This window comes from Nitratireductor sp. ZSWI3 (assembly GCF_024655565.1).
GTDB lineage: Bacteria > Pseudomonadota > Alphaproteobacteria > Rhizobiales > Rhizobiaceae > Nitratireductor.
In genome coordinates this window covers 1-52513 of record NZ_JANKOF010000014.1, presented here as the reverse complement: position 1 = coordinate 52513, position 52513 = coordinate 1, and the positions used below count along the sequence as shown (strand labels likewise).

The following is a 52513-nucleotide window of genomic DNA, read 5'->3' as shown; positions in this document are numbered from 1 at the left end:
GGGTTCGTCCTCATTCCCTTCGGCCTCTTCGGCAAGACCGCCTTCATGGCCGAACGGGTGCTCGGCAACGTCATCTCTTCCGGCATCAAGGTGCTGGTCCTCGCCGTCATCATCGGCATCGGCTCGACCCTGTTTTCGCAATTCACCGCCGGCTTTGGCGGCGTCACCCCCACGATCGACGAGGCCATGGCCGTGGTGCTCGCGGCGCTGTCGCTGCTCGGCCTAGGCATCTTCGGACCGGGCATCGCCAACGGCATCGTCTCAGGCGGGCCGCAGCTTGGCGCGGGTGCAGCCGTCGGCACGGGCCTTGCCGTGGGCGGTGCTGCCCTGGCGGGTGCGGGCGCCGCGGGTCTCGCCGCCGGAGGTGGTGGTATGGCGCTCTCCGGTACGGCCGCCACCGCGCGCGGCGGTGCCGCTGCCGCAGGTGTAGCGGCAACGGCCTACAGCCTCGGATCGGCCGGTCAGTCCGGCGCGGCCGGGGTCGCATCAGGCCTCGGTGCGGTGGCGAGCACCGGCGCGAGGGCCGCTACGTCACCCTTGCGCCACGCCGCGTCCAGCGCTTCCGGCAGCATGAAACAGAGTTTCCAGTCGGGCGCCCGGTCGGCGTTCGAGACCACAGGAGGAAGCCTGGGCGGCGCTGCCAGCACAGCCGGATCCACTGTAGCTCCATCCGCACCAACGGACGGTGCGCCTGACTGGGCGAAGCGCATGAAGCGCTCGCAGCGTCTCTCCCACGGCGTCCAGGCCGCCGCGCATGCGGTGCGTTCGGGCGACAGCCACGGCGGCGCCAGTTCTGTCAATCTTTCTGAGGGGAATCGCTCATGAGCTTCTTCAAACGATCCACCACCCACTACGGCAAAACCCCTGAACCAGAGACGCCATATCAACGCGCGGCCCAGGTCTGGGACGAACGCATCGGCTCGGCCCGCGTGCAGGCCCGCAACTGGCGTCTGATGGCGTTCGGCTGCCTGATCCTGTCCGGCGGCTTCGCAAGCGCCCTGGTCTGGCAATCCACGACCGGCAATGTCGTGCCCTGGGTCGTCGAGGTCGACAATCTCGGCGAGGCGCATACGGTCGGACCGGCGGACGCCAGCTTCGAGCCGAGCGATCCGCAGATCGCCTTCCATTTGGCGCGCTTCATCGAGCAGGTGCGCGCGATCCCGGCCGACGCGATCATCGTGCGCCAGAACTGGCTGCGCGCTTACGAGTTCACCACTGATCGCGGCGCGTTGGCGCTCAACGACTATGCCCGCGCCAACGATCCGTTCACACGGGTCGGGCGTCAGCAGATCGCGGTGGAGGTTTCCAGCGTCATTCGCGCTTCGCCGAACTCCTTCCGCGTCGCCTGGACGGAGCGGCACTACGAGAACGGCCAGCTCTCCACGACGGGGCGATGGACGGCGATCCTGACCATCGTCATCCAGCCACCGCGTGACGCCGAGAGGCTGCGCGCCAACCCGCTCGGGATCTACGTCAACGCCATCAACTGGTCGCGGGAGATGGGCCAATGAGCGTAGTTATCCGCAGACCCGCGTTCCCGGTTTTCCGTAAATCCGCAACCGTGCTTGCACTGATTTCCGCATCGGCGCTCGCTGGATGCGCCACCTATCGTCCGCCGGAGATCAGTTACGACGACAGCGTGCCGCCGCTGCCGAGGGTCGAGCAACCGGTGACCGACGAACGGCCGCGGCCGCTACACACGCCACCGGCGTGGACGGTCGCGCGAGGTGGACAGGCATCTTCCACACCGACGGGACAGGTCGAGAATGCCAATGTGGCCGCCCGGGTCGAGCCTCGCCGGGAAGGCTATTATAACGCCATCCAGATCTACCCCTGGAGCGAGGGTGCGCTCTATCAGGTCTATGCCGCGCCGGGCCAGATCACCAACATCGCGCTCGAACCGGGCGAAGCGCTGACTGGCGCCGGGCCGATCGCCGCCGGCGATACCGCCCGCTGGATCATCGGCGATACCGAGAGCGGCTCGGGAACATCGCGCCGCGTCCACATCCTCGTCAAGCCGACGCGGCCCGACATCGTGACCAATCTCGTCATCACCACCAACCGGCGCACTTACATGATAGAGCTACGATCCCGCGACGATCCCTACATGCCCGCAGTCGCCTGGGCCTATCCGCAACCGGCCGGCACGCAGCGCGCAACGCCGACAACACCGAGGATCCCGGCCGCGTCGGCCCGCCACTACCGCTATGGATTGCAGGGTGGCAACCCGCCCTGGCGGCCGGTCTCGGTCTTCGACGATGGGAGACGTGTCTACATCGTCTTCCCAGCCGGGATCGTCCAGGGCGAGATGCCGCCGCTCTTCGTCCTCGGCTCGGATGGCAAGCCGGAAATCGTCAACAGCCGCATCTACCGAAACATCCTGATCGTCGACCGCATCTTCGCGGCGGCCGAACTGCGGCTTGGCAGCGGCGACCGCCAGCAGACCGTCAGGATCGTGCGTACCGACGGGAGGCCAGGATCATGAGCGATGTCGACAAGACCAGGGAAGAAGGTGCGCCGCTCGATGCGCCGGCCACGGACACGGCTGAACCGATGCGCCTCCGCGGAACCCCGCCGCGGGTCACCCGGCTCTCGCGCCGGGTTCTCGCCGGCCTCGGTCTCGTCGCAGCCCTCGGCATCGGTGGCGCGCTGATCTACGCGCTTCAGACACCACAAGACGGAACCGGCGGTGACGAACTTTTTTCGACCGAGAACCGCAACACCGCCGATGGATTGAACGAGCTGCCCAGCGACTACACCGGCCCGGTGCTCGGTCCGCCACTTCCCGGCGATCTCGGCCGTCCGATCCTCGATGCACAGGAGCGCGGACAGCCGGTCCCGCCACCAGCGATCAACGCACCAGCCGTCGACCCGGAGGAACAACGACGGCTTGCCGAAGAGGAAGCGGCGCGCACCAGCCGGGTCTTCTTCCAGACCGCACCAGGCGCCACGCGGGAAACATCGGCACCAAACCTTGCTGGGCTTAGTCTCGGGTACCAACCGGGCGTGGCTCAAAGCAGTGACCAAGCCTTTCTGAACGCTCCCGTGGACCGGCGCACCGTGGCGCTCGATCGCGTCATGCCGCCGGCATCGCCCTTCGTGCTGCAGGCCGGGTCCGTCATACCGGCCGCGCTGATTACTGGCATCCGTTCGGATCTTCCCGGTCAGATCACGGCACAGGTCACCCAGCACATCTATGACAGCCCGACCGGCAGCATGGTGCTGATCCCGCAAGGCACGCGCATCATCGGCGAATACAGCAATGACGTGGGTTTCGGCGATCGGCGCGTGCTGCTCGTCTGGAATCGGCTGATCTTTCCCAACGGGCGCTCGATTGTCCTCGAACGCCAGCCCGGCGCCGATGCCCAAGGCTATGCCGGACTGGAAGACGGCGTCGACTATCATTGGTGGGATCTGGCCAAGGCGGCCGGGCTCTCCACGCTGCTCTCGGTCGGGGCCGAACTCACCATGGATGATGACGACCGCCTGATCCAGGCGATCCGCAACGGCGCGCAGGACACGATCAACGACGCAGGCCAGCAGATTGTCCAGCGCCAATTGCAAGTCAGGCCGACCCTGACCATCCGGCCGGGATTCCCGGTGCGTGTGATCGTCACCCGCGATCTCGTCCTCGAACCCTATGGAGGCTGAGCCATGACCGCCAAGCTGAAGCTCTCATCCGTTCCAGATGACAAACCCGTCAAGCTGACTGTGGAGCTTCCACCTGACGTACATCGCGATCTTCTCGACTATGCCGCCGTGATGGCGCGTGAGACCGGCCATGCCGCGCCCGAACCGGCAAAGCTGATAGCACCCATGCTGCAACGGTTCATGGCGACGGATCGTGTCTTCACCAAGGCCCGGAAGACGCTGCATCAGCCTTCGCGACCTCGCGCGCCAAGCTCAGAAACCGCCTGAGCGCCGGGTTGTCGTTTTCAGGACGCCAAGTCAACGAAAAGGGAATTGTCTCAGCTTTGCCGTCTTCTTCAAGCGGGATGAACGCGACGTCTGGGTAGCGAATACCCCGCCAATGCTCGCACATAAGCGTGATTCCTAGCCCCAAGCCAACGAGATTCATGATCCCTTCGCGGTCGACCCTGTGTTCTTGAACACATGCCTGACGGCCCAAGTCGCTGACCCGGCGAATAATATAGTCATGAATTTCCGGTCCAGGTTCGACAGCCCCCACGACAAAGGGCATGTCCTGCACATCACGCCATCGGACAGAACATTTCTCAGCTAATGGGTGGTCTTCTGCAACTGCGATGTAGAGCTGCTCCTTAGTCAGAAGAATCATATCGCCATACTCCGTGGGCGGCGCGCCTGCCGACATAACGACATCAACGATCCTATGGCTCATGAGTGCCATCAGTTCGCCGCGGTCAGCTTCGGTGAAGGTCAGCTCCACGCCGGAATGTTCCGCTAGAAATTCGATCACGACTTCACGAAGCGCCCCGCGCGACAAAGATGCGATCAGACCCAAATGCAATTTTCCATCGATCGCTGTGCCAGCCGACCTCGCGGCTCTCACCACGTTCAAAAACTCACTCCCAAGTCGGCGGGAATGAGTCGCAAAATGCCATCCAGCCGCTGTCAAACGAGCGCCTGCCTGGCTTCTTTCGAACATCGAAACGCCGAGCACATCTTCTATTTTCTGGATCCTGCGCGTAACGGCTGACTGACTGATACCGATAAGCTGACCGGCCCCGCGAAAACTTCCGGATTCGGCAACCGCGAGTATCATCTCGATATCGTATATTTCGAGATGTTTGCATTGACGCAGTGCGCCTAGACGCAGCCTTTCGATTTTGTTTGGAACCATCATTCGAAATCCACAAGCCGATCTGCCGGTGCCTCAAGATTTGACGCGGCGTTCTCGGGTATTGAACGCGCGTTGATCCTCGAAAGCGCGCTTGAAGGCCGGCCGCGCTTCGCCTCTAGCCACATAGGCGGCAAGGTTTGGGTATTCGTCCAGCAATCCTGCCGGCTTCAACCTTTGCAGCGCATGCACCATCATCAGGTCGCCTGCGCTGAACGCACCCTCCAGCCAGTGGGCATCGCCAAAACGAGTGGGAAGCCGGTTCAGCCGGTCACGGACGCGATCCATAACCAGAGGAAGGCGCTTTTCGGCCCATGGCTTGTCCCTTTCCAGAAGTTTGGCGTTCGCGAGTTCGAGGATCGGCGGCTCCACCGTGTTGAGTGCGGCGAACATCCAGGCGATGGCGCGTGCCCTCGCATGGGCCTCCGTCGGCAAAAGGCCGGCATGCGTTTCCGCGATGTGGAGCACGATTGCGCCGGATTCGAACAGGGCGAGATCGCCCTCCTCATAGGTCGGGATCTGCCCGAAGGGATTGCGCGCCCGGTGTTCCGGCTCTTTCAGCGCCGCGAAGGAAACGGGACGAACCTCGTAGGGCTGGCCAACTTCTTCGAGCGCCCAACGCACGCGGGTGTCGCGCGCCAGTCCGCTGCCGCCGTCGGGCGACCGGTCGAAAGCGGTGATGGTGGGGGTGTACGCATTGGTCATGTCGGTGTCCTTCCCGTTCATTCCTTGACGACGCGGTAGCGGATATGGGCGGCATCCGGGTGTCGATGACGCACAGGATTTTCAGTTCGATACGCGCCGGCAGCGTTTCGGACAGCCGTCGCCCAGCTAGCTGCCATATCCAGAGGACGAACGGGCAACGCCCATCCCGACATGCGTGCAAATCTTTTTGGCTCAGCTTCGAGTTGTTCAGGAAGATCTCGCCGCGGACGCGCACTCGGCCTCGAGCCGGTCGAGGTGCTGGCGGATGTGCATGGCTTCGGCCGCCGTATTGGCAAGCGCTATGGCGCGGCCGAAGGCATCGCGCGCCTCGCTGGTGCGGCCCAGTTGTTCCAGCAGATTGCCGCGCACGCCGTGGAAGTAGAAATAGCCATCCAGCGGTTCGGCAAGCGGCGCGATCATCTCCAGCGCCGCCTCAGGGCCGTGAAGCTTGGAAATGGCAACGGACCGGTTGAGCTTCACGACCGGGGATGGGGTGTGGCGTTCCAGCGCTTCGTAGAGTTCGTCTATGCCCGACCAGTCCGTGTCCTCGGCCCTTTCGGCGCGCGCATGCAGCGCCGCGATCGCCGACTGGATCTGATAGGGCCCGGGCTGGCAGTGCAGCATGGCCTTGTCGATCATCGCCAATGCCTCGGCGATCTGGCCGTGATGCCAGAGCGAACGGTCCTGGTCTTCCAAAAGGATCGGCGCGCCGGCTTCATCAAAGCGCGCCTTCTGCCGCGAATGCTGGAGCAGCATCAGCGCCAGAAGTCCCATCATTTCCGGTTCGGCGGGAAATAGGCGCAGCATCAGTCGCGCCAGGCGGATCGCCTCGTCGCAGAGTTTCGCCCGTTCGCTTGCCGGATTGGCGTCGATATAGCCCTCGTTGAAGACGAGGTAGATCATCGCGGAAACCACCGCGAAGCGTTCCGAGCGTTCAATCGGACCCGGCGTCTCGAAGGGAATGTCGGCCCTAGCGATGCGGGCTTTGGCGCGGGTGATCCTCTGCTCCATAGCCCGGTCGCCAACCAGAAAAGCAGCAGCGATCCGCGAGACTGGCAGGCCCGAAACTACCCTGAGGGCCAGCGCAATCTGCTGGGTAGCCGGCAATTCGGGATGGCAGCATACGAAGAGAAGCCGCAGGATATCGTCGCGATAGTCAGCGGCGTCCAGCCGCTCGGCCAAGTCCGCCTCGGTATCATCGCGGTCCGAGAACGTCGCTTCGTCCGGCAGCTCGGTCAGCCGCGCCTGCCGGCGCTTGTGATCGATAGCGGCGTTGCGCCCGACCATGATTAGCCAGCTTGCGGCATCGCGCGGTGGGCCATTCCTCGGCCAGGATTTGAGCGCCCTGAGACAGGCTTCCTGAAACGCCTCCTCGGCCAGATCGAGATCGCGGAAATAGCGCAGCAAAGCAGCGACAGCCTGCGGCCGCGCGCCCACCAGCCGCGCCTCGATCCAGTCCGGTTCAGGAGGCTGGGGCATCTTCTATGGCCTCTCCATTCGGGTAATAGAGCGCGATAGGGCGCAATTCGTAGGCGCCACCAGGGTTGGCTTCCGCCATCTCGCGTGCGATCTGGATTGCCACGTCGAGGCTCTCGACATTGACGACATAGAAGCCGAGAAGCTGCTCCTTGGTCTCGGCAAACGGCCCGTCGGTGACGATGTTCTCGGACTTCCGCAGTGTGGTCGCCGCGGTTGTCGGCATCAGTCGGACGATGGGTTCGAAGTTCTTCGCCCATTTGCGGTTGACCGCCTTGAGGCACTCGATCACCTCAGCGTCCTCTTCTTCGGTCCAGGACGAGGTGATGTCCTCGTTGTGGTAGCAAAGTATCGTGTAGAGCATTCTCAGGGTCTCCGTTGCTAGGACGATGGCGCAACGCACGATCCGACATGGTGCGCGAAATTTTCTTGTCGGGTGAACTCCGCTGAGGCGATCACGCAGTGACTGCGTTGTCCGCGGCATTGAGAACTATGCCGACTACTCCTGGGGTAGGACTCGACGCGAACTAGTTCACGATGGTGACGCCGGACACGGTGTCCCCGGCATACCGTTACTCGACCTGACGGATCGCCTAGCGCATCCGGAGAAATGACGGCATCAACGGATCGACTCATTTTCAAACGCATCCTGCCTTGCGCCAATCTTCCCCAGAATCCTGATCAGTTCGTCCAGATCGCTCTTCGCTAGAACGACGAGTTCTGCGGGTGGGCGATAGTACTCCTCCATCAGGTCCTTCTTGGTCGTCACCCCTTTCGGCGTCAGCCGTACCAGTTTCTTTCGCCGATCCTCCGACGACGGCACGCGTTCGACCAGCCCCGCACGTTCGAGACGGTCGACCAGCCATGTCGCGGTCGAGGGATCGCATCCCCATTCGCCTGCGAGCTTTCCGATCGGCTGGTCGTTCCCTTCTTCCAAGGTAAAAAGCGCGCGTGAATCGTTGGGCGTCAGGCCTCGTTTCTCGAGGCTCTCCAGTCGCTGCGGTGATGACTGCATCAGAAAATCGAACATGAGGCGCCAGGCTTCTGCGGCACGGTTTTCAGAGGGCATATGTCGCGTCTCGCTCTTCGTCAGAGGTCGTCTGCAGGACCTTCAGCAATAATTTTGCCGCATCAAATAATTTTGTCAATCAAATATCTTGATTACTCAAATGATATGCCTAAGTTTAGCGGCAGCCAAGAAAGGGAGACCGTCATGGATGCGTATTTGCTAGTCGCAACCCTTACACTGCACGTCCTCGCCGGTGTGTTTTGGGCGGGTTCGACCTCGGCCATGGCCAATCTTGCGAGCACGGATGCCGCCCGGTTGTTTCCGTTCCAGATGGGATCAGCGGCTTTGACGGTGCTGACCGGGCTTGCGCTCTGGTGGTTCCAGCTCGGCACGAATTTCGACACCCACGAACAGATACTCGCGGTCGGGCTTGTGGCCGCCCTCATCGCGGCGGCCGCACAGATCGCGCTGGTTGGCCGCGCACGTTCCAGGTTGGCCGGAAGCGCGCCCGCAGACGACTCGGCAACCAATACGAACATGACCCAAGGCAACCGCATCGCCGCCGGTCTTCTCATGATCACCGTCGCGTCGATGGTGATCGCCCGCTTCTTCTGACGCGTTCCTTGCGCGCCGCGACCGAATGGAGAGAAGTATGGATACCAATATTTCGGTTCTGATCGTTGGTGGCGGCCTGAATGGCCTGACGGCCGCCTGTTTGCTTTCGCATCACGGTGTCCGTTGCGTCCTTGTCGAACGACACACGGATACGTCGATCCAGTACAAGTTTGCCGGCATCTCGCCGCGTAGCATGGAAATCTTCCGCAGTCTTGGACTTGAGGACGAGATTCGCGCCAACCGCACAGGCGATCAGCAGGGCGGAGGGATCGCGCGCGGCAAGAATCTTGCCGATCCCGATCTTCAATGGAGCGGGGCTGCTTGGCCCGACGCAAGCCCCGTCAGCCCGACCCAACCGGCCACCTGCGACCAGAATATCCTCGAACCAATCCTGAGACGCAGGGCGGAGCAGTCAGGCGCCGACATTCGTTTCGGCACGGAGTGTCTTGCAATCGAAGAGGACGCGCAGGAGGTGTGCGCGCGCGTCCGCAACGTCGAGACGGGCGAAGAGTACACGATTTACGCTGACTATTTCATCGCCGCTGATGGAGCCAACGGACGCTCGCGCGACATGCTCGGCATTGGCCGAAGTGGTGCCGGCGTGCTCCAGAACTGGATGAACATCATCTTCGAGACGGATATGCCGCCCACCATTGACGGCAGGCGCTTCACCTCGTGCTTCGTGACGGACATCAATGCCGCCATCATTCCCCGTGGTGACGGACGGTGGCTGCTGTCGCTCCAGTATCTGCCGGAGAAGGGAGAACGGCCGGAGGATTTCGACGCCGCGCGCTGCCGCGATTTGGTGGTTCGCGCGGCGGGGCGCTCCGACATCACGGCCGAACTTGTCGATGCGCGCCCCTGGGAGGTCGCAGCCCATGTCGCCGACAGGTTCAGCAAGGGCCGCTCGTTCCTTGTCGGCGATGCGGCTCATCTGATGCCGCCGCCGGGAGCATTTGGCGGCAACTCCGGCATCCATGACGCGCACAACCTGGCCTGGAAGCTCGCCATGGTCATTCTGGGTAAGGCTTCGCCATCGATTCTGGAGACCTATGATACGGAACGCCGACCGGTGATCGAAGCAACGGTCGCGCAAGCGCTTGCACGCCTTCGACAGTGGTTTGACGATCCCGCCAAACGGCTGCCGCCACCTGTGGATATTGTCGATGACTATGATGTGGTCTTCGGGCAGCGCTACGACCGCGGCGCGGTCCTGCCCGAGGGTCCGGTGCCGAAGATGCCGCCTTTCGAACCCTTCGAGACTCTATCCGGCAAGCCAGGCACGCGCGCACCGCATTTGAAGCTCCGGTACGAAGGACAGGAGATCTCAACGCTCGACTTGTTCGGCGGCGGTTTCGTGCTGCTGGCCGGTGCGCAAGGCGACGCCTGGTGCCGGGCCGCGGCAGATGCCGGCCTCGACCTCACCTGCTACCGAATGGGTCGGGACCTAACCGACATCGAAGGGAAATGGACCGAGAGATACGGCGCCAGAGACACCGGGGCGGTTCTCGTCAGACCGGATGGCTTCGTTGCCTGGCGCACCGAGGGCGCTGGCGAGGCGGCCGAGGTGGCATTGGCAGACGCTTGGACGCGCGTCCTGACCAGCCCCGGGCTTCAAGGGGCCTGATGCCGCCATGGCACAATCGGCGAAACGCACAATCACCGTCGCAGCGCTGCTGTTGGTGATGCTCGCAGCCTCGTTGGATCAGATGATCGTCGCCACGGCGCTGCCGCGGATCACTCATGATCTCGGCGGTTCGGCCATGCTGCCATGGGTCGTGACGGCGTACCTTCTGACGGCGACAGTCGCTGCGCCCGTCTATGGCAAGCTGGGCGATCTCATGGGACGCAAGCGCGTCCTGCTGACAGCCCTCGCGCTCTTCATCGCCGGCTCGGCCCTTTGCGGCGCCAGCGTTTCGATCCGGTCGCTGGTCGTGTTTCGCGCGCTTCAGGGTCTTGGCGGCGGTGGTCTGATCGTGGTCTCGCTTGCCATGGCGGGCGATATCGCCGTGATGCGCGACCGCGCGAGGATCCTGGGGCTGTTCGGCGGGGCAGCGGCGGTTTCGACCGTCGCCGGACCATTTCTCGGCGGGGTAATCACCGAGTTCCTGTCATGGCGCTGGATCTTCTATGTCAGCGTCCCAATCGGCGCCCTTGCTGCAGCCGCCATCGCCTGGTCAATTCCGGGAACGTACTCCAAACGGTCGTGGCGTATCGACTATGCAGGTGGATTGCTCCTTTCTGCCAGCCTCGGCGCGTTCGTCGTTGCTTCGCTTGCCGGGCGCGACGTCCCTGGTCTCCCATCGCCGGTCCTGCTCCTTGGTCTCGGCGTCGCGGCGGCGATAGCGTTTGTCCTGGTCGAAATGCGCGTACCCGAACCGATCGTGCCCCTGCATCTCTTCCGAAACCGGGCCTATGCTGCGGCAATTGGCGTGAGCTTCCTTGCAGGCATCCCGATCTTCGCCGCGATGACCTTTGCGCCGGTCTACTGGCAGTCCGTCCAGGGGCTCGATCCCGCCCGAGCCGGACTTGCGGTCCTGCCGCTCGTCGGCGGCATGCTGGCGGCGTCGATCGCAAGCGGTCAGCTTTCCGCACATATCAATCGATACCGAGTGTTCCCGATAACCGGCTCCGGCTTGGCCCTGGTCGGCATGCTCATGCTGGGCGGAGCTGGTCTCGGCACGCCGGCGATATATGTCGCATGCGCACTGGCCATCCTCGGCATTGGGCTCGGCATGACGGTACAAATTCTTGTTCTGCTCGGACAGGGGTCGGCCGGGCAGCACGATTTGGGCGCGGCGACTGCCAGCGTGACCATGTTCAGGGCGATCGGCGGTTTGGTCGGTCTGATGCTGCTGGGTCGCATCTACGCATCGGCTCTGTCCGTGAGCGGACCTGCCGACGCGGTCGAAAGCGTGTTTGCGATCACTGCCGTGGCTGTTCTTGCGCAATCGATGGCTGCCTGGACATTGGTCGACCCTCCCGACACCGACCGTGAAAACCAGAGACGAAAGGAGAACGCCAATGCTTGACCTCGACCGGTACTGCGACCGCATCGGCTACAACGGCGTTCGCCGGCCGACCATTGACGTACTGAACGCCATCCTTGCGCGTCAGCCCGACGCGATCACCTTCGAGGCGCTGGATCCGCTGACCGGCAAGATCCCCGATCTGTCCCCCGACGCGGTTGATGCCAAGCTGCTCGACGCGCGGCGCGGCGGCTACTGTTTCGAGCAGAATTCCCTTCTGCTCCGAGCGTTGACGGCGCTCGGTTTCGAAACCGAAGGATTGATCGCAAGGGTGTGGTGGATGATGCCGCCCGACGCGACACCCGGCCCTTGGTCTCACATGGCGACCCGCATACATCTCGACGGGCGCGACTGGCTGGCCGATGCCGGTTTCGGAACCTGCGTGCCCACCTCGGCCCTCGATTTCGGAACCGAGACCGCCCGGAAAACCGCGCACGAGCACTTCCGGCTCAAACCCACCACCGATGGCTGGATGCTCGAAGCCAAACTCGACGGCGATTGGGCCCGGGTCTACGAAGTGCGCCGCGCACCGGCCGAACCGGGCGAGTATGTCCGCATGAATGAGATGGCAGCCACCCGGTCTCACTTTGCCACCGATCTGATCCTTGCCCGCACTACACCGGAAGAGAGGATCGTCGTTTCCGGCAACCGTCTGACGCGAAGGAATCAAGCCGGCATCCTGGAGCGAACCCACCTCGACGTGGCCGGGTTGGAAGGCGCGATCCGCAGTACTTTCCAACTTCCCTTCGATCCATCCTGGCGGATGGTGCTTGAGCGTATTGGAAGCCAGTAGAATAGGAGCTGGCTTACGCCTCGCATGCATGGATGCACGAAACAAACCCTGGTCGGACGATGTTTGCGCGGTGAAATCCTAGTCATTGATTTCCGGCTCGACGAGCTTGGCGAGCTTTCGCAGGCTCTCCTGCCAGCCGAGATAGCAGCCCTCGAGCGGGATCGCGTCGGGAACGCCATCCTGTTCAATGGACATCTCCGTGCCGACCGAGACAGCCTTCAGCACTACGGTCACTTTCATCTCACCGGGCAGATTGGCATCGTCGAACCTGTCGATGTAGACGAGCCGCTTGCCCGGTTCGAGCTCCAGATACTCGCCGCCGAACGAATGGCTGTCGCCCGTCGTGAAGTTCCGGAACGACATCCTGTGCTTGCCGCCGACCCTGGCCTCCAGTTCATGGACGGAACAGGTGAAGCCGAATGGCGGGAGCCAACTGGCGATTGCATCCGGTTCAAGAAACGCCCGGTAGACCTTCTCCGGCTTGGCGGCGATGACCCGGTGCAAGTGGACGGTGTTGGGCATGGTTGTTCTCCCTTCGGGTTGGCGTCATCGTCCGGGCGCGGATTGATGGTTCCCGCGCCTCCCGCGCGCAAGGCCGGCCCGGTGCTTGTCACGCGATCTCGCGATCCAGAAATTTTGTAATGATGCTCGGCAGGATGTCGGCGCGGCTGGCAGAAGAGATATGCGAAGTTGCCGGCAGGATCGCGAGTTGCGACCGTGGCAGCCCCGCAGGGGTGTCTCCGAAAACACCGCCGCCCAGCAGCTTGAAGAAGCGCACCATGTGCTCCAGCGTCGGAAAGTCGCTGTCGCCGGCAATGAGCAGGACGGGCTGGCCGATACCCCGAATGGTTTCGTCCGGGATGTCAGTCGTTGCGCGGTCCATCTCGGCTTTCTTGGCGAAGAGCCGGTCGAAATTCTCCGGACTCGGCGCGATCTCGACATATTCCTCGTAGAATGGCGTGCCGTGCATCATCTCGGGCTGCATCTGGGCCAGCCCTTCGATGAGCCCCGGCTGGATGCCATCGGCGCGAAATGTCGATCCCATGAACACCATCCTGCGCACGCGACCGGGGTGCCGGATCGTGGTTCTGAGCGCGATCGAGGCCCCCATCGAATATCCGAAGACATCCGCTTGTTCGATGCCGAGAGCATCGAGCGCGGCGGGAATATCGTCGGCCATGAATTCCAGCCGCAGGGGCCGGTCGATGTCGGCAGTGTGGCCGTGCCCCTGCATTTCCAGCGAGATGACACGGCGGCTGGCGGACAGCCCCGGTATCAACTGGCCGAACGATGTTCCGGTGGCGGAAAACGCACCGTGGATCAATACGAGCGGCGTGCCACCCGCGCCGTGACTTTCGAAGTACATGTGGAGGCCGTTGACGTCCACATAGCCCCGGTCGACCTCGCGCACTGTCTGTGCCTTTGCCGGTTCGGCTTTGAGAGCGAGGCCCGCAAGCGCCAGCGTCGGCGCCGCAAGCATGAATGTCCGTCTTTCCATTGAAGTTACTCCTTTGAAGCTAGGGATGAGCGTTGGTTACCTGAGCCCATCGCGACCTCAGGCAGCGCCGAGGCCGTAAACGGCATGGACGATTCCCGAGCCCAGCGTTTTGAGTTCCCTCAGTTCCAACTCGGATGAGAAATCCGCGGGAAACAGGCGCGTCCCGCGACCGAGAACGGTGGGATAGATCAGCAGATGGACGGAATCGACGACGCCATGCGGCAGCAGCGAATGCACTAGCCCGGCGCTGCCGTAGATCACGATATCGCCGCCGCGCTCGGCCTTGATGTCCTTGACCTGGCCGACGACATCGCCCGAGAGCACCGAGGTGTTGGTCCAGTCCGCCTGCTGCATCGTGTTGGACGCAACGTATTTGCGCATCGCGTTCAGTTTGCGCGCGAAGCCGGCCTCGTCGTCGATGGTCGGCCAGACGGGTGCAAATCCGTCATAGGTCGTGCGGCCGAGCAGAACGATGTCCGCCGCCCAGAGCTCCTGGTGCATGATTTCGTCGCCTTCCGGGCCCCGGCTGAACGGACCCGTCCAGTTTCCAAGGCCCGAATTTTCCATCCCCACCGGGTCCTGGACGACGCCGTCGAGGGACATGTAGCAACTGACTACGAGCTTCCTGGTCATTGATCATACTCCTTTAACCATGCGTTCCGTGAGAGTTCGCTTTGGTTCGTTCCACCTGCAAAACTTGGCTCAGGTCGATTCCGACCCGTGATTTGTCACCAATCTTTGCGTTTCGTATCCTGAGGACGGATGGCCCCTCCGGTTTACGACACGCCTTCGAGATTTCTTTCGTTCCGACCGCTTTGACAGGGGTGCGCCCCCGTGGTGCCCCGGAGGCCCTGCCGGGCCTCGTGATGGGAATGCCGGCGGCGCAAGATCTGCTTCAGGCTAAGAACTCTCCTGAGAAGGCCGACTGATCCGAGGGACTTTTCTGCGGTTCGCGGCGCGTCCGGCCGGTGCCGACCATTGCTCAGGGCCCAATTTGCGATCATTGCAGCTTGGAGGGGGTCCATGACTGATCTCCTTGTCCCGTCGGACCGAAACGTCTTTGGACCGGTCCAATTTAGGCAACTTTGGACCGGTCAAATTGCTATGTCAAGAAAAATATTGGACCGGTCCAAACAGCATGTTATGGGAAGGCATGAAGAAGGTAACGCTTAGAGATGTGGCGCGGGAAGCCGGCGTATCGCACGGAACCGTGTCGAACGTCTTCAATCACCCCGATCGCGTGGTGAAGAAGGTTCGCGAGCGGGTCGAGGCGGCCGCCCTCAAAATCGGCTATCGGGGTCCGGACCCGCTTGCACGCGTCTTGAACTCGCGGCGCGTCAACGCCATCGGCGTCGCAACCGCCGAGCCTATGGCGTTCTTCTTCGAGGATCCATTTGCCAGCGCGATTTTGGCCGCAGTGTCGCGCGAGGCCGATGCAAGAGGCGCGGGACTTTCGCTCGTATCTGCCGCCAGCGACAAGGCCCTTGCGTGGAACATCGGCAGCGCGCTGGTCGACGGGTTCATTCTGTTCTGCATTGAGGGCGGCTCCCGGCTTGTCGAATTGACTCGGAAGCGGGGACTACCGTTTGTTGCGCTCGAACTCGGTGTCGACGATCCCAGCATTCCGGTGATCGGCGTCGACAATGTTGCCGGAGCGCGGCTCGCCGTCGATCACCTCGCAGCCCTCGGCCATCGTCACCTCGCCATTCTCTCAATGCCCTTTGGAGATAGCTCAGGTAGTGGTCCGGCGATGCGCTCGGAAGCAGAGGCGGCAGAATACTCTTCAACCGCGGATCGCATTCGGGGGTATTTTGAGGCCGCCGAGAGCCTCGGGCTTCTTCCCATGCCCATCTACCAGACGAGGAACGAGGAGAAGAGCGTCATCGCCGCCCTGGCGGAACTCTATGAGGGTCAAAATGGGCCAACCGGCCTGCTTTGCATGTCCGACCGGATCGCTCTGATTGCCATCGAATGGCTGCGGTCGCGGGGCCGAAATGTTCCGGGCGACGTGTCGGTGACCGGCTTTGACGACATTCCGGTCGCGGCCACCGCGTCGCCGGCCCTGACCACGATCGCGCAGCCAATCGATGTCATGGGACGTTTGGCGGTCGGGATGATCCTGGACGGTCCGGAAGAAACCCGGAAGATCGTTCCGACGAGGCTGATCGTACGAGACACCACCGGCAAGGCGCCAGGCAGAGCATAAGGAGCGTGTTGCCGACGTTCGTTCGAAGCAATGGCTGCCTGTCCAACCGATTAGCGCGATTTCTGCAGGTGAATGCCGCCTTTGATCCCGATATCACCACTCGCGGACATCTCACCGCATCACCGCCACTGGATCTGCATGGTCGAAGAATCGCGCGCCCATGCGGATTCAGACCTGAGACCGCTACCTTTGGAGGGTAACTGTTAAATCCTTTCCGAGTATTGAAACGCACAAATATAAAATCGTGTAGGTAGCGGAGCGCGTTCGAAGGTTCGCTGATGACAATCGTACCGCTGGGTAATGTGGCATGTCACACAGATTGCCTCTTTGGCAGTTACTAAGCCATTGATATTCCATCGTCGAGAATTTGATTATAGCGCCCGGTTGACCTTTGTTGCCAGATAGATTGACTCGCTGGCAACTTTCTCACCGAACAGCGACATTCAGGGTGGACAGGTCTAGCGGCAACGGTGCGGGACAAAGCTGCCCCTTGCTTCACTCGTTCAAATGGCCGCATTTTTCCCACCTCTGCAGACCGGATTAGTCGGTTTCTCACTTTGCTGCCAATGTGGAGACAAATCTAAGTCCGTGTGCAGTCGAGTGTTTCAGCGCATCGTCGGTCTCGACACCACTGGATCAGCGAGGACAAACCCACGCGGCCTGCGCCCGCCGGACGTCTCGACCGGACGCACGTTGTTTTCCGCCAAGGCCGTGTTTCATTCGTCGCGCCCTACCCTGACCATTAAAGCGTCCTCGGTGAGGCTGCAGCACATTTGGCCCCTGAACATGAAGCAAAGTGCGCCCACCATCTCCTGCTCCCGCCGATTGCCCGCGTCCGACAAGGCGTTGCGGACGCCGGCGGCAAGTGCTTCATCATAGGCCACGAGGCAAGTTAGCCCTTTTCGGCCAAAATGATTTCCCGAAGTCGAACAAGACTCGTTTCCCAGCCGGCGCGTGTTTTCTCGCGAACCTCCTCGTTCGGCAGGCCAGCATGGCGCAGAGTCAGACGCACGCCGTCCGCCTGAGGTTCGAGGTTGTAGGACAGCGTTGCCGGTTCGATTGGTGCACCTACGGGCTTCCAAGTATGCACGAGTTCGCGCGGCCCATCTACAGTGATGAATTCACCTTCAAGCTGGTAGGGCCGACCACCACCGACACCCGCCGCGGCCCAGAGCCCTCCTTCGCGGACATCACCGGTCCATTCTTCGGTATTGAAGACGCCCGGCCGGACCCACCAGTCGCAAACTTCTTTGGTGGTGAGAGCACGAAACAGACGTTCTGGCGTGGTGTCGAAGACTGCTGCCGCTTCAATATCACCCGATTTCGGGTCCGTCGTGACCGTTACCTTGCCATCGTCGCCGAGGGTTGTTGCACCTGCCATCTATGATCTCCTTTTCGTCGTTGATTGCAGGCTACATGGAGTAGTACGATTTCGTAAATACGGACAAAAACGATAGTATGGAGGTTTGTTGTGGCGCTGGATGATGAAACCTATCGAGGTCCAGGGGTTTCGCACCTGACTGGCCTCGACATGAGCCATATCACGCTCTGCCCGGCCATCGCGTTCAACAAGATTGTGGGCGGTCGCTACAAGCTGCACATCCTGTGCGTCCTTCACCGTGGTCCACTGCGCTTCGGAGAAATCGGGAGGTCGCTGGTGAAGGGCTGTCTGGGCAAACCGATTACCCCGCGCATCCTCAGCCGCGAATTGAAGGACATGACCGAACTCGGATTGCTTCATCGCAAGGAATATCCGGTCGTGCCCAAAAGAGTGGAGTATTCGCTCGCCCCGCGTGGCAAGGCGCTTCTTCCAATCCTGACGGAAATCGTCAGATGGGGCGCAACCGGCGCGCACGAAGACATCCTGGAAGTTCCGCAGAACCGCCATTAGCTGCGACGTGGAAATCTTGCGATATGGTCTCATCTGCCTAATTCGCCGCGCGCCGCTCGAACGTCCGTTTGGCCCGGATGGGTCCGTGGCACTTCCCGGCGCAGTCAATTTTTATGGCCATTCACCCGTACAGTCGTCATTCCGGCGGCTCCGAACCACCGCCATTGGACCATGCTGCGCGTAGCGCAGGAAGAAGCTCCATCGACCCGATCGTCGCGAGCCTGACCTGAGTCCAACCCCTGGCACCCCACTTGTTCGAGACGGGCGCAAAAGTATCAGGAAAGAGGCCGCGCCAGTACTCCTGCTCAGGTGGTGTGAGGTAAAGGTTTGCCGTTTCACCGTCTGCCGCAAGCGACGCGAAGATTCGGCGTACCTTGAAGGCCCGCCTGTCAAAATGGGCCACTTCAACCGAGCCTTGCAGCGAAAGTGACAAGTCACGAAACGTATCACTCGTCGTCATCTGCGGGTGACCCCCCGTGCGGCTCACCATGGGCAGGTGCGAGATGCGTCAGGACGCAGCGCCATTCGCCGTCCACCCGGCGATAGACATCGGTGACCCATTCGTCAGCGCTGATGGGAGCACCCTGAAACCTCCCGGAGTTCTGGCAGCGTCCCGTAACCGTTGCGACGTCGCCCAGGTCGTGGGTGTGATATATCGTCTTCGTCATCGTGTCGTGCGTAAGACTGCCGGACGCGATCAGGCCCAGCATCTTCTCTGCCGGCAAGGGGCCACTTTCCGGTGTGACAAGCACCCAGTCATCTGTAATACACTTTCGGATCTCATCTGGATCGTTGCTGACCATCGCCGCATTGAAGGCTTGTTCAGCGGCTTCAAGCTGCACTTGAGTATCATCGTTCATCCGGCCTTCTCCTCCTACCAGCGGGACTGCATTTCGGTCGGTGCGATCATCAACGCACCATTGGGCGCGAGGCATGCCGCTGGTGTTCTGGTCATCGACGGCTCACTCGAGAATCTTGAGTGCCGCGGCCACCAGATGATCCGCAAAAGTTCGATCCAGGGGCCGATGGCCAACCAGCAACCGGTAAAAGACCGGTCCGTAGATGATGTCCAGGACAACCTCGATGTCGTCCGGACGGGCGATGTTGCCCTTCTGGACGGCCCGCTCAATCAGGCCGCGTCCGGCTTCCCGACTCGACAGGATCACATGGTTGCGAAACGCCTTCGTCATTTCGCTTTCCGGGTCCGCCGCCGCGAGTGCCATGGTGATCTGCCGGCCCCGCGTCGTCGCGAATGCTTTCACCAGCGTTCTCATCTGCGTGGTCAGGCTGGACTTCAGGGAGCCGTCCCGCTCGGATAGGTCCACTGGACCTGCCACCATCAGCGCCGCCATGGCGAGTTCACACGCATTCGCCCAGTTCCGGTAGATCGTGGGTTTTCCGACTCCCGATTTTGCCGCCACTGCCTCGATCGACAGACGCCCGAACCCCTCTTCCATGAGGATGTCGTGCGCCGCCGAAAGCGCCCGTTTCCGGGCAACCTGGCTGGGCGGCCGGCCGCGGGGCCTTTTTTTATCTGATCGAACTTGACTCATTATATTACGAGTCGTAACGTAATTAAAAAGAGAATACAAGGTTGAACCATGTCTTCGATCACAACCGTTAGTCCCTACATCGTCACAAAAGACGCCAAGGCGGCTATCGCGTTCTATATTGCTGCATTTGGTGCGACCGAAGAGTTCCGCATGACGGATCCCTCCGACGGCAGGGTCGGCCATGCGGAACTGAAATTCGGCGACAGCATCGTCATGCTCGCCGACGAATACCCGGATTTCGGCGCTCTCAGCCCTGACACGATCGGCGGCTCGCCAGTCACACTGCACCTGTCGACGAAAGCGGTTGATGACGATCTGGCTCGCGCCGTCGATGCCGGCGCAACAGTCCTGCGCGCCCCGACCGATCAGAGTTTCGGTGAGCGCAACGCCATGGTGCTGGACCCGTTCGGCCACCGATGGATGCTGTCGCAAACCATCGAGAAACTGAACCCCGACGAGATGCAGCGCCGCTGGGACGAGGAGCCTGGATCATGAGCGCTGCACCAATGGCAGATGCCGGGTGTGCAATGTCCGCACGAGACGTCATAGCCTGCCTGCCGATGGCGAGCGGCGCTACGAGATGGGAAAACTGGCTGCGGTGTTCAAGGCAGACGAAGCCGAGACCGGATGCCGGTATTGCGTTTCAGAGTGGATACTGAAACCGGGATAGGACGGTGTCGGTGCGCACAGCCATTAGACGAATGACGAAATCTTCTACGTCCAGAAATGCACGCTTGCTGAATGTCTTCTTCCCCGGCGGCTTCGAGCGCGACAAGCCGAAGATAGTCGCCTGGCCTTCCGGAGGTGCAAAGCAGTAAACGCTTATGCCATTGCGGACCCCCATCGACCCGACTTGACCGTGTCGCATACCGGCGGCGCAACGTCACCAGGCGCATGTTCGGGCGGCTGATAAACTGGCGCCGCATCACCACAAGATACGATTAGCTGCCGCGCAACTACCTCGCCGCCTTGGCGCTGGTTTCAATCGTTGCCACTTGGACCTGAAGTCGTCCCATGCCTAGGCTGCTTCGCGCCTTGTGGAGCCTGATTGTCGAAACGCGGCGGGCGACACGCCGATCTCTTTCTTGAACACCCGGCTAAACGCCGATTCGGACGCATAGCCCGAAGCCTCCGCCGCCTCGGCCACTGACAATCCCCGCTGGGCCAGCGCCTCGCGCGCGATCTGCATACGCCACGAGGTGACATAGGCCATCGGCGTCACGCCCAGCCGCGACGTGAAGCGTTCGGCGAAACCAGTGCGCGACAGTCCGGCCTCCCGCGCCAGATCGGCCACGGTCCAAGACGCCGTCGGTGTGCGGTGAAAAGCCGTCAGCGCCCGGCCAAGATACGGATCAGCGAAGCCCGCCACGCAAAAGCTTCAGCAGATCGCGTCGGCCAACGGTAGTCGCCGGGGATCGCCGTTGAACGGCTCGCCGGTTTCCACATAATATTTGAGCGGCGCAAGGCCGTTCGGCAGTCCCAACCGCAGCGCAAGATAAATGATGGGTTCCAGAAGTCGTCCAAGAACGCCGCCCTTGACCATCATCTCAACATCGCTTGTCACCAGTGTCTTGTCACCCACCGGCTCAACGCGCCATCGATTTGTCGCCCACGCCATCATCGGCGCGCCAACCCCGCGATATTTGAAACTTCTGCCTTCCTCCCATTCGAGAAACTCCTCGCGCACATCGAACTTATCGAGATGGCAGATGCGCACTGCGCCGACACCGGCCTTCTGGTCGGTTTCGCAATAGGCGCGATTGATGGCCGGGACCCAGTAATCGATGTTCTCGATCGCCGAGAGACATTGCCAGACCCGCACGGCCGGCGCCTCAATACAAACGGAACTTCGCATACGCAGCATGATCGAATCCTTTGTCGACTATTTTCTGCCAATTGACATCTTTGGGGTAAACGCGAAGGCGGGCCCGTTCAGGGGTTGGCCGGATAGTTCCAAGGCTTGAGGGCATCGACGTCGCGGTTGGGCCAACCGGCAGCGAGGCGCTCGAGAGTGAGTTTCAGCCAGGCGAATGGATCGACGCCGTTGAGCTTGGCCGTCGTCAGCACGGTCGCGATGGTCGCCCATGTGCTGCTGCCGCCGTCGGATCCGGCAAAGAGCGCATTCTTGCGGTTGAGCGCGAAGACTGATTCATTATGCATCCCCTTTTCAATTGGCGGAAAACAGCGATTTCTGGTCGTCATCGTTGATGCGACGCGGAGTTTTACGCGCCAAATCGGCCTTGATCCGTTCATCTTCGAGGTCGCTGGCGCGGATTTGGTGCGGTGCACCGCGCATGACCTGATCGGCGGGCAGTATGCCGTCCCTGATGAAACGGCGGATCTTGACGTGCGAGACTCCAAGCCGGGCGGCCGCTTCCGACATGGTGAGCCATTCGCCATTCTTGTTGGAGGATCGGTAGCCGCTGATCTTGTGCACCGTGCGCAGCGACTGGACGCGGCAGGCGGTCCAGGTCATCCCCTGACCCGTCTGCATGCCCATGCGGTTGAGGGTAGCGGCAATATCGGCGTCGGACCATCGCGTTGCTGTGGATCGCATGATCGCCAGGGCTTCTTCGGGCGTAGGCTGCCCATGCTCGCCGGATTTGGATTTGCGCACACGCACCTGCGAGTGCTGGCCTCCATGCCAGTGGATGGTATGGATCACATCGCGCGCGTCATCATCGACTTCCGCCACGATGTCCTTGATGAGCGCGCGCAGGAGCTGCTGACGGCATCGCATATCGACACCCGGTACGTTCCAGGCGGCTTCAAGATCTTGCGCGAAGCCCGTGAAGTCTGGATCCGCATCGACCGGTTCCACGCGCTGGACCTCGCTCAGGCGAGCCTCGCAGCTCTCCACGCGCCTGAGCGTCGCTTCCCAGCTCTTCTCGAGCTGGACCGCAATGAGGCGGTTTCGGGGTCGCAGGCGGCATAGCGGCGCTCGGCGAGCGATGCCTCGTAGCGCGCCTGCTGCAGGTCCAACTCGATCATCTGCTGGCGCCTGGCCTCGCTCGCCAGCTGCATCCGTTCGGCCTCCAACGCCGCTTCGATCGTCATCGGCGCAACCGCCTCCAAGGCTTCGCGGATCACCGCCGCGTCGGCGCGAAAGCCGTTGAACGACATGCACCGCGCCTGCGCCATCATGGTGTTGCCGCGCTCGCAACGATAGACCGGATAACCTTGGCCACGTCCGGCATACGTGACAACCAACCTTCGCCCGCAGCGGCCACAGGAGAGAAGACCCGGGAGCAACGCGCGACCGCCGCGGCCCGACTTGACGCCGCCGGCTTTGCCATAGGCGTTGGCGGCGAGAAGTTCCTGGTTCCGCTCGTACTCGCTCCATCCAATATAGCCTTCGTGATGGTCCCTGAGCACCACCGCCCACTCGCTGGCCGGCTTGTAGTGACCATAGCTCATGCGAACGCGGCCATCAACGATCTCAGTGCGCTTCTCGCTCTTACCATAGACATAAGCACCGGCGTAGAATGGATTCTTCAGAACGGAGATCACGTTGCGGTAGCGAACCGGAACCCGGTCGAAGGACACCATCTTCTTGCCGTCCGAGGGTCTGGGGAAATGCACGCCATCGTCGATCATCGAGATCATGACCTGGCGCGCACTGCCGAGTTCGCGGAAACGCGCGAATATCAGGCGGATGGTCTCCTGCAGGCGCATGTCGGGGTCGAATCCGAGACCGCAATCGCGGTGCCAGACATAGCCGAAGGGAACGGAGATGCGCAGTTCGCCGCGCTGCGCCTTGGCGCGAGCGGCCTCGTACATGCGGGCGCGCAGTACACCATGCTCGAACTCGCTGATGCTGCCCTTCATGCCGAGCAGCAGGCGATCGTTCGGCAATCCCGGATCGCAGATCCCGTCCAGATCGATCACGCGTGCATCGACTTCGCCGCACAACTCGAGCAGCCGATGCCAGTCCGGTCCGTTGCGCGACAGGCGGGACGCCTCCAGACAAAGGACCGCGCCCACATGACCGGTGCACAGATCGTCGACCAACTCATATTGCCGGCGTTGACTCTCAAGGTTGAGTTGGACCTGCGCCTGGCTGGACTGACGCACATAGACCACCGCTTTGCGCTTGAGGATGGTGGCCGAAATCAGATTACTGCTCGTCATCGCGGTTCTCCTCCGTCGCGACGCCGGCAGCGGCCATCAGCACGTTGGCAAGCCGGGCGATTACCATGGTCCGTTGCATTGAACTCAACTCGTTCAGCTTCTGCGAATCGAGGGGCATGCTGAGCTGGCGAACAATCACCAGGGATCGTGTCGGTGGTGGCAAGGTCCTCATACTGAGTCTCCGTGGTGAAACCATCCGGAGAGCCTCGTCGGAAATTGTGCTCGATCAAGAGTTCGTGGAGATCAAGCAGTGCAGCAAGCGACACATGCGGGGATCCCAGATCCATTGCTGCGCACGCCACGGGATCTATCATCCACGCCGGAGCGGTAATGGCGGTTGCCGCTGACGGTCGCAATCGTCCTGACGGGGGCAGTCGCGTGCCTGGTTGTATGAGGTTTACCATCGCGATCCGCCCGAGTATCGGTGACCATCAGGTCAACATGCCGCGACTCTGATGAAAAGAAGTGGAGTGCGGTCCCCACAACCACCTTTACTTGCTCAACAACTTCGCCGACGTCGGCCAGCCGCATGGATAGGCCATCCGGCTGCAAATTATCATAGGTGCTCCCTCCCTATTCGATCAGATTGACAAATAATACGGACGGACGCATTAATGCAAGATGGCAAGGAAATCACTTAGAGAAGATATTTTGGATGCCGGGCTTCGCGTCATGCTACGCAAGGGGTATTCCGGATCGAGTGTTCGCGACGTGGTTGCGGAGGCGGGCGTTCCGCAAGGTTCGTTTACGAATCATTTCCGGTCAAAGGAAGCATTCAGCCGCGACGTTTTGGATCGATATTTCGTACATGTCGGAGACCTCGTTTCCCAGGCGCTAGACGATCGACACCTGACACCACGAGAGCGGCTGAAAAAATATCTCGACATCATCACCGGTCGCCTGAACGCGGATGACTTCGAACGGGGATGTTTGATCGGGGACTTCAGTCTCGAGGCCGCGCCGCTCAGCGAGATGCTTCGGTCACGTCTGTCGGAGATATTCCTGGAATGGCGCGACCGTTTTGCCGAATGTATAAGGGAAGCGCAGTCGACGGGCGAAATCGATTCCACCTTTACTCCGGAAGACCTCGCCGATTTCCTCCTGTCTTCATGGGAAGGTGCGATAATGCGCATGAAGGTCGAACGCAGTGAGGCGGCGCTGGAGCGGTTCAAGAAGATCGTTTTCGCTACAGTTTTTAAGGAATGCAGGTAAACGATGTGGCGAAGCCGTTTTCGACAGCAGGATTTTTCTTGACGGACTTGAGGACGCGGCGTTTCAACTCAGCTCAGCGGCCCGGCAAATGGAATAATCTGTTGTGGAGGCCGTTTTATCAACACGACAGGCATCCAGCTTCGCGTTTCGGCAGGAGCCAGACGGGCCTTCTCCAACGAGCATGGTGCCCGGATTCGGCATTCAGGATAATCGTGCAGACGGGCAATTGGCATGGCGAAAACAAGAACTGTCGGTGACTTCCTGGACAACCTTTCGCACAAGCGTATTGGTGAGATCCTCGCATTGCGCCGGATAATCCTCGAAGCGTTTCCAACTGTCACCGAGCAGGTCAAGTGGAACGCTCCAAGCTTCTGTTGGGAAGGCCAAGACCGCATCACGATGCGGCTGCATCCCCGTGATCAACTGGAACTGATTTTTCACCGCGGCGCAAAAGTCCGACAGAATGAGGATTTTGCATTCGTTGATCCGACGGGCAAGATCGAGTGGGCTGCTCCAGATCGCGGCGTCCTTCGTATCGCCGATCCTCTCGAGCAGCGTGATGAAATCGTCGGGCTGGTTGCCAGATGGATTTCGGCTACCGGGGACGACCCCGCCGCGTAAGATCAACCCGGCAGCGGGCAGCGGCCCAAGTCGACGAAGCAGGCGAAAAGCCAGCGCCCCGCAGACGGAGAATTGGCAACCCGCATCGATGCGGGTTTCGACACGATCTCCCTTTATGCGGCGGTCATCAGAACCTCGATTCCAGCGAACGGTCCGGTTTTGGGGATGATTTTCGCTTCGCCCGTTTCCGCCGCGTATTGCGGATGTGGTGGCATGATTTTCTGACCGACAGCGCATCTCGGCGCTGAAAGGCCAATGGCCGATTCCATTCGGTTCCCGATCCAGGTCGAAGAAAGCCACCTATTACGTCAACGCACGCCGGTCATTCGATATTCACGAAGGGGCGGCGAATTCGCCAATCCCCAGAAACGCGCCGCCACTCAGGTCTTCCACCAAGAAGAAAGGCGAGCCCTTGACTCAATACGTACGACCGTATTATTTAAGGATCTTAGCCAATCGAGCTGAACACTTGAGCTCCGCATTGGCGATCGAAACAGATCAATAAAGGTCAAACGCATGCAATTCGACATCTCTCTTCCTCATCGCGCGGTGCTAGATTCCCACATGGCCTATCGGGAGGCGGGTGCGCAGGAGGAGCCCGTCGCCCTCTTCCTGCACGGCAATCCCACCTCGTCCTACATCTGGCGCAATATCCTGCCGCACGTGGCGCCGGTAGCCCGATGCATTGCTCCCGACCTCATCGGCTTCGGCCAATCGGGCAAGCCCGACACCGACTACCGTTTCGTGGATCACGCCCGCTATCTCGATGCCTTCATCGAAGCTCAGGGAATCGGGTCGGCGTATCTCGTCGCCCAGGACTGGGGAACGGCGCTCGCTTTTTATCTGGCGGCCCGCAGACCAGATCTCGTCCGTGGCCTGGCCTTCATGGAGTTCATTCGGCCGATGCCGAGCTGGGGCGATTTCCATCAGGCGGAGGTAGCGCGCGAGTCGTTCCGCAAGTTCCGGACGCCCGGTGAAGGCGAGCGCATGATCATCGACGGAAATGCGTTCGTCGAGCGTGTATTGCCTGGTTCCATCATCAGGAAACTCAGCGACGAGGAAATGGCGGTCTATCGCGCTCCGTTCGCCACGCCGGAATCGCGAAAGCCTACCTGGCGCCTACCGAACGAACTGCCTATCGCCGGCGAGCCGGCGGACGTGAATGAAATGCTGGAGCAAGCGCATCGCGCTCTCGCGAGTTCGCGCTATCCCAAGCTGCTCTTTGCCGGGGATCCGGGTGCACTGGTTTCCCCGGCCTTCGCCGAAGCGTTTGCCGCAAAGCTGCACGATTGCCAACTCGTCCAGCTCGGGGCGGGCGCGCACTACCTGCAGGAAGACCACCCTGAAACAATCGGCCGTTCTGTCGCCGAATGGATCGCAAGGAACGAGACGCGCAACGCCGCCTAGTGCCTTTTGCCCGCAATCAAGCGGACCGCCGACAGGACACGCCAGTGAACCGACGCACGTGCTGCATGGGGCCCGTGCCTGAGGCACTCCGCCAATCGGAAGCGCGACAAGAAGGAAGGATCTGGCATGATCGACCTGCACTACGCGGCAACGCCAAACGGCCACAAGGTTCGCATCTTCCTCGAGGAGGCGGGCCTCGCCTATCGAATCGTGACGGTGAACCTCTCCAAGGGAGAGCAGCGCCGGCCAGAGTTCCTCGCGATATCCCCGAACGGGCGCATTCCGGCCATTGTCGACCGCGCTCCGGCGGGGCGTAGTCGGCCCGTGTCGGTATTCGAGTCAGGTGCAATCCTCCTCTATCTCGCCGAGAAAACCGGGATGTTCCTGCCCGCCGAGCCGGACGCCCGCCTCTGTGTCCTTCAGTGGCTCTTCTGGCAAATGGCAGGCCTGGGGCCGATGGCCGGCCAGATCGGCCATTTCAACGTCTATGCGAACGAGAAGGTTCCCTATGCGATCGAGCGCTACCGAGGCGAGACCGCTCGGCTCTACGGCGTACTGGACAGACACCTGGCTGACCGATCCTACATTGCGGGCGACTATTCCATCGCTGACATGGCCTGTTTTCCGTGGATCGTTCCCCACGCTGCGCACGATCAACGCCTGCAGGACTATCCATACCTCTTTCGCTGGTTCGAGGCGATCCGCACCCGAGCTGCGGTCATGAGGGCTTATGGCGACAGCAAGGATGTGTACACCGGTCGACCGCTGCAAGTCCCAGAGAGGCCTGTTTTCGGCGCGAACGTGGATGAGCAAGACCATGGACGGCATTGAAGCCGACGTGGCACTCGTCTCATCCTTCCGTGACGAGGCTCAACTCGCCGGTCTCTACGCCGCCGCGCGGCTTGGAGATCGGCCCGCCTCCGCCATCGTCGAGGCTTTTCGCAACAGCCGGTACCGCATCTTTGCGCGGCACCACGACAGGCTCATCGGCGCCGGACGCGCCTTTGGCGACGAAGTCGACTGCGCCGTCATTTGCGACATGGCGGTTCATCCCGATTTCCAGGGATACGGTCTCGGCTCCCGCATCCTCGAAGCACTCAAGCAAAAGGTGCGGCATCACAAGCGGATCATCCTCTATGCCCGACAAGGCAAGGAAGATTTCTACCTCAAACGCGGATTCAACCAGATGCGGTCCGCGATGTTGTGCTCCTTCGTCGTTCCAGCCGAGCGCAACCGGGAAAACGGAGTCATCGAATAGCAATGCGGTGCCGCCGATCAGGCGACGCTCTCCCCCTATCACTCAGTCCCGCATCGATGAAAGGACCGAAACAATGAACGACGTTACGATCACCTATTGCAAGCCGTGCGGATATGGAAAGCGAGCAGCGGAAGCTGTCGATGCGCTCCAACGCGACCTGTCAATCACCACGAATCTTGTGGCCGGGAAAGGCGGTATCTTCGAAATACGCGTCAACGGCGAAGTCGTGGCCAAACGCATCAAGGGGCACTTTCCGGACACCGCTGAAATCGTCGGATCTGTCCGGGCGGCGCTGAAATAGCCGGGCAGCCGAGGAAAAGCGACCCGCAAGGTCTGGTCTATTTCAAGAATACATAGCGGATATTCTCATGGAACCTGTAAACAACCGCCATCGTGTGCTTGTCGACGCGATCGAGAAGCGCATTTCAGCCAACTATTACGATCCGGCTCACCTGTTGCCAGACAGTGGCCTGACCGAACTCGTTCGGCTCGCCACGCTTGCACCGTCTGCATTCAATTTCCAGAACTGGCGCTTCATCGCGGTCCGGACGCCAGAGGCCAAGCGAAAATTGTGGGAGGCCGCCGGCAGGCAGGCAAAAGTCCTCGAGGCCTCGGCGACTTTCATCATCTGCGGCCAGTTACCCGATCATTCCGTTCTGCCGGAAAGGCTTCGCCCTTCCGTCGAAGCTGGGTTCATGCCGGAGGCGACGTCGGTGCTTTGGGTAAGGGGCGCGAACGCGCTTTACACAGGCAATGCCCGAATGCAGCGCGACGAGGCCATCCGATCCGCCACCTTCGGGGCTGCGACCCTGATGTTCGCTGCGGCAGCCAACAGCCTCGCAACGGGCGCGATGGTCGGCTTCGATCCCGACGAGGTCGTGCGGGAGTTCGGCCTTGGTCCGGACGAGGTCCCTGTATTGCTCATGACGGTCGGCAGAACTTTGCCCGACAACTGGCCGCAGAAGCCGCGGCGGCCGCTGCAGGAAGTCCTGGAGTTCGCATGACGAGCAATTCCGCACCTGTCGATGATCCGGCAGCACCGCGGGCGCCGTCGATACGCGGATTCGACATTCTGTCGACAGCGATCGCGCCGGCCATCTGGGGCAGCACATATGTCGTGACCACGGAGTTGCTGCCTGCCGGTGTCCCTCTCACCGTCGCCATGCTGAGAGCGCTGCCGGCAGGCATTGCGCTGCTTGTGATCGTTCGGACATTGCCGCGCGGGATCTGGCTGTGGCGCAGCTTTCTGCTTGGCGCGTTCAACTTTTCGGTTTTCTGGTGGCTATTATTCGTCTCGGCATACCGGTTACCGGGCGGCGTCGCCGCAACCGTTGGCGCCATCCAGCCGCTCATCGTGATAGGGCTCGCGCGTCTCGCCCTCGGCAACCCGGCGCGACCGGCGGCAATAGCGGCGGCTCTCGTTGGAATTGCGGGCGTGGCGCTCCTTGTTCTGACGCCGGCGGCAAGGCTTGATCCGATCGGGATCGCGGCCGGTCTTGGCGGCGCTCTGTCGATGGCCTGCGGAACGGTTCTGAGCAGGAAGTGGCAACCGCCGGTATCCGCACTCACCTTTACCGCCTGGCAACTGACGGCCGGGGGGCTGCTGCTGTTGCCCGTTGCACTGTCGCTGGAACCTTTTCCGTCAGACCTGACTGCGGCTAACGCACTTGGCTTCACCTGGCTCGGCCTGATCGGCGCGGCAGCAACCTATTTCCTATGGCTGCGGGGGATTGCTCGACTGGAGCCGGCCGTGGTGTCCTTTCTGCTCTTCCTCAGCCCGCTGACGGCGGTCGTGCTGGGCTGGCTTTTCCTCGATCAGACGCTCTCGCCCGCCCAGTGCTCGGGAATGATCCTGATCGTCGGCGGCATCTGGTTCGGCCAGCGTTCGCAGAAGAAGGTCATATCTCAGTTTCAAGTTCGGCTTCGCTGATTGACTTGCCTTATCGCGAAATTGCTTTTTGAACCGACGCAATAGCTCAGATGGAGAAAGAAATGACGGAAGACGAACAGGCGATCCGGCAAGTCATTGCCACTTGGATGCGGGCCAGCGAGTCCGGTGACACCGCCACGATCCTCTCGCTTATGACTAATGACGTGGTCTTCATGGTCCCAGGCCAGGAGCCGTTTGGCCGAGAGATTTTCGAAGCGACCGCCAACCAGCTTGGTGTAGCGGGGATGCAGATCGACGGAACCAATGACGTCGTCGAGCTTCAGATCCATGGAAATTGGGCGTTTACGCGCAACCGGATCAACTTGAGCATCACTCCCGCGGCCGGCGAGCCGATGCAGCGTGCGGGCTACACCCTGACACTGTTCCGCAGGGAAGCGGATGGCCGCTGGCGGGTCGCGCGTGACGCCAACCTTTTGACGCCGAAAAGCTAAGGTGAACTCCAGGATGATTGGAAGCCGGGGGATCAAATTGAGGCATTACTCAGAAAACTGGTACTGTCGCCTTGCACCCGGACGGGTACTGACAGGTATTGTCCATTCGGATCAACAAGGATACAGAGCGGCGCCCGCGGGCTATTGCGCCAGCTTTGTTCAGCCGATCAGCCGGATATTGATGACATCGAAGCGGGTATTCGCAGCCCGATTGCATGTCGCCGGCATTTTGGGTCCGCAGTTCCGAATGTGACAACCGCAGTTCTGATTGCCCGGGTTTTCATCTTCGCCTTCGAAGCTTTCGCCATAGAGGATCGCTATCCGGAATGGACTGCATCGACCGTCGGGGTCAGCCGTCTGAAAATCTCACGGGCTGTGATGTCGAATGATTGACACGGTTCTCACGATGAATAATACTTTGCTACATGGTGAAGTATCGAGCCTCTGCGATGGATCGCACATTCTCTGCCCTTTCCGATCCCACTCGGCGAAGCATCCTCTCGCGACTAAAGGACGAACCGGGGCTTTCGGTAAGTGAGCTAGCCCGGCCGCTCTCGCTGAAGCTTCCCGGCATCATGAAGCATCTGGATGTCTTGTCGACTGCGGGACTGATCACGCGCACCAAAACCGGCCGCACCGTGGCGATCAGTTTGTCGGTCGAGCCAATGCAAGAGGCAATGGAGTGGCTCAACCAGTATGAGCGCTTCTGGACGGCGAGCCTCGACCGGCTTGTTGCGTTCGTGGAAAAGGATGGCGGGGAATGACGAAGAACCTCCCCAGCATAACCATCGTTCGGAGAATTATATCTTCTCCCGCGAAGGTTTACGCGGCGATCACCCTGCCTGAACTGATAATGCAATGGTGGGGCCCGGACGCCGGTTCGACACTCAAAGCCGTGGCCGATGTACGACCTGGCGGCCGCTTCAGCATCGTATTTCGGATGCTGAACGGAAGTGAGCACAATCCCACCGGGGTTTACCGGGAAGTGGTTCCCGAGGAGAAGCTCGTTTTCACATGGGAATGGCCCGGGAAGCCGGAGCGAGAATCGCTGGTCACGTTTCTGCTCAAACCGTTCGATGGCGGCACCGAACTGACACTCATCCATGAGCGCCTTCCCGATGAGGACGCGCGCGAGAGCCACGAGGCTGGCTGGAGCGGCCTTCTCGACAATTTGCAGATTTTCCTGGGAGATGCCGAATGGATGAATTAGTCCTCACTACCTACGATTGGGTTCCCGAGTTTCCTCGGGGCTATGTACGCGACATCCGTGTGCGTTGGGCACTGGAAGAGGCCGGGTTGCCCTATCGGGTCGAGAGCACGTCGTTTGGCGATCGGCAGCCGGCACATTTCGCCCGCCAGCCTTTCGGACAAGTGCCGTGGTTGACTGATGGAGACATCTCGATCTTCGAGAGTGGTGCGATCCTTCTGCATCTGGGCGAGCGAAGTGAAAAGTTGATGCCTGCCGATCGGCAGGGTCGCAACAAGGTGGTGGAATGGCTGTTCGCAGCGCTCAATTCAGTCGAAATGGCGAGCCTGCCTTGGTCCATTTTTCAAATATCCGGCAATGCAGGCGATACTCCAGGATGGAAGAGTCTGGACGACTTCCTAATGGTTTCCCGCCTCAAACACCTTGAACCGGTCCTGGCTGGGCGCGAATGGCTGACTGAAAACTTCTCTATCGCCGACATCGCCATGGCGGACATACTGCGTCTAGTCAACCGGTTCGGCGGTTTGGCGCAATATCCCGCCTGCCGCGACTATGTCACAAGGGCAACTGCTCGTTCGTCCTTTGCAAAGGCATATGCGGACCAGATGGCTCATTTCGGCGCAGCGGATGCCGCCTGAACCTATCTGGTGCGGAGGCTGACTAGCCCAGTTTCAACGCCGTAGGTCCCGTTTGTTCGGAACCAGACGGATCCCTCGGCGCGCTCCCTGCCGTCAGTGCAGGTGAATCTATGGGGATGGGCCAGCTATCGCAGCGGGCCTCGAACGTATCATGCAATGCGACGTCATGCCGCTCGTCACCCTTGTCGCTTCGCCCGCATCTCCTGCATAAGCCGCCAGCTCTTGCCTTGATCGACAGAACGTTCGTTGCACCAGCGAAAGCTGTTTCGCGTGATGTCGCGGTAAACCCACCGGGTCAGCGACCCCGAGGCATCGACATCAGCCAATTGTATGATCTCGTCACCGACCTTGCGAGCAAGCTGCCGGGTGATGTATCCGCCCGGAGGGTTGATCCAGATTATGTGCCACGCGTCAATCTTCGGATCGTAGACCCGTAATGTCGTCGAATATCGGTTCCCGGGTTCGGACCAGCGGACCTCAGTCCCGTTCCTGACCGGTGTGATCCAGAGATCCTGGATCGCGCGCCCTTCGAGCACCCAGTCGAACCGAATATCCCATTGGGAATGGGTTACAGTGCCGTCCGCTGAGAATTCAACCGTTTCCGCCAACCAGTCGCCGACGAATTGTCCGTAAAGCATAAGTTGGTCGGCATATTCGGCGGCAGGTCCACTGGCCGTGAGGCCTTCGAGAAAGCTGCGAGGGTTTGAGATGATCGCTGTGTCCATTGGCTCACCACTTTCCTATGCAAATTGCTCTTACGTGATCGTCCGCCTTCGCCGGAAGGCACAGCCATTTCCGGGCAGACGGCCCGGTCAACCCAATGCGTTGCCGAGACATGCCACGATCGCCTTGGCGTAGCGTCGGTCCGGATCTTTGTCGGGGTCGTAAATCGTGATGTCGACGCCGATGACGGGAATATGGCGTATCAGGAGGGAGACAAGCTGGGCCACTTGTTCGAAATCCAGCCCCGGCTCCCCCGGCGAATCCACCGCGGGCATGACGGCTTCCGCAAGGACGTCCACGTCGAGATGCAGCCAATAGCGCGAAAGGTCACCACGGGATGCCCATGCCGCGACCCTTTTTGCGGTCGCCAGCATTCCCTCTCGAAGCATTTCCTGAACGATGATCCGATTGATCGTCGTGTTGCGAATGTCCCCGTAGTGCTGGGCGTAGTCTGGGCTGAGAGCCTCACGCTCACCCATCTGCGTCACGTCTTCGTCCTGAACGAGAGGTCCGTCGATACCTGGCCATTCGGTGAGAAGTTTCTCCCCACGCCCTGTCGCAAGCGCGAGGTCCATTCCCGCCACGGTTCCGAGGCGGCTCTGCACATCGTAATTCCCGGGATGGAAATAGTCGCTATGGCCATCGATATGAAGCAGTCCGACGCGACCAGAAGCTCTGGCACCCGCGAGGCAGCCGAGCAGGATGCTGCAGTCTCCGCCGATAACGACCGGGAATTTGCCGTCGGATAGGCGCGCCTGGACGAGATGCGCCAAGTCGAGGCTGTAACTGCGGATCGCATGACCATTGCGGATGCGCGTGTTCTCCTCCGGGTCGAACCGATACGCGGGACGAGGCAGCCATTCGACATCTGTTGCTTGAATAACGGCCTGCAGCCCCTCCGACAGCAGGACGAGCGGCGCTTCCCAGGTTCCCGGCTCCCTGCCGCCTTCCTCGGGGCGCAGGCCAAGGTTGCTCGGAGCGCAGATGATTATCTTGCTTCCCACCATTTCAGAATAACTCTTCGTTGAAACGCCTCAGCCGCGTGGAATCCCCGATATCCAGCCGCGGGTGACCTTTGATGCCATCTCCCAACCGGTATTTGGAATTTAACTGGTGACATTGAACTGTCAACCAGTAATATGGATTTTATCGGTTGATCCTGTGTACGCCTCCCGGCAGATTCGTGCCGGGAAATCCACACCGGCAACCGAGGGGCATTGAGATAGCTTTTCTTCCTCAAGCAGCCCAAGACGATGGCAAATGAAATGCGGGACCTTCCATGGATATTTCTGCACCCAGCTACAGCCATAAACTGACCACTGTGAACACACGACAGCCTGAGCGACCGTTTCAGCCTGATATAACAACTGGTCAAAACGTTCCGGGCAGCCCCACCAGATCTGCCAAACAGGTGCCTTTGGTGGCGAAATCAACGCCAGTTCAGTTTAGTGTGTCGATGTTGCTCGCCCTGATGAATGCTCAATCGGAGAATCGACAACCTGAAGGAACGAGCGTAACAGTCTCAAGCGATCAGGTCCCACTCCAACTAGAAGAAATCGACGCCACTGATGCTGCACAGCAGATTATGGATTTGGTCGGATCAGGCGGCGAACTTTGTTTGTCCAGCGTTGAACAATTACTCGGGATAACGAAACCCGAAAGGGAAGAATTTTCTCCCAAGGCTGTGGTCGAGCGAGACTGGTACGGCCTGACTGGCGGCAGTGACACTCTGTCGACTTCCCAGCTTGCCGTTGCAATCCAGCGTTTGTCAGGCGCTCATCTTCAGCCCGCCGGCCACGGCGATCAGATCGTAGACACCTCGGTTCTTCGGCCCATTCCTACCAACTGGGAGGAAACCTGACTCGTCCGCCTTACTGAGCGTGATTACGTTGATGCGAACGACTGGCGAGGCATCAACAGTGAGGCCGAAGAAACATCTTAGCAACTGCAGTGGTAACGATTGAAGGAACTGGATCCGAAAGTTGCGTTCCAGAAAAGACGCAAGTGCAAGCTCCGCTATCTAGCGCTCGCGCGCGCCGACCGCTACTCGGCCATCAGCGCCTGTCCGCTGAGCGATATCTTACGCCAAGATACTCTTGACTCAACGAAAGGAGACACCGAGATGACCGTCTTGCAAGCTCTCTTGATGCGCGCGTTTGGCCGCCCGCAGGGAATTCTCGGGCGCTTGGGCGGCGCCATCATGGCGCGTGCAAATGAGAATTTCGGCGCTTGGGTCAGCAGCCTCCTCGATGTTGGCCCAACTGATGCCATACTCGAAGTGGGATTCGGACCTGGCGTTGTTATTCAGCGATTGTCGGCGCTTGCAGCGGAAGGCCACATCGCGGGCATCGACGTCTCGAGGGAAATGCTCAAACAAGCACGCGCTAGAAGCGCCACGGCTATCCGAAGGGGTCGTGTCGACCTGCGGCAGGGTTCCGTGGAGAACTTACCTTTCGCCGACGCCAGTTTCGACAAGGCGCTGGCGGTCAATTCGATGCAGGTCTGGCCGGACGCCGCAACTGGGTTGCGGGAAATATGGAGAATCTTGAAGCCGGGTGAGAACATCGCCCTCGGCTTTTCTGTCCATTCCGGCCAATCGGGCGAAGGGCTGACCATCAGAGTCGAGGCGGCCGGCTTTAAGGACGTGCGCATGGTGACGGCGCAGAATGGGTTCTGCGTTGTGGCAACGAAGCCAAGCAAACCGAAATATGCTGTCAACCAGTAATTTTGTTTTTATCGGTTGATTGTGCGAGTACGTTTCGTCAAATTCGCCCCTGGGAGTTCACACGCTAACGGGGCGAAATCCACATGACTAGCGAAGAGCCGCTGATCGAACAGCACAAATTCCGCGAAAGCGACTTCGTCGGAGATCATCCGGCCCTTGATTTTGTCAACACGGTCACCGGATGGGACGAACGACCCAGGGACTGGATCCACGACTACGCCGCGCTCGTGGACTGGGCCTTGATCAGAGGTATCGTCACCGGGGCAGATGCGGCTCACCTTCAGGAACTCGCCAAGGCGTCGCCGCGCGCAGCGGCAACGGCCCTGACGAAGGCCAAGGAACTACGTCTGGCCATGCACGGGCTATTGACGGCGCGGGTCGAAGGCGCAGCCCCCCGAACGGACGATCTCGCTGTGGTCGAGTGGATGTGGCGAGGCTTCAACAGCCGCTGCGAGTTGGCGATCGACCCGTTGACAGGAATCCAAATCCGGGCAGGCGATACCGGACTCGACGTCATTTCCATGGCGTTGACGGACGCCTTTATCCGGCTCGGCGAGGATTTTACCTCACCTCGCCTCAAGCGCTGTGCCGGCGTCAATTGCGGCTGGTTCTTCTTCGACAGGTCAAAGCCGGGTCGCCGCCGCTGGTGCGACATGGCCACGTGCGGCAATGCAGCGAAATATGCCCGTCATCGCAAACATCATTCCGCGTCAACGAGGGCAACATGAAGACGATCCGAACGGAGCGGCTGTTGTTGCGTCAGTGGCGGGAGGAGGACTTCGAGACTTTCGCCCGGTTCTGGGCCGACCCCGACATCATGGCCTTCGTCGGCGGCCCTATCCCGCGTCAGGACGCATGGCGCAGGATGCTGTATTTCATCGGACATTGGCAGTTACGCGGTTTCGGTTTCTTCGTCGTCGAGGACAATGCAACCGGGAAATTGGTGGGCTACTGCGGAGCGCAGCGCCCGGTCGACAAGCTTGAGCCTGAAATGGGCTGGGGCATTCTCCCGCAATCCCAGGGACGGGGCTATGCGACCGAAGCCATGCGCGCCGTCCTCGACTTTGCATTCGGCGATCTTGGCTGGTCAACGGCGATAAGCCTCATCGCCGACGACAACCTAGCCTCTCTTGCGGTCGCAAGAAAACTCGGAGGCTCGGTCGAACGCTACACCGACATAGACGGCAGCCGCTACGGCGTCTACCGGCACGTCGTTCCACGCCACAAAGATTCCTTGTGAGAGATCGCTCTGGATTGAGGTGATCCCGCTTTTGCTACCCGATAGCAGGAGAAACCGGAATGACAGCGCGCATATAGCGCGAGCTTGAGACTGCCGTTCTAATCCATGTCGGCCGCAGACAAGAGTAGCGGTGGCGGGCATTCGGGCAACGCAGCCGTAGCAGTCAGATGTTTCTCGGTCGCAATTACCCGTGCCGGGCCGCCAGGGGTGTAGGCATCCTGCCAGTCCAATCTGACGAAAACAAATGGGAACCGATATGACGAACGATCCCGGACCTATCATCCAAGCGCGATTACACGATGGAATGACTCTGCCCGTAGTGGATGTGACAAACCCCGTATTCCGGATCGACGAAAGCGCGACTAGCCTCGATAGGCTACGCGCGTCAATTGTGGCTTCGGTCAATCGGCCCGCTGACGCACGTGCGGCCACGCCCGGGACTATGCCCAACCTTCTGCAGCGGATGTTCGCCCCGCAGGCGCAATATCTGGACGGGTTGGCGACCTACCTCCTCAAAATTGGCGCAGACAATCTCCCCGTGCAGTTCGATACCGAAATCGAACGCCGCTTGGCTTCCTCCCCGAATGCCGTGGCGCTACGAATTCGCTTGCAGCAACTGTCCCGTCTCATGGCAAGAGCGCTAAGAAATGCTCCACTTTCCGCCCCGCTACGTCTTCTTGCAATCGGAGGCGGCACAGCAATCGAAGCCTTGAATGCGTTGATCATTCTCAAGGGCGGCTCCAGGAACACGATTCCTAATGTCGAAGTCGACGTGCTGGATATCGAAGATACAGGGTTACTCCTCGGCAAAGCGATTCTCGCCGCATTATGCGAAACGAAAGGACCTCTTGCCGGAATTGCCGCGACTATGACGTTCGTTCCCTATTCATGGGACCAGCCTTCTTCATTGGCATCCGCGCTGCACGAGCGGATGATTGAAGGAGAATATATCCTGGCTTCATCCGAAGGCGCCCTGTTCGAATACGGTTCTGACAGAGCGGTAATCGCTAATCTCTCGCTTTTGCGCGAGGCTGGCGCGATCCCAATTGCCGGCAGCGTTATTCGGGACGATGCCACTGGGCAGGCAATGGTCGCTCGAAGCCCTTTCCCGCTGAAGGCGCGCGGTCTTCGCAACCTTGAGTCACTAGCAAGCGCCGCGGGCTACCGGATTTCCGATGCGATTGAAGGGGTGGCGAGTGACCAGTTTCTTTTGCACGCGGATTAGGTCCGATGTTGGTGAGCGCGGACACAGGTCGGGTCGATCACGATGATGTAGCCATTGTAAGTGGCGGGTCCGATCTGGCGAACAGAGACCACTATCCGGAAGCAGGGCGCAGTATTCCACCCCGCTCCCGCGTAAAGTCGGGTCAGGCAGCTTCGAGCAGCCCTTCGGCAAGCCTCGGCAGCACGACGTCGCGCCAGCCTGGCCCCATATTCTCAAATGCAAAGCGGTGCCGGGGATTCTCAAGATCGAAACCGCGATGCTCAAGCCTGAGGATCGTCGCCTCTCCCCGAGGAACGATCTCCCAATGTAGTTCGAAATCGCCGAAGGTGTAAGCCAGTTTACGCCCCTCCTCGACGGCGATGACGCGGCATGGAATCATCCCCCATTTCTCCATGTCCATCGTGAATTCATGCCCTTCAACCGGCGCAATGTTTCCTGGCCGCCACCAGCGCGCGATGCCGTCCGGCGTTGAAATCCGTTCCCATACCCGCGCCGGCGTTGTCTTGATAATCTGTTCCACGGTCACGGTTCTCAATTTCATTCGTTCGTCTCCTCGAGGTCCCTCGCCAAGTCGGCGAGGCGCGCCTTCCAATAGTCTTCGTAGGGTGCGAGCCAATCGCGAAGTGCGACCAGCGGTTCGGCATTGAGCGAATAGATCCGTTCCCGCCCTACCTTGATTTCTTGAACGACCTGCGCTTGACGCAGGATGCCTAAATGTTCGGACACTGCGGAACGGCTGATATCGAAAGCCTCTGCGATTGACCCCGCGCTCCTCTCTCGTGAAAGCAAGAGCATCACCACCTGTCGGCGGACAGGATTGGCGAGCGCGGAGAAGATGGCTTCATTCATCATCACTCTAATATGTCGGAAATTTCCGATATGTCAACATTTTCCGACATATCTAGTGATGTTCGCATTGGCGCCCCTTCACGTCAGGAGGATCACGAACGAAAGCGACCGCGCGGGCTCGGCGCTGCGCATCTACGATCTTTTCCGGCAGTACCCGTTTCTGACCTCCAACCAGCTTGCCCAGAAAACGGTTTGTCGGCGCCGACAGTCAATGCGGCCTTGGCCGATCTGGAGAAGATGGGTACCGTCGAGGAAATCACCGGGCGCAAGCGGGGGGGGTGTTCAGCTACCAGCGCTATCTTGCGATCCCCAGCGAGGGAACCGATCCACCGCCCGCCGGCAGCTGAAGTTCCGTTCGCTGACACCGCCCGCCCGAGACCGAGTTGAGTGCCCGTCTGCGCGAGCTTGCCAACCAGCGCCGCCGGTTCGACTACCGGCGGCTGTTCATCCTGCTGCGGCGGGAGGGCGAGACCTCCGGTATCAATCGCATCTACGGGCTTTATCGGGAGGAAGGGCTGACGGTCCGCAAGCGCAGGGCCCGGCGGCGGGCCGTCGGAACCCGCGCCCCGATCCTGGTCGAGGCCAAGGTCAACGCACGCTGGTCGCTCGACTTTGTCCACGACCAATTCGCTCTTGGCCGGCGCTTCCGCATCCTGAACGTCGTCGACGACGTGACGCGCGAATGCCTGCCGGCGATCGCCGGCGTTGGTCCCGCCACGGTTCACCGGACGAATTGACATGCAGTAAGAAGACTGCATAAACTCTGCTATGCAGGATGATCAGATTGATCTCGTCTTCAAAGCGCTGGCGCATCCGGAACGGCGCCGCATTCTGGCTTCCCTGCACCAGCGACCCGGCCGGTCGCTTTTTGAAATCTGTGCGTCATCGGTTGCTGAAAATGGACAACCGCTTTCCCGGCAAACGATCTCCCAGCATCTGGACGTGCTGGAACGTGCGGGACTGCTTGAAATCACCTGGAAAGGCCGAACCAAGACCCATGCAATCAACCTCGACCCGCTGCGGGCAGCGGCCAAGGCGGCAATCAATCGCTACCTGTGAGAAAAGGAAACGGAAATGCGAATTTACATCACAAGCGTCTTCGTCGATGACCAGACGAAGGCACTAGATTTCTACACAAACAAGCTGGGGTTTGAAGTGAAGCACGACATCCCCATGGGCGAACATCGCTGGCTGACCGTGGTGTCGGAAGAACAGCCAGGCGGGACGGAATTGTTGCTGGAGCCTAGCGAACATCCTGCGGTGAAACCTTACAAGAAGGCGTTGGTCGCGGATGGGATTCCCGTGGCTTCATTTCAGGTCGATGACCTGGACGCCGAGTCCGAGAGACTTACGGCCATCGGCGTTGAATTTACCGTCAAGCCCATGGATGCTGGTCCTGTGCGGATGGCCGTCATCGATGACACCTGCGGGAATCTCATTCAGTTGGTGCAGATGGTTGGCAGGTAGCAATGACATGAACTTGCGAACCGACAATGATCAGCTAGCAAGCAAATCAGTCGGTGGCATCCGTTAATCTGCTCTCGCTCTGGACGACTCCCAAGGTCTTGAAAGTCGCCATAAAACGCGCGAGGGGCGCATCATGGCGCCTCCCTAGCGGTTCGGTAAGCCACCGATGAGTCTGCTCGAAAAATTCCGAGTGCGCCTTATTTTGAAACAGTTGATAGAGGCAACGATTATGAGTACGCGCAAAATCGCCGAGACCTATCACTCAAGGTTTTACGGCGGTGACACAGCGGGCGCACGGCGACTGCTGGCGGACCATTCATTTCGCTTCAGCGGGCCGAGCGCTGAGTTTGATGATGCCGACGCATTTGTAAGAGCTTCAGGCCATGCTGCTTCGAGCGTGAAGGATGTCGAACTGCGCAAGGTCTTCGCAGACGAAACCCATGCCTGCATTGTGTTCGACCTCGTTGTCGATCATGCGGTTGGACGTTTGCCGATGGTGGAGTGGTATCGTATCGCCAATGGGCGAATTGCCGAAGTCCATGCGATTTTCGATATAGCTCCGTTCATGCGGCGCCAGGCACCTGCCGCCAATCAGGCGATTGATCCAGTTTGCGGAATGGCGGTCGACAAGGCCGCTTCTGCGGCGCGCCGAGCACATAGCGACACGATCTACTATTTCTGCAGCCATCATTGCGCCGACACGTTCGCGGGCAATCCCGGCCGCTACCTGGCCCGTAGCGGGAAATAGCCGCAGGGTCGCGGTCGCGCCGCATCCGTTGGCGCCCACCGGATAGAGACGCATTTTCCGAAGCGCGGGGAACGTTTCTCAGCCGGCATCGAGAGGTGCAGCGGTGTCGCCGTGTGCCGCAACCAAGAAATTCATGGTCTGCTTGTCCGCCGGCAGAAATGTTTCGATCGTCAATTCCGACAGCCTGATATCGTAAGCACTGCCGAACACCGTCGTGGCGCTGAGGAAGGAAAGCGGGCGATCATAGCATTTCAGTTGCAGCGGCACCGCAATCCCGGCGAACGCAGGATGCTCTCCCGGCCGCCAAGGCTTGGTGCCCGGAGGAACTGGGTATGCGCCGAGTTCATCGCGTAGGCCAATCAGTATCGGATCAGCGGCATTGCCGATCTGCCTGGAAAGACGGTCCAGGACGTGGGCGCGCCATTCCCTGAAATTGAGGATCCGAGGGGCGAGCCCGTCAGGGTGCAGACTAAGGCGCAGGACGTTCACCGGCGGCCGCAGGAGCTTTTCATCGGCTCCGGCAATTAGTGGGTCGATCGCCCGGTTGGCATCGAGCATCGTCCAGTGCCGGTCGAGGGCGAGGGCCGGAAATGGTTCATGGCCCCGGAGAATCGAGGTCACCGCAGCCGTCACCGACTTGATCGAAGGGTCGTCCGGCCGACGTTCCTTGTAGACCGGAGCAAATCCCGCGGAGACCAGAAGCACGTTCCTTTCTCTCAATGGCACGTCCAAACTCTTGCCCAGACGGAGGATCATCTCGCGGCTTGGCACACTCCTGCCCGATTCAATGAAGCTCAGGTGCCGTTGGGAAATCTCGGCCTCCGCTGCCAAAGCGAGCTGGCTGAGCGATCGGCGATTGCGCCAGCCGCGAAGCAACTGGCCGAAAGAAAGTGGCGCGTCATTCATGGCCTTTGATATCCGATCATCGCTTCTGGCGCCAATTACCTTCGGCGTAATCGACATGGCGAAGCGCTGGCCCGATACCAGGCTGTGGAACGACCCTGTCGGGCATCATGAACGAAAAGGTATGTCGCAATGTCGAAATTCTCCAACGGACTCACCCTGCCTTGGCTGCTGCGTCTGGATTCTGTCACCTGCGTCGCGATGGGCGCGTTGCTCGCCCTCGCATCGGACTTTATCTCCAACCTCACCGAGATTCCGGCAAAGGTTCTAATTTACGCGGGTCTCAGCCTGATTCCGATCGCCATCTTCATGGCGCTGGTCTCCTGGAGGAGGTTGCAACAGAAATTGCTGGCCCAGGTCGTGATCGCCGGGAACATAGTATGGGTGCTCGGAAGTCTTGCGCTTCTTGGCATGGTTGAACCGAACGGGTTCGGCATCGTCTTCGTACTGGCGCAGGCCGGCGCCGTAGCCGTCTTTGCCTTGCTAGAGTGGAGGGCGCTCGAGGCTCGCGCGCGCCACGCCGGGACGACGGCCTGAGAACGCGGCGCAATAGCGCCGCTAGGGCGGAATCCGACCGCAACCTTGCCAGTCTTGACAGAAAGAGCGCGATTTCAGGAATTGCAGAGAGGGAGACCTTGCAATGACGATCACTATCACCGCTTTCAAGGATTCGCCCGATAAAGGCAGGGGGCAGGCGCGAGACATGCGCGTGCGATGGGCACTCGAAGAAGTGGGTCAGCCCTACGATGTTCGTCTTGTCTCGTTTGCGGAGATGAAGGAACCTGCGCACCTGTCTCTTCAGCCGTTCGGGCAGATCCCGACCTACGAAGAAGGCGAAGTTGATCTGTTCGAATCGGGCGCAATCGTGCTCCATATCGCAGAGCGCTATGCAGGCCTGCTGCCGAAAGTGCCAAGAGGTCGAGCACGGGCGATTGCGTGGATGTTTACCGCTCTGAACACCGTGGAACCGCCAATACTCGAACTCGAGAACGCGATGTTCTTCGAACGTGACAAGAGCTGGCATCCGCAGCGGTTGCCGATGGTGGAAGATCGTATTCGGCGGAGACTGATGACACTTTCTGAAAGGCTTGGCGATGCCGACTGGCTCGATGGTGCGTTTAGCGCCGGTGACCTCGTAATGGTGGGTGTTCTTCGAAGATTGAAGGGATCGAGCTTGCTGGCCGAGCAACCGCGTTTGTTTGCCTACGTCGCTCGGGGCGAAGCCAGGCCTGCTTTCGAGCGTGCCTTCGCCGCACAACTGGCAGTGTTCACTGGGAAGCAGTCAGTTTTCGAGTAGGGCTCTTGTCCGGCTCAAAACAGATCTTCGCCCTATCCGGTGGCAAACCAACCTCTTACGAATCATGTTCCGTGTGCGGCGAGCTGCGGCGGTTTCACACGACAGGTACGGGGCGGAAGTGGTCCGATACGTCAGGTAACATCGAAGCAAGGGCGGCCCATAGGGCGATGTCCGCAATCTCCACCTTTCCGCCTAAAAGTGCGCGGCCTGTCTCCAAACGCCCCCAGGCTGACGCTAGACATTCGCAGTGCGAGCGACCGCTTTGGCGGCGGCCAGGAATCCTTGCGGAGAAGCAACGGTCGAATTGGCTCCGTAACGGAGAAGATGGGTCTGACGTAAGACCCAATGAGCATTTGCGGCCGCCCGTTCCTACCCGACGGCCAACCCGAAAATCCAGTTCCGCAATTGACACTCACCAAATCCTAGACGTCAGCCTGCATTGGCAAATTGCAACAGAGGCATTCAGTTTTCGATCGGAGAGGATTGGATCACGGCCGTGTTCGTTTTGGCAAACGGGGAGAATCGATCGTTAAGCGCTTCGAGGTCTTCGACGTTTAGCGCAAACGCGCGCGCCACAAAGCAATCGTCGCCGGTAACGCGATCAGCTTCGACAATCGCTCCAGACGCGGGGCACTCGGCTCTGGAACCGGGAATTCAGTCATCGCTGCTAACGTCGACAACTGCATGCGCACGGCTTCCCGACTGGCAATGAAGAGAGCTAAGTCGCCACATCCCTTCGCGCCGCCGCCTCCGGGTTACACCATTCACCGAGCAATAACGCAGCTCGCCGAATCTCGATGGAAATTTCGTCAGCACTTCCCAATACTTGACAAGTGACGCCGCGAGACAAGGGGCGTCGAGTATTATTGGAAAGTGGAATGCTGACGAAGATTCGGGACCTCTTGTTTGTCTTGACGCTCCCGCGCACGGACGCAGTGACTCTGTACGACGGGTTGGCCGCAAGATATGACAGATTTCATCGGCGCTGGCTCATACACGTCGGCGGGGAGCCGTTGGCAGCGCTCCAGGGCAGCCTGGCAGCCGAACTTCGGGCCGGCATGCATGTCCTCGATGCCGGCTGCGGCACCGGTGCGCTCGCGAGATGGATTGCCGATATGGAGCCTGGCGTCCACCTGACCATGGCGGACTTCGCGCCGGCCATGCTGGAACGAGCCAAGACCGTGCCGGGCCGGCATGTCCGCGCCAACCTGCTGGCTTTGCCATTCGCCGATGGAGAGTTCGACGTCGTGATCTGTACCTGGGCCCTTGAGACGACCGAAGATCCCGAACGCGCCGTGGAGGAACTCCACCGTGTCCTGTCGCCGGGCGGTCTGCTGTGCCTGTGTCTTTGCACCGCGCCGGAGTCGCCAAGTTCAAAGCTCCGCTCTCTGCCGCTGCGCCTATCGATAACGCACTTCTTCAGCGGCAGATTCCTGCGCCTCGACTTTCCGGAACAGCTTGCCTCGCGGTCGCTGCGGCGACTGGTCTCGCGACGCGGCCTTGCGTCATTCGTTTGCTGGCGCAAACCTCCGGAACTGCGATCGTTGATCTCATGACAACGACGCCGCCCACTTCCATCCGCCGGCAGCGACGAGCGGTCATCCTAACGCTCATTGCTTTCGCCGGCATCGGTTTGCTTCTTCCCGTCTATCTCGGGCAAGGCTTGCCTTGGCCGCATGCGGCCGCTGCCGCCCTCATGGTCGTCGTGCCGGGCATGGCATTTGGGTGGTGCGCCTGGCGTTTCGCGATGCGACCGCGGGACCGGTTCGATCGATGGCGGCTGCTACTCCACCACGCTGTGGCAGCTTGCGTCTTCGCCATCGGTTGGACGGCTGCGATCTACCTGCTGGCGCTACCGGTTCATTGGGAAGCGGCGCAAGCCTTTCTTTACAACGGCGCGCCCTGGCAGGTGGTGGGCGGGCTCATCCTCTACGCGGCGATCGCCGCCAACGCCCAGTGGACGCGGACACGGGACCGTTTGACCGAGCAGGCGCTGATCGCCACGCGTGCGGAGCTGCAAGCCCTGCGCGCTCAACTCGACCCGCATTTCCTGTTCAACACCCTGCACACGCTGACTCAGCTTGCGCGGGAGGACAGCAAGGCGACAGAGAGTGCGCTTGAGCACTTCGGCGACCTCATGCGCTACGTGTTGCGTGCAAGCCGGGAGGGTGCCGAGGAGGTCGCCGTCGAGGACGAACTCGCTTTCCTTCGCAATTACCTCGCTCTGGAACAAATTCGGCTGGGTGACCGGCTGCGCGTCGTCGAGCAGTTGGACCCGGAAGCTCTCGAGCTCGGCATACCGCCACTCCTGTTGCAGCCGCTGGTCGAGAATGCGGTCCGTCACGGTATCACGCCCCGCCGCAACGGTGGGTGTCTTCGCCTTGCGGCGATGCTGGAGGACGGCTCGCTCGTCCTCGAAGTCGCGGACGACGGCGCCGGCGTGGCGGTTGAAACATGGCGCCAAGCAGACGGGCTTGGCCTTTCCCTGGTCCGGCGTCAACTAGAATTGCGCTTTCCCGACACAAGCCGCATGGAGGTATCGACTGAACCGGGAAATGGCTTCGCCGTTCGCCTCATGCTTCCGGCTCATCTGCCAGAGGGGAGGATGGCATGACAGTGACCGTCTTCGTCGCCGATGACGAGCCGCCGGCCCGGCGGCGGCTTGCATCGCTTGTCGCCGAAGTCCCGTGGGCACGCCAGGTCGGCGAAGCGGGCGACGGGGCCACTGCGGTCACCGAAATCCAGCGGCTGCGCCCGAATGTGGTATTTCTCGACATTCGCATGCCCGAGCTCTCCGGTCTCGCGGTCGTCGAAAGCCTGCGCGCCATCGACGAGATCCCGGCGATAGTCTTTACATCCGCATTCGACGAATACGCCGTGACCGCCTTCGAACTTGAGGCGGTCGACTACCTACTGAAGCCCTTCGGACAGTCCCGCTTCCAGACAGCGATCGAGCGGGCGCGAATGTCGGTGGAGCACCGGGAGGGCGGGGCGACACTCGACCGGGCGCATACCGTCCTTTCTCAGTCGGCGGCACCTGCCGTCCTCGAACGAATCCTGGTGCGCGAGGGTCGCGCCGTCGTGCCGCTCGCGCCGGCGGAAATCACGCGTATTGAGGCTCAGGACGACTACGCGATGGTCTTTGCGCGTGGACGTGGGTATCTGCTCGGCGTCCGCCTTCGCGATCTTGAGACCCGGCTGCCCCGGCCGCCGTTTCTTCGCGTGCACCGTTCGCACATCGTCAACCTCGACGCAGTGGAACGCATGGAACCCCAGGACGACGGCCGCTTCGCCATACACATGAAGGACGGAACCTGCATACAGGCGAGCCGGGCAAGGTCTCAGGAAATCCGGCGGGAATCACGATGACATCGCCGGACAGATCATTCCACCCGGTCGTTATCATCGGCGCCGGCATCTCCGGGCTCGCCCTGGCTTGGCGGTTGGAGCGCCTGAACATCCGCCCGTTAATCCTCGACGGTGCCCCCCGGGTCGCGGAGACATGGCGGCGGCGACATGAACAGCTCCGTCTCAACACCCACCGGCATTTCTCGCAATTGCCGGGGCATCCCCTACCGCAGGACGCTGGCGCTTTCGCAAGCCGTGACGCAGTCGTTCGCTATCTCGAGGCCTATGCGGATGGGCTCCGGTGCCCCATCAAATTCGGCATCTCGGTATCTCGCATCGATCGTCAGGGCGACGGGTGGCGCCTGCGGACAACGGAGGATGATGTGCTCGCGCGCCACGTCGTCGTCGCGACTGGTCGGGAGCGTGTTCCCGTCGTGCCGCGCTGGCCGGGAGTCGAAAGCTTCACCGGCAAGCTGCTTCATGCCGCGGATTTCGGCGATGTCCAGGCCTATCGCGACCGCTGCATCCTCGTGGTCGGCGGGGGAAACTCGGGCATAGATGTGCTAAACCACCTCGTGCGCATCAGAACGAGCGATCTTTGGTTGTCGGTACGCGGCGGAACCACGATCGTCCCGATGTGGCTCCTGAGTATCCCGGTGCAACGGCTTTCCGGCGTGATGAGCTGGCTACCCACTTGGCTGGTCGACCGTTTGCTTCAGGGTACGGAACGTGCTGCCTTTGGGAACTTGCGACACTATGGCCTGCCACAATGTCCCGTCGGGGCGGTGACCCGGTTGGCGAGGGTTGGCGTGGCTCCAGCGATCGATGACGGCTTCGTCGAAGCCCTCAAGAATGGACAGGTCATCGCGCTGCCGGCGGTGACGAGGTTCGAGCGTGACAAAGTCGTGCTCGCCGACCTGCGGGAAGTTCGGCCGGATATCGTCATTGCTGCGACCGGCTATAGTCCCGGCCTCGAGGGCATGGTCGGTCATCTGGATGTGCTCGACGAGAAGGGCATTCCGCACTTTCAGGGGGCTGAAGCCGATCCAAAGCTGCCCGGACTTTGGTTCATCGGCATGAGGCCTCGGCTTTCGGGCAACTTCCACGCCGCCGTTCGCGATAGTCAGGCGCTGTCGAAGCGGATTGCCCAGACATTATCGAGGGCTGCATCACAGGACTGGCAGGTGTCCAGCCGGGCATCGGCGTTATGATGGCAAAGATTCTGAGGCGATTATCCTTGCGTTCAACGCGGCTTGTTTGGACCGGATTCATTTTGGCGGCGGTTCTGCTGCTTTCCTGCGGCGTTGGCCATGCCGCAGGGGAGGCTCCGTCGACCTGCCGTCACAATCCAATCAGCGATGAAGGGCGGATCGCAGCCGGAGATGCCAACCTCTACCTGTTGGTCCGTGGCGCAGACTGCGATGCTCCGTTGATGCTCTGGCTCCACGGCGGCCCCGGTGGTGCGGAAACGCCCCTGTTCCGGCTCTATGATCGGGAGTTAGAGAATTGGTTCCTTGTCGCCTATTGGGACCAGCGCGGAGCCGGTCGTTCATACGATCCCGGCGCAGACACTGCCAAGCTCACCGTCGAACAGCACCTTGCCGATCTGAAAAGCGTCATCAATCACCTGCGCGCCAGATACGGCAAGCGCAAGATTGCGCTCGCCGGTCATTCCTGGGGTTCAGCGCTAGGGCTTTTATATGCGCAAAGGCATCCTGACGATGTCTCGGTCGTTGTCGGCGTGAATCAGTTCGTCTCCGGCCTCGGCGCGCAGCAAGGCCAGTACGAATTCGTGCGCTCCAGAGCCGAGGCGCTTCAGGACGACAGAACACTCCAGCGACTGGATGAAATCGGAAAACCGCCCCTTTCTGCCACTGGCGAGCTGCGGCTTCAGGCGCTAGTGGATCGCTATGGGGGCTTGTTCCACCAGCGGCCGAGCTTCGCCTGGGCAATGATCGCGGGCGCATCGCGCGGCTATGCTGCGCCTTGGGAAATTCCGGCCTTCATCCGCGCGAACGAGATATCGCTATCCGCAATGGAGAAAGAGATCGTGGCGCTCGACCTGACCACGACAGTGCGATCAGTCAAGGTCCCCGTTGTGTTCATGCTCGGTCGATATGACAGGCAGCTTGAAGCGAGGCAGGCCGCAGAATATTTCGATGTGCTTTCAGCTCCGGTAAAGAAGATGATCTGGTTCGAGGAAGCCGCGCACAATATTCCGTTCGAAGAGCCGGAACGCTTCATGGCCGTTCTAAAGACTGTCTTGGATGAGTCTGCCAAATAATCAGTCTTCCATCTGGCAAATGCCGCGGCTCGGCGTCGGCTGCTTGGTACCAAATCCCTCAGGCGCGCGCGGTTCGTTACTTGCTGCCATCGACCCGAGCTCATGGCGCCTCCAGTCTGGCCCAAGACCTATATTCGGCCAAAATCTATTACCTACGTCTCGGGGAAAATCTGTATCGCATGTGTCCGGAATGGACCATTGAGAAATGGCGCACCCGACAGGATTCGAACCTGTGGCCTTCGCGTTCGGAGGGCGACGCTCTATCCAGCTGAGCTACGGGTGCTTACCGGGTCGCAACTGCTTACGCAGTGCTTACGTGAACTTCTCGCGAGTTGAAAGATCAGAACGAGGGCCTCGCAAATCCTTGTTGCTGTACTCCTTTTTCGTCTCCTCATTTTCACGCACCCTGTTGACACCCGCCTTCGGAGGGCAACGCTTTATTCGGCTGATCCATGGCTAGTAACTCGTCCCGCCGATTTGCACGCTACAGTCGCCGGTTGTTGCGCCTCGCCCAAGTTGGACTTTTCATCGCTGATTGAAAGCTCTCTCATGGACTCGTCGATTGTCGGCGGGATTCTGAGAGTGATGGCAGCCCAGCGAGAAAGGAAGGTTACGAAAGACCACAACTCCACGGGTAAGGTGGGGTCTGCCGACGCGCACCTTGCTTTGGACGAACCTGTGCTTCGTCTCGCTCGTCTGATCGGTCGCCAGATTGCGCGCGAACAATACGAGCGGCAAGATTCTCGGGAACGAAAGCTCATTCGGCGAAAGAGCAGAAAACCTACGTAGGCTGCATCACATACAGGCATGTTGCCCCGGTGGTAGGATCGCCGCCGGGGCTTCGACATTTGACCTTGAGACCATAATGGTCCCGTGCTACATAGAGACTCAAATGAGGATCATTGCCCGCCGCACGTTACGGGAGTTTGTCGAAAGCCTCGCGGGGCAAAAGGATCAGCCGGCCGTGAAGGCCGCGCTCGATGCTTGGTTCGATGAAGTCAGCAAAGCAGAGTGGGCGAGTTCCGCCGATGTAAAGAGACACTACGCCACGGCCAGCATCGTCAACGCCGAGCGAATTGTCTTCAACATCAAGGGCAACGACTACCGCCTAGTGGTGGCCGTCGACTTCGAGAAGGGCATCGTCTGGATCAAGTGGATCGGCACCCACAAGGCATATGACAGGATAGACGTATCTGAGGTGAAACATGGCGACTGAGCTGAGACCTATCCGCTCTGAAGCGGACTACGATGCAGCACTCGAAGAGGTCGAACGCCTTTGGAGCGCCAAGAGCGGCACACCGGAAGGGGACCGCCTCGACGTGCTCGCAACGCTGATCGAAGTCTATGAGGCGAAACACTATCCGATGGACCCGCCAGATCCAATTGAGGCGATCCGGTTTCGGATGGAGCAGCAGGGACTCACCCGCAAGGACCTCGAACCGATGATCGGTCCCCGTAACCGGGTCGCCGACGTTCTCAACCGCAAGCGTGGCTTGTCCATCGACATGATCCGGCATTTGCATGAACAACTCGGGATTTCCGCCGAGGTGCTGATCCGGCCGAGCCGCTTCGACAAGGTTGCATGACCAGAGGATTCACATGATGCGCGTCGCGCTCTACGCTCGCTATTCCTCGGACAATCAGCGGGAGGCCTCGATCGAGGACCAGTTCCGTATCTGCCGAGAGCAGGCGAAGCGCGAGAAATGGAAGATCGTCGGCACCTACAAGGATGCCGGCATCTCCGGTGCGAGCATGATCTTGCGTCCGGGCATCCAGTCACTGCTGCAGGACGCCCAGGCCGGGCAGTTCGACATGGTGCTGGCCGAAGCTCTGGATCGCATCTCCCGCGACCAGGCCGACGTCGCGACTTTCTTCAAGCATCTGAAGTTCGCCGGCGTACCGATCGTAACGCTGGCGGAAGGCGAGATCAGCGAGTTGCATGTCGGCCTGAAGGGCACGATGAATGCGCTGTTCCTCAAGGATCTTGCAGCGAAGACCCATCGGGGCCTTCGTGGTCGCGTGGAGGAAGGCAAGTCTGGTGGCGGGCTCTGCTATGGCTACAAGGTCGTCAAGCAACTCGATGCTCGAGGTGATCCTATCCGAGGCGACCGAGAAGTCGACGAGGCTGAGGCAAATATCATCCGCCGCGTCTTCCGGCAATTCGCATCAGGAATCGGTCCACGAACGATCGCCCGCACATTGAATGAGGAGGGCATTCCGGGACCCAACGGCAAGCCGTGGGGAGACACCACGATCCGTGGCCACGTGAAGCGCGGAACAGGTCTCATCAATAACGAGCTCTATATTGGCCGCCTGATCTGGAACAGGCTGCGCTACATCAAGGACCCAAGCACCGGCAAGCGTGTCTCGCGCCTCAACCCGGAAAGTGACTGGCTGATCCGCGAGGTGCCCGAACTGCGGATTGTCGATGATGCGCTTTGGCAAGCGGTGCGCGATCGGCAGGCGGTGATCGCCGACAAATACGCGAACGTCACCGAGGCAGTCCGCAAGCACCACAAGAAGAACCAGCTCAATGGCAAGCGCCGGCCTCAATCTCTTCTGTCCGGTCTGGTCTTCTGCGGCTGCTGTGGGGGTCCATACTCGCTGCGCGGCGCTGGCCGCTTTGCCTGCTCGAACCACATCAGCAAAGGCACTTGTTCCAACAGCCGCACTATTCCGCGCGAAGACCTGGAGAACCGCGTCCTCGCTGGCCTGAAGGACCGGATGATGGCGCCCGAAGTCGCTGCGGAAGCGATGCGAGCCTATGCCGAAGAGACGAACCGGCTGAACCGCGAGCGGCGCTCGAACGGCAATGCCTGGCAGGTGGAACTGGCAAAGATCGAGAAGCAGATCGCCCAGATCGTCGAGGCCATTGCCGACGGCATGTACCATCCGTCAATGAAAGAGAAGATGACGGGGCTGGAAGCCCGCAAGACCGAATTGACCGCGCTTTTGGCCGATGCCCCCGAAGACAAGCCGGACCTTCTTCCGACGGCCGCGACCATCTACGCGAAGAAGGTTGCGACGCTAACGAAGGCCTTGAATCGCCCTGCCGAACGTCAAGAAGCAGCCGAGACCTTACGGATGCTGATCGAGAAGATCGTGCTCACTCCGGGGCCGGAACGCGGCGAAATCTACGCGACACTGCATGGAGAATTGCGCACCATCCTTGAATGGACGGAACGGCAAAGCATTGGAAAGGCTCCAAAAACAAACACTCCCGGAGGAGTTTCCTCGGGAGTGTTGGTATCGGT

General features: G+C 60.5%; 64 protein-coding genes, 1 tRNA gene and 4 pseudogenes (1 of these 69 cut by a window edge). 45 read left to right on the top strand and 24 right to left on the bottom strand.

The genetic code is table 11. The features are described 5' to 3' along the window. The 5 genes in view from trbL to NUU27_RS07165 are tightly spaced (at most 3 nt apart) and all read left to right on the top strand, a layout consistent with a single transcriptional unit that may run on beyond the window. Positions 1-825, top strand: partial view of a P-type conjugative transfer protein TrbL gene (gene trbL / locus NUU27_RS07185; protein WP_257761403.1) — the 3' portion only. 528 nt of this gene lie to the left of the window's left edge; only the last 825 of its 1353 coding nucleotides appear in the window; the start codon falls outside the window, past its left edge; the stop codon is at positions 823-825. After that, on the top strand, positions 822-1511 hold the full coding sequence (gene trbF, locus NUU27_RS07180; protein ID WP_257761402.1) for a conjugal transfer protein TrbF: 690 nt from the start codon (positions 822-824) through the stop codon (positions 1509-1511). Before trbL ends, trbF begins: the two co-directional genes overlap by 4 nt. Further along, positions 1508-2485 (top strand): P-type conjugative transfer protein TrbG, encoded by a 978-nt coding sequence (gene trbG / locus NUU27_RS07175; RefSeq protein ID WP_257761401.1) that lies wholly within the window; start codon positions 1508-1510, stop codon positions 2483-2485. Before trbF ends, trbG begins: the two co-directional genes overlap by 4 nt. Further along, on the top strand, positions 2482-3651 hold the full coding sequence (locus tag NUU27_RS07170) for a TrbI/VirB10 family protein (protein WP_257761400.1): 1170 nt from the start codon (positions 2482-2484) through the stop codon (positions 3649-3651). The genes trbG and NUU27_RS07170 overlap by 4 nt, the downstream gene beginning before the upstream one ends. 3 nt (positions 3652-3654) lie before the next feature. Beyond that, positions 3655-3918, top strand: a complete 264-nt coding sequence (locus NUU27_RS07165; RefSeq protein WP_257761399.1) for a DUF2274 domain-containing protein — start codon at positions 3655-3657, stop codon at positions 3916-3918. Here the strand turns inward: NUU27_RS07165 and NUU27_RS07160 are convergent. From NUU27_RS07160 to NUU27_RS07140, 5 genes are all read right to left on the bottom strand, one after another. Next, complete coding sequence (locus tag NUU27_RS07160) at positions 3851-4825, bottom strand: LysR family transcriptional regulator (protein WP_257761398.1); 975 nt, start codon at positions 4823-4825, stop codon at positions 3851-3853. The two genes, NUU27_RS07165 and NUU27_RS07160, sit on opposite strands and share 68 nt — an antisense overlap. A gap of 30 nt (positions 4826-4855) precedes the next feature. Continuing rightward, the gene (locus NUU27_RS07155; protein ID WP_257761397.1) at positions 4856-5524 is read right to left on the bottom strand and encodes a glutathione S-transferase family protein; all 669 of its coding nucleotides are present in this window, start codon (positions 5522-5524) and stop codon (positions 4856-4858) included. A 207-nt stretch (positions 5525-5731) separates the two neighbouring features. After that, on the bottom strand, positions 5732-7003 hold the full coding sequence (locus NUU27_RS07150; RefSeq protein ID WP_257761396.1) for an RNA polymerase sigma factor: 1272 nt from the start codon (positions 7001-7003) through the stop codon (positions 5732-5734). After that, a complete protein-coding gene (locus NUU27_RS07145; RefSeq protein WP_257761395.1) occupies positions 6987-7364 on the bottom strand; it encodes a YciI family protein in 378 nt (125 codons plus the stop codon). Before NUU27_RS07145 ends, NUU27_RS07150 begins: the two co-directional genes overlap by 17 nt. A 255-nt stretch (positions 7365-7619) precedes the next feature. After that, a complete protein-coding gene (locus NUU27_RS07140) occupies positions 7620-8069 on the bottom strand; it encodes a MarR family winged helix-turn-helix transcriptional regulator (protein ID WP_257761394.1) in 450 nt (149 codons plus the stop codon). A 144-nt stretch (positions 8070-8213) separates the two neighbouring features. Between NUU27_RS07140 and NUU27_RS07135 the strand changes: the two genes are divergently transcribed. From NUU27_RS07135 to NUU27_RS07120, 4 genes are read left to right on the top strand one after another with little or no spacing between them, the layout of a single operon-like run. Then, positions 8214-8624: a hypothetical protein gene (locus NUU27_RS07135; RefSeq protein WP_257761393.1), complete on the top strand. Its 411-nt coding sequence runs from the start codon at positions 8214-8216 to the stop codon at positions 8622-8624. Positions 8625-8661: 37 nt separating this feature from the next. Continuing rightward, complete coding sequence (locus tag NUU27_RS07130; protein ID WP_257761391.1) at positions 8662-10251, top strand: FAD-dependent monooxygenase; 1590 nt, start codon at positions 8662-8664, stop codon at positions 10249-10251. 7 nt (positions 10252-10258) lie between these two features. Further along, on the top strand, positions 10259-11656 hold the full coding sequence (locus tag NUU27_RS07125) for an MFS transporter (protein ID WP_257761390.1): 1398 nt from the start codon (positions 10259-10261) through the stop codon (positions 11654-11656). After that, entirely contained in the window at positions 11649-12446 is a 798-nt protein-coding gene (locus NUU27_RS07120; protein WP_257761389.1) for an arylamine N-acetyltransferase, read from the top strand. The genes NUU27_RS07125 and NUU27_RS07120 overlap by 8 nt, the downstream gene beginning before the upstream one ends. Positions 12447-12524: 78 nt before the next feature. Here NUU27_RS07120 and NUU27_RS07115 read toward each other — a convergent pair whose 3' ends face one another. The 3 genes from NUU27_RS07115 to NUU27_RS07105 form a co-directional block, all read right to left on the bottom strand. Then, the gene (locus NUU27_RS07115; RefSeq protein ID WP_257761388.1) at positions 12525-12968 is read right to left on the bottom strand and encodes an SRPBCC family protein; all 444 of its coding nucleotides are present in this window, start codon (positions 12966-12968) and stop codon (positions 12525-12527) included. A gap of 88 nt (positions 12969-13056) precedes the next feature. Beyond that, positions 13057-13857 carry an alpha/beta fold hydrolase gene (locus NUU27_RS07110; protein WP_257761387.1) on the bottom strand — a complete coding sequence of 267 codons (801 nt, stop codon included), beginning with the start codon at positions 13855-13857 and terminating at the stop codon, positions 13057-13059. A gap of 144 nt (positions 13858-14001) precedes the next feature. Beyond that, entirely contained in the window at positions 14002-14577 is a 576-nt protein-coding gene (locus NUU27_RS07105; protein WP_257761386.1) for a dihydrofolate reductase family protein, read from the bottom strand. Between the two features lie 520 nt (positions 14578-15097). Between NUU27_RS07105 and NUU27_RS07100 the strand changes: the two genes are divergently transcribed. After that, a complete protein-coding gene (locus NUU27_RS07100) occupies positions 15098-16150 on the top strand; it encodes a LacI family DNA-binding transcriptional regulator (protein ID WP_257761385.1) in 1053 nt (350 codons plus the stop codon). An 892-nt stretch (positions 16151-17042) separates the two neighbouring features. Here the strand turns inward: NUU27_RS07100 and NUU27_RS07095 are convergent. Then, positions 17043-17531 (bottom strand): SRPBCC domain-containing protein, encoded by a 489-nt coding sequence (locus NUU27_RS07095; RefSeq protein WP_257761384.1) that lies wholly within the window; start codon positions 17529-17531, stop codon positions 17043-17045. Positions 17532-17621: 90 nt separating this feature from the next. On the opposite strand from NUU27_RS07095, the gene NUU27_RS07090 reads away from it, so the two are divergent. Continuing rightward, positions 17622-18041: a helix-turn-helix domain-containing protein gene (locus tag NUU27_RS07090; protein ID WP_257761383.1), complete on the top strand. Its 420-nt coding sequence runs from the start codon at positions 17622-17624 to the stop codon at positions 18039-18041. A gap of 136 nt (positions 18042-18177) precedes the next feature. Here the strand turns inward: NUU27_RS07090 and NUU27_RS07085 are convergent, their stop codons facing one another. From NUU27_RS07085 to NUU27_RS07075, 3 genes are all read right to left on the bottom strand, one after another. After that, on the bottom strand, positions 18178-18501 hold the full coding sequence (locus NUU27_RS07085; RefSeq protein WP_257761382.1) for an MmcQ/YjbR family DNA-binding protein: 324 nt from the start codon (positions 18499-18501) through the stop codon (positions 18178-18180). Then, the gene (locus NUU27_RS07080) at positions 18488-18901 is read right to left on the bottom strand and encodes a nuclear transport factor 2 family protein (protein WP_257761381.1); all 414 of its coding nucleotides are present in this window, start codon (positions 18899-18901) and stop codon (positions 18488-18490) included. Before NUU27_RS07080 ends, NUU27_RS07085 begins: the two co-directional genes overlap by 14 nt. A 102-nt stretch (positions 18902-19003) precedes the next feature. Further along, complete coding sequence (locus tag NUU27_RS07075) at positions 19004-19594, bottom strand: TetR-like C-terminal domain-containing protein (protein ID WP_257761380.1); 591 nt, start codon at positions 19592-19594, stop codon at positions 19004-19006. Positions 19595-19642: 48 nt separating this feature from the next. Here NUU27_RS07075 and NUU27_RS07070 point away from each other — a divergent pair, with 48 nt between their 5' ends. Together NUU27_RS07070 and NUU27_RS07065 are read left to right on the top strand one after the other, a co-directional pair. Continuing rightward, positions 19643-20089, top strand: coding sequence for a VOC family protein (locus NUU27_RS07070; RefSeq protein ID WP_069437242.1), 447 nt, complete (start codon positions 19643-19645; stop codon positions 20087-20089). A 363-nt stretch (positions 20090-20452) separates the two neighbouring features. Next, positions 20453-20539, top strand: a pseudogene (locus tag NUU27_RS07065) (IS5/IS1182 family transposase); the annotation flags it as partial. Positions 20540-20612: 73 nt separating this feature from the next. On the opposite strand, the gene NUU27_RS07060 reads toward NUU27_RS07065, so the two are convergent. From NUU27_RS07060 to NUU27_RS07040, 5 genes and pseudogenes are all read right to left on the bottom strand, one after another. Beyond that, positions 20613-20963, bottom strand: coding sequence for a helix-turn-helix transcriptional regulator (locus NUU27_RS07060; RefSeq protein ID WP_257761379.1), 351 nt, complete (start codon positions 20961-20963; stop codon positions 20613-20615). 9 nt (positions 20964-20972) lie between these two features. Beyond that, complete coding sequence (locus NUU27_RS07055; protein ID WP_257761378.1) at positions 20973-21458, bottom strand: SRPBCC family protein; 486 nt, start codon at positions 21456-21458, stop codon at positions 20973-20975. Positions 21459-21526: 68 nt separating this feature from the next. Continuing rightward, a pseudogene (locus NUU27_RS07050) lies at positions 21527-21733 on the bottom strand (transposase domain-containing protein); the annotation flags it as partial. 28 nt (positions 21734-21761) lie between these two features. Beyond that, positions 21762-23725 (bottom strand): annotated as a pseudogene (locus NUU27_RS07045) (recombinase family protein). Next, positions 23712-23897: a hypothetical protein gene (locus NUU27_RS07040; RefSeq protein WP_257761377.1), complete on the bottom strand. Its 186-nt coding sequence runs from the start codon at positions 23895-23897 to the stop codon at positions 23712-23714. Before NUU27_RS07040 ends, NUU27_RS07045 begins: the two are co-directional and overlap by 14 nt. A 449-nt stretch (positions 23898-24346) precedes the next feature. Between NUU27_RS07040 and NUU27_RS07035 the strand changes: the two genes are divergently transcribed. The 13 genes from NUU27_RS07035 to NUU27_RS06980 all read left to right on the top strand — a co-directional run bounded on the left by NUU27_RS07035 (position 24347) and on the right by NUU27_RS06980 (position 32450). Beyond that, a complete protein-coding gene (locus NUU27_RS07035) occupies positions 24347-24937 on the top strand; it encodes a TetR/AcrR family transcriptional regulator (protein ID WP_257761376.1) in 591 nt (196 codons plus the stop codon). Between the two features lie 231 nt (positions 24938-25168). Then, positions 25169-25558: a DUF1801 domain-containing protein gene (locus tag NUU27_RS25570; RefSeq protein WP_374565937.1), complete on the top strand. Its 390-nt coding sequence runs from the start codon at positions 25169-25171 to the stop codon at positions 25556-25558. Between the two features lie 72 nt (positions 25559-25630). Next, on the top strand, positions 25631-25783 hold the full coding sequence (locus tag NUU27_RS25565; protein WP_374565934.1) for a hypothetical protein: 153 nt from the start codon (positions 25631-25633) through the stop codon (positions 25781-25783). Between the two features lie 291 nt (positions 25784-26074). After that, positions 26075-26965, top strand: coding sequence for a haloalkane dehalogenase (locus tag NUU27_RS07025; RefSeq protein WP_257761374.1), 891 nt, complete (start codon positions 26075-26077; stop codon positions 26963-26965). A gap of 126 nt (positions 26966-27091) precedes the next feature. Beyond that, a complete protein-coding gene (locus NUU27_RS07020) occupies positions 27092-27796 on the top strand; it encodes a glutathione S-transferase N-terminal domain-containing protein (protein ID WP_257761373.1) in 705 nt (234 codons plus the stop codon). Further along, complete coding sequence (locus NUU27_RS07015; RefSeq protein WP_257761372.1) at positions 27783-28223, top strand: GNAT family N-acetyltransferase; 441 nt, start codon at positions 27783-27785, stop codon at positions 28221-28223. The genes NUU27_RS07020 and NUU27_RS07015 overlap by 14 nt, the downstream gene beginning before the upstream one ends. A gap of 73 nt (positions 28224-28296) precedes the next feature. After that, the gene (locus NUU27_RS07010) at positions 28297-28524 is read left to right on the top strand and encodes an Rdx family protein (RefSeq protein ID WP_257761371.1); all 228 of its coding nucleotides are present in this window, start codon (positions 28297-28299) and stop codon (positions 28522-28524) included. 94 nt (positions 28525-28618) lie between these two features. Further along, entirely contained in the window at positions 28619-29227 is a 609-nt protein-coding gene (locus NUU27_RS07005; RefSeq protein WP_257761370.1) for a nitroreductase family protein, read from the top strand. Continuing rightward, on the top strand, positions 29224-30153 hold the full coding sequence (locus NUU27_RS07000) for an EamA family transporter (RefSeq protein WP_257761369.1): 930 nt from the start codon (positions 29224-29226) through the stop codon (positions 30151-30153). Before NUU27_RS07005 ends, NUU27_RS07000 begins: the two co-directional genes overlap by 4 nt. A 62-nt stretch (positions 30154-30215) precedes the next feature. Then, positions 30216-30605 carry an SgcJ/EcaC family oxidoreductase gene (locus NUU27_RS06995; protein ID WP_257761368.1) on the top strand — a complete coding sequence of 130 codons (390 nt, stop codon included), beginning with the start codon at positions 30216-30218 and terminating at the stop codon, positions 30603-30605. 449 nt (positions 30606-31054) lie between these two features. Beyond that, on the top strand, positions 31055-31369 hold the full coding sequence (locus tag NUU27_RS06990) for a helix-turn-helix transcriptional regulator (protein WP_245484868.1): 315 nt from the start codon (positions 31055-31057) through the stop codon (positions 31367-31369). After that, on the top strand, positions 31366-31815 hold the full coding sequence (locus NUU27_RS06985) for an SRPBCC domain-containing protein (protein ID WP_257761367.1): 450 nt from the start codon (positions 31366-31368) through the stop codon (positions 31813-31815). The genes NUU27_RS06990 and NUU27_RS06985 overlap by 4 nt, the downstream gene beginning before the upstream one ends. Next, the gene (locus NUU27_RS06980; RefSeq protein ID WP_257761366.1) at positions 31803-32450 is read left to right on the top strand and encodes a glutathione S-transferase family protein; all 648 of its coding nucleotides are present in this window, start codon (positions 31803-31805) and stop codon (positions 32448-32450) included. Before NUU27_RS06985 ends, NUU27_RS06980 begins: the two co-directional genes overlap by 13 nt. A gap of 176 nt (positions 32451-32626) precedes the next feature. Here NUU27_RS06980 and NUU27_RS06975 read toward each other — a convergent pair whose 3' ends face one another. Further along, a complete protein-coding gene (locus NUU27_RS06975) occupies positions 32627-33175 on the bottom strand; it encodes a hypothetical protein (protein WP_257761365.1) in 549 nt (182 codons plus the stop codon). A gap of 87 nt (positions 33176-33262) precedes the next feature. Continuing rightward, positions 33263-34180 (bottom strand): arginase family protein, encoded by a 918-nt coding sequence (locus NUU27_RS06970; protein ID WP_257761364.1) that lies wholly within the window; start codon positions 34178-34180, stop codon positions 33263-33265. Between the two features lie 272 nt (positions 34181-34452). Between NUU27_RS06970 and NUU27_RS06965 the strand changes: the two genes are divergently transcribed. The 5 genes from NUU27_RS06965 (at position 34453) to NUU27_RS06945 (ending at position 38363) form a co-directional block, all read left to right on the top strand. After that, the gene (locus tag NUU27_RS06965; RefSeq protein ID WP_257761363.1) at positions 34453-35034 is read left to right on the top strand and encodes a hypothetical protein; all 582 of its coding nucleotides are present in this window, start codon (positions 34453-34455) and stop codon (positions 35032-35034) included. Positions 35035-35295: 261 nt separating this feature from the next. Continuing rightward, positions 35296-35898, top strand: coding sequence for a class I SAM-dependent methyltransferase (locus NUU27_RS06960; RefSeq protein ID WP_257761362.1), 603 nt, complete (start codon positions 35296-35298; stop codon positions 35896-35898). A gap of 83 nt (positions 35899-35981) precedes the next feature. Further along, the gene (locus NUU27_RS06955; RefSeq protein WP_257761361.1) at positions 35982-36626 is read left to right on the top strand and encodes a CGNR zinc finger domain-containing protein; all 645 of its coding nucleotides are present in this window, start codon (positions 35982-35984) and stop codon (positions 36624-36626) included. Beyond that, positions 36623-37138 carry a GNAT family N-acetyltransferase gene (locus NUU27_RS06950; RefSeq protein ID WP_257761360.1) on the top strand — a complete coding sequence of 172 codons (516 nt, stop codon included), beginning with the start codon at positions 36623-36625 and terminating at the stop codon, positions 37136-37138. The genes NUU27_RS06955 and NUU27_RS06950 overlap by 4 nt, the downstream gene beginning before the upstream one ends. 256 nt (positions 37139-37394) lie before the next feature. Next, the gene (locus NUU27_RS06945; RefSeq protein ID WP_257761359.1) at positions 37395-38363 is read left to right on the top strand and encodes a hypothetical protein; all 969 of its coding nucleotides are present in this window, start codon (positions 37395-37397) and stop codon (positions 38361-38363) included. 142 nt (positions 38364-38505) lie between these two features. On the opposite strand, the gene NUU27_RS06940 is transcribed toward NUU27_RS06945, so the two are convergent. Beyond that, the gene (locus NUU27_RS06940; RefSeq protein WP_257761358.1) at positions 38506-38904 is read right to left on the bottom strand and encodes an SRPBCC domain-containing protein; all 399 of its coding nucleotides are present in this window, start codon (positions 38902-38904) and stop codon (positions 38506-38508) included. Beyond that, a complete protein-coding gene (locus NUU27_RS06935) occupies positions 38901-39212 on the bottom strand; it encodes a helix-turn-helix transcriptional regulator (protein ID WP_257761357.1) in 312 nt (103 codons plus the stop codon). The genes NUU27_RS06940 and NUU27_RS06935 overlap by 4 nt, the downstream gene beginning before the upstream one ends. Positions 39213-39577: 365 nt before the next feature. On the opposite strand from NUU27_RS06935, the pseudogene NUU27_RS06930 reads away from it, so the two are divergent. The 4 genes and pseudogenes from NUU27_RS06930 to NUU27_RS06915 form a co-directional block, all read left to right on the top strand. Then, a pseudogene (locus NUU27_RS06930) lies at positions 39578-39910 on the top strand (IS3 family transposase); the annotation flags it as partial. A gap of 70 nt (positions 39911-39980) precedes the next feature. Further along, positions 39981-40271, top strand: coding sequence for a helix-turn-helix transcriptional regulator (locus NUU27_RS06925; protein WP_257761356.1), 291 nt, complete (start codon positions 39981-39983; stop codon positions 40269-40271). Between the two features lie 15 nt (positions 40272-40286). Next, positions 40287-40679, top strand: coding sequence for a VOC family protein (locus NUU27_RS06920; RefSeq protein WP_257761355.1), 393 nt, complete (start codon positions 40287-40289; stop codon positions 40677-40679). A gap of 166 nt (positions 40680-40845) precedes the next feature. Continuing rightward, positions 40846-41427: a YHS domain-containing protein gene (locus NUU27_RS06915; protein ID WP_257761354.1), complete on the top strand. Its 582-nt coding sequence runs from the start codon at positions 40846-40848 to the stop codon at positions 41425-41427. A gap of 78 nt (positions 41428-41505) precedes the next feature. Here the strand turns inward: NUU27_RS06915 and NUU27_RS06910 are convergent, their stop codons facing one another. Then, positions 41506-42333 (bottom strand): helix-turn-helix domain-containing protein, encoded by an 828-nt coding sequence (locus NUU27_RS06910; protein ID WP_257761353.1) that lies wholly within the window; start codon positions 42331-42333, stop codon positions 41506-41508. A 129-nt stretch (positions 42334-42462) separates the two neighbouring features. Between NUU27_RS06910 and NUU27_RS06905 the strand changes: the two genes are divergently transcribed. Together NUU27_RS06905 and NUU27_RS06900 are read left to right on the top strand one after the other, a co-directional pair. Next, positions 42463-42867 (top strand): hypothetical protein, encoded by a 405-nt coding sequence (locus tag NUU27_RS06905; protein ID WP_257761352.1) that lies wholly within the window; start codon positions 42463-42465, stop codon positions 42865-42867. Positions 42868-42970: 103 nt separating this feature from the next. Then, positions 42971-43627: a glutathione S-transferase family protein gene (locus tag NUU27_RS06900; RefSeq protein ID WP_257761351.1), complete on the top strand. Its 657-nt coding sequence runs from the start codon at positions 42971-42973 to the stop codon at positions 43625-43627. Positions 43628-44089: 462 nt separating this feature from the next. Here NUU27_RS06900 and NUU27_RS25560 read toward each other — a convergent pair whose 3' ends face one another. Further along, positions 44090-44242 carry a hypothetical protein gene (locus NUU27_RS25560; protein ID WP_374565968.1) on the bottom strand — a complete coding sequence of 51 codons (153 nt, stop codon included), beginning with the start codon at positions 44240-44242 and terminating at the stop codon, positions 44090-44092. Positions 44243-44505: 263 nt separating this feature from the next. Here NUU27_RS25560 and NUU27_RS06895 point away from each other — a divergent pair, with 263 nt between their 5' ends. Genes NUU27_RS06895 through NUU27_RS06875 form a run of 5 tightly spaced genes read left to right on the top strand, consistent with a single transcriptional unit; the run spans position 44506 to position 49259 of the window. Further along, positions 44506-45183, top strand: coding sequence for a class I SAM-dependent methyltransferase (locus tag NUU27_RS06895; RefSeq protein ID WP_257761350.1), 678 nt, complete (start codon positions 44506-44508; stop codon positions 45181-45183). Further along, positions 45180-46241, top strand: coding sequence for a sensor histidine kinase (locus NUU27_RS06890; protein WP_257761349.1), 1062 nt, complete (start codon positions 45180-45182; stop codon positions 46239-46241). The genes NUU27_RS06895 and NUU27_RS06890 overlap by 4 nt, the downstream gene beginning before the upstream one ends. Next, on the top strand, positions 46238-46996 hold the full coding sequence (locus NUU27_RS06885; protein WP_257761348.1) for a LytTR family DNA-binding domain-containing protein: 759 nt from the start codon (positions 46238-46240) through the stop codon (positions 46994-46996). Before NUU27_RS06890 ends, NUU27_RS06885 begins: the two co-directional genes overlap by 4 nt. Beyond that, positions 46993-48186, top strand: a complete 1194-nt coding sequence (locus NUU27_RS06880) for an NAD(P)/FAD-dependent oxidoreductase (RefSeq protein ID WP_257761347.1) — start codon at positions 46993-46995, stop codon at positions 48184-48186. The genes NUU27_RS06885 and NUU27_RS06880 overlap by 4 nt, the downstream gene beginning before the upstream one ends. Beyond that, entirely contained in the window at positions 48186-49259 is a 1074-nt protein-coding gene (locus NUU27_RS06875) for an alpha/beta fold hydrolase (protein ID WP_257761346.1), read from the top strand. Before NUU27_RS06880 ends, NUU27_RS06875 begins: the two co-directional genes overlap by 1 nt. Positions 49260-49465: 206 nt before the next feature. Here the strand turns inward: NUU27_RS06875 and NUU27_RS06870 are convergent. Beyond that, positions 49466-49542 (bottom strand) — tRNA-Arg (locus tag NUU27_RS06870). A 609-nt stretch (positions 49543-50151) separates the two neighbouring features. Here NUU27_RS06870 and NUU27_RS06865 point away from each other — a divergent pair. The 3 genes from NUU27_RS06865 to NUU27_RS06855 form a co-directional block, all read left to right on the top strand. Next, positions 50152-50475 carry a type II toxin-antitoxin system HigB family toxin gene (locus tag NUU27_RS06865; protein ID WP_257761345.1) on the top strand — a complete coding sequence of 108 codons (324 nt, stop codon included), beginning with the start codon at positions 50152-50154 and terminating at the stop codon, positions 50473-50475. Next, positions 50465-50845: a type II toxin-antitoxin system HigA family antitoxin gene (locus NUU27_RS06860; RefSeq protein ID WP_257761344.1), complete on the top strand. Its 381-nt coding sequence runs from the start codon at positions 50465-50467 to the stop codon at positions 50843-50845. The genes NUU27_RS06865 and NUU27_RS06860 overlap by 11 nt, the downstream gene beginning before the upstream one ends. Before the next feature lie 16 nt (positions 50846-50861). Beyond that, positions 50862-52513, top strand: a 1652-nt coding sequence (locus tag NUU27_RS06855; protein ID WP_257761343.1) for a recombinase family protein, incomplete at its 3' end; no start/stop codon positions are given.

What these genes read in the sequence shown, in the direction of transcription:
- trbF (WP_257761402.1), top strand. Translation starts at nt 822, where the DNA reads ATGAGCTTCTTCAAACGATCCACCACCCACTACGGCAAAACCCCTGAA.
- trbG (WP_257761401.1), top strand. Translation starts at nt 1,508, where the DNA reads ATGAGCGTAGTTATCCGCAGACCCGCGTTCCCGGTTTTCCGTAAATCC.
- NUU27_RS07170 (WP_257761400.1), top strand. Translation starts at nt 2,482, where the DNA reads ATGAGCGATGTCGACAAGACCAGGGAAGAAGGTGCGCCGCTCGATGCG.
- NUU27_RS07165 (WP_257761399.1), top strand. Translation starts at nt 3,655, where the DNA reads ATGACCGCCAAGCTGAAGCTCTCATCCGTTCCAGATGACAAACCCGTC.
- NUU27_RS07160 (WP_257761398.1), bottom strand. Translation starts at nt 4,825, where the DNA reads ATGATGGTTCCAAACAAAATCGAAAGGCTGCGTCTAGGCGCACTGCGT.
- NUU27_RS07155 (WP_257761397.1), bottom strand. Translation starts at nt 5,524, where the DNA reads ATGACCAATGCGTACACCCCCACCATCACCGCTTTCGACCGGTCGCCC.
- NUU27_RS07150 (WP_257761396.1), bottom strand. Translation starts at nt 7,003, where the DNA reads ATGCCCCAGCCTCCTGAACCGGACTGGATCGAGGCGCGGCTGGTGGGC.
- NUU27_RS07145 (WP_257761395.1), bottom strand. Translation starts at nt 7,364, where the DNA reads ATGCTCTACACGATACTTTGCTACCACAACGAGGACATCACCTCGTCC.
- NUU27_RS07140 (WP_257761394.1), bottom strand. Translation starts at nt 8,069, where the DNA reads ATGCCCTCTGAAAACCGTGCCGCAGAAGCCTGGCGCCTCATGTTCGAT.
- NUU27_RS07135 (WP_257761393.1), top strand. Translation starts at nt 8,214, where the DNA reads ATGGATGCGTATTTGCTAGTCGCAACCCTTACACTGCACGTCCTCGCC.
- NUU27_RS07130 (WP_257761391.1), top strand. Translation starts at nt 8,662, where the DNA reads ATGGATACCAATATTTCGGTTCTGATCGTTGGTGGCGGCCTGAATGGC.
- NUU27_RS07125 (WP_257761390.1), top strand. Translation starts at nt 10,259, where the DNA reads ATGGCACAATCGGCGAAACGCACAATCACCGTCGCAGCGCTGCTGTTG.
- NUU27_RS07120 (WP_257761389.1), top strand. Translation starts at nt 11,649, where the DNA reads ATGCTTGACCTCGACCGGTACTGCGACCGCATCGGCTACAACGGCGTT.
- NUU27_RS07115 (WP_257761388.1), bottom strand. Translation starts at nt 12,968, where the DNA reads ATGCCCAACACCGTCCACTTGCACCGGGTCATCGCCGCCAAGCCGGAG.
- NUU27_RS07105 (WP_257761386.1), bottom strand. Translation starts at nt 14,577, where the DNA reads ATGACCAGGAAGCTCGTAGTCAGTTGCTACATGTCCCTCGACGGCGTC.
- NUU27_RS07100 (WP_257761385.1), top strand. Translation starts at nt 15,098, where the DNA reads ATGAAGAAGGTAACGCTTAGAGATGTGGCGCGGGAAGCCGGCGTATCG.
- NUU27_RS07095 (WP_257761384.1), bottom strand. Translation starts at nt 17,531, where the DNA reads ATGGCAGGTGCAACAACCCTCGGCGACGATGGCAAGGTAACGGTCACG.
- NUU27_RS07085 (WP_257761382.1), bottom strand. Translation starts at nt 18,501, where the DNA reads ATGACGACGAGTGATACGTTTCGTGACTTGTCACTTTCGCTGCAAGGC.
- NUU27_RS07080 (WP_257761381.1), bottom strand. Translation starts at nt 18,901, where the DNA reads ATGAACGATGATACTCAAGTGCAGCTTGAAGCCGCTGAACAAGCCTTC.
- NUU27_RS07075 (WP_257761380.1), bottom strand. Translation starts at nt 19,594, where the DNA reads ATGAGTCAAGTTCGATCAGATAAAAAAAGGCCCCGCGGCCGGCCGCCC.
- NUU27_RS07070 (WP_069437242.1), top strand. Translation starts at nt 19,643, where the DNA reads ATGTCTTCGATCACAACCGTTAGTCCCTACATCGTCACAAAAGACGCC.
- NUU27_RS07055 (WP_257761378.1), bottom strand. Translation starts at nt 21,458, where the DNA reads ATGCTGCGTATGCGAAGTTCCGTTTGTATTGAGGCGCCGGCCGTGCGG.
- NUU27_RS07040 (WP_257761377.1), bottom strand. Translation starts at nt 23,897, where the DNA reads ATGAGGACCTTGCCACCACCGACACGATCCCTGGTGATTGTTCGCCAG.
- NUU27_RS07035 (WP_257761376.1), top strand. Translation starts at nt 24,347, where the DNA reads ATGGCAAGGAAATCACTTAGAGAAGATATTTTGGATGCCGGGCTTCGC.
- NUU27_RS25570 (WP_374565937.1), top strand. Translation starts at nt 25,169, where the DNA reads ATGGCGAAAACAAGAACTGTCGGTGACTTCCTGGACAACCTTTCGCAC.
- NUU27_RS07025 (WP_257761374.1), top strand. Translation starts at nt 26,075, where the DNA reads ATGCAATTCGACATCTCTCTTCCTCATCGCGCGGTGCTAGATTCCCAC.
- NUU27_RS07020 (WP_257761373.1), top strand. Translation starts at nt 27,092, where the DNA reads ATGATCGACCTGCACTACGCGGCAACGCCAAACGGCCACAAGGTTCGC.
- NUU27_RS07015 (WP_257761372.1), top strand. Translation starts at nt 27,783, where the DNA reads ATGGACGGCATTGAAGCCGACGTGGCACTCGTCTCATCCTTCCGTGAC.
- NUU27_RS07010 (WP_257761371.1), top strand. Translation starts at nt 28,297, where the DNA reads ATGAACGACGTTACGATCACCTATTGCAAGCCGTGCGGATATGGAAAG.
- NUU27_RS07000 (WP_257761369.1), top strand. Translation starts at nt 29,224, where the DNA reads ATGACGAGCAATTCCGCACCTGTCGATGATCCGGCAGCACCGCGGGCG.
- NUU27_RS06995 (WP_257761368.1), top strand. Translation starts at nt 30,216, where the DNA reads ATGACGGAAGACGAACAGGCGATCCGGCAAGTCATTGCCACTTGGATG.
- NUU27_RS06990 (WP_245484868.1), top strand. Translation starts at nt 31,055, where the DNA reads ATGGATCGCACATTCTCTGCCCTTTCCGATCCCACTCGGCGAAGCATC.
- NUU27_RS06985 (WP_257761367.1), top strand. Translation starts at nt 31,366, where the DNA reads ATGACGAAGAACCTCCCCAGCATAACCATCGTTCGGAGAATTATATCT.
- NUU27_RS06980 (WP_257761366.1), top strand. Translation starts at nt 31,803, where the DNA reads ATGGATGAATTAGTCCTCACTACCTACGATTGGGTTCCCGAGTTTCCT.
- NUU27_RS06975 (WP_257761365.1), bottom strand. Translation starts at nt 33,175, where the DNA reads ATGGACACAGCGATCATCTCAAACCCTCGCAGCTTTCTCGAAGGCCTC.
- NUU27_RS06970 (WP_257761364.1), bottom strand. Translation starts at nt 34,180, where the DNA reads ATGGTGGGAAGCAAGATAATCATCTGCGCTCCGAGCAACCTTGGCCTG.
- NUU27_RS06965 (WP_257761363.1), top strand. Translation starts at nt 34,453, where the DNA reads ATGGATATTTCTGCACCCAGCTACAGCCATAAACTGACCACTGTGAAC.
- NUU27_RS06960 (WP_257761362.1), top strand. Translation starts at nt 35,296, where the DNA reads ATGACCGTCTTGCAAGCTCTCTTGATGCGCGCGTTTGGCCGCCCGCAG.
- NUU27_RS06955 (WP_257761361.1), top strand. Translation starts at nt 35,982, where the DNA reads ATGACTAGCGAAGAGCCGCTGATCGAACAGCACAAATTCCGCGAAAGC.
- NUU27_RS06950 (WP_257761360.1), top strand. Translation starts at nt 36,623, where the DNA reads ATGAAGACGATCCGAACGGAGCGGCTGTTGTTGCGTCAGTGGCGGGAG.
- NUU27_RS06945 (WP_257761359.1), top strand. Translation starts at nt 37,395, where the DNA reads ATGACGAACGATCCCGGACCTATCATCCAAGCGCGATTACACGATGGA.
- NUU27_RS06940 (WP_257761358.1), bottom strand. Translation starts at nt 38,904, where the DNA reads ATGAAATTGAGAACCGTGACCGTGGAACAGATTATCAAGACAACGCCG.
- NUU27_RS06935 (WP_257761357.1), bottom strand. Translation starts at nt 39,212, where the DNA reads ATGAATGAAGCCATCTTCTCCGCGCTCGCCAATCCTGTCCGCCGACAG.
- NUU27_RS06925 (WP_257761356.1), top strand. Translation starts at nt 39,981, where the DNA reads ATGCAGGATGATCAGATTGATCTCGTCTTCAAAGCGCTGGCGCATCCG.
- NUU27_RS06920 (WP_257761355.1), top strand. Translation starts at nt 40,287, where the DNA reads ATGCGAATTTACATCACAAGCGTCTTCGTCGATGACCAGACGAAGGCA.
- NUU27_RS06915 (WP_257761354.1), top strand. Translation starts at nt 40,846, where the DNA reads ATGAGTCTGCTCGAAAAATTCCGAGTGCGCCTTATTTTGAAACAGTTG.
- NUU27_RS06910 (WP_257761353.1), bottom strand. Translation starts at nt 42,333, where the DNA reads ATGAATGACGCGCCACTTTCTTTCGGCCAGTTGCTTCGCGGCTGGCGC.
- NUU27_RS06905 (WP_257761352.1), top strand. Translation starts at nt 42,463, where the DNA reads ATGTCGAAATTCTCCAACGGACTCACCCTGCCTTGGCTGCTGCGTCTG.
- NUU27_RS06900 (WP_257761351.1), top strand. Translation starts at nt 42,971, where the DNA reads ATGACGATCACTATCACCGCTTTCAAGGATTCGCCCGATAAAGGCAGG.
- NUU27_RS06895 (WP_257761350.1), top strand. Translation starts at nt 44,506, where the DNA reads ATGCTGACGAAGATTCGGGACCTCTTGTTTGTCTTGACGCTCCCGCGC.
- NUU27_RS06890 (WP_257761349.1), top strand. Translation starts at nt 45,180, where the DNA reads ATGACAACGACGCCGCCCACTTCCATCCGCCGGCAGCGACGAGCGGTC.
- NUU27_RS06885 (WP_257761348.1), top strand. Translation starts at nt 46,238, where the DNA reads ATGACAGTGACCGTCTTCGTCGCCGATGACGAGCCGCCGGCCCGGCGG.
- NUU27_RS06880 (WP_257761347.1), top strand. Translation starts at nt 46,993, where the DNA reads ATGACATCGCCGGACAGATCATTCCACCCGGTCGTTATCATCGGCGCC.
- NUU27_RS06875 (WP_257761346.1), top strand. Translation starts at nt 48,186, where the DNA reads ATGGCAAAGATTCTGAGGCGATTATCCTTGCGTTCAACGCGGCTTGTT.
- NUU27_RS06865 (WP_257761345.1), top strand. Translation starts at nt 50,152, where the DNA reads ATGAGGATCATTGCCCGCCGCACGTTACGGGAGTTTGTCGAAAGCCTC.
- NUU27_RS06860 (WP_257761344.1), top strand. Translation starts at nt 50,465, where the DNA reads ATGGCGACTGAGCTGAGACCTATCCGCTCTGAAGCGGACTACGATGCA.